The following is a 51,836-nucleotide window of genomic DNA, read 5'->3' as shown; positions in this document are numbered from 1 at the left end:
AGCTAATGCGACTGCCAAGGTTAATCTTTGTTTTATTCGGTTGATGGTTAAGAGGCTTGCTGCACCTTCTTAGATGTCAAATGGGTTCTATAAGCTATGGGGTATATATAAAAGTGAAAATCCTGAGTACTTTTTACTTCACTGAAACAGTCAAATAATGCGCCCTTACTTCAATCTTCCCATTTCGCTATGGGGTAATATCATGTCCAGTTAAAGACTTATCATTCAGACCGCAGAGGGGCAGAGGGGAGGGGTTTTTGGCTTTCTGCATAGATTTGGGAAATTATAACTAATTAGCCGGACATGATATAAGACAGTACTCAGCACCGCAGAATTAACACTCCGTTGGTAAAGAGAAGAGGGGTAAATATTAAAAGGCAAAGCCTTCCTCCTTTTCCCCTATCAAATTACAGTTTCAGTCAGTATGCCAATCAAATACACATCATCTCATATCGATAATTTGAAATTCAGGATTGCGGCAATTCATGCAATTACTCAAATTTAAGTTGGGGCATAAGTTGGAGAGTGCCAATACCTAAATCTTTAGGTGAAAGCGATCGCCCTTCAAACAAAGCCATCATATCTCGTAACTGTGGATTACCACGGGAGGCTCCCGTTAGTCCTTTAGCAATGATTAAGCCACAGTAGCCCTTAGTATTTTTACACCGTTGATTCCATTTTTTTCGGGCTTCGACATGAATCGGATCTTCATCTAAAAATTCACCGAATAAGAACAATTCGCCATTTTGAGTTTGCAATAAACCCAGGTCGTAGCGATCGCCATCAAAGGGATCGGCACCTGGATTAAAGCAAATTGCTCTCAGTCCGCCTGCTGCTTCAATTCTTTCAATTACAGTCTTCGCCTTAGGTCGGGAGGTTTGAATTAAAATCACCGGCAAACCATCACCCACTGGTTTGATTTCACTAGCCTGGTGGTAGCTGACCCCCTTTCGTAGAGAATCCAACATTTCCCAGGACACTACACCTAAGCTGAGGAAGGAATCTTCTGGTATCAAGTCATCTCGCAATGATTGGAAATCAAGGTTGTCAATCTCGCGATCGTCAATACCAAAGCCTGCCATCTCCTCTAATTCTGCTGCTAACTGCGGCATAGTAGAGACTGTTACAGGCACTGATTTAGTTGATTCTTCCGACTGCGGTAGAGAAATGCGATAGCGACGGCTGAGGGTAGGGAAGATGTCCTCATGAAGTTGGCGACGGTGATCGCGAATAAAGCGGCTCAGGCTTTCGATCGCAACTAAGATTACCAATGCCTCTTCGTCATACAAAACAGACCGTAGTCCTTCTAAAGGATGAATATTACCAAAAGTAGGGTCAATTTCTGATAATGGCAGATCCGCCAAATCATCTTCTTCATCCTCATCTTCGTCGGTTTCGTCAACGCTTTCAAAAGTGAGAAACAAGCAATCTTGCTTGAGGAAGGCTTCTTCTAGATGCTCTGTTGATTCTTCATCTGTGAGAACTGCGGCGCGAAACTGTTTTAAAGAGTCTTCTGAGCGATAAAACAAAATCCCATACTCCATTCCCAGCATTCCCATAACTGAGGCGTAGAGTGTGCCAACATCCCACTTATTAATCTCGATTGACAAAACTTGCTGTTCTTCCAAAAATTCCCAAGGTGCTGCTTGCCAAATCGCAAATGCTTTCTCTCGCAAGATTTGTGCATACTGTGGAGGTAAGTCGGGGGTTTGACTATCGAGGATGTCGGCGAATCCACGAAATAGTTCGTCAATTAAAGGCAGTTCTGGTGCATAGTCAATGGCGATATCCAAATCTTGCAGCACTCCCCGCAGGTAAAATTGGATCTCGCGGTCTTTGACTACAATTCTTTGGGGTCTAGCAGGTCTTGCCGGACTCTGGGGATGCTCCATTGCTTGCATTAAGGTGCGAACTATTGCTTCTGGGCCGGTATCGGAAGCAACCACGTCCATTCCTCGAACAACACCTTGGGAGTAATCTACCCAAAGAATGCATTCTCCCTTTGCCTCTGAGTCTGACACCTGGTTTGGTGATGACAACGGACGGCGATCGCCCTCCCATACAGAAGGAATTTGAGTTAATTTCTTCAACCGACGACTGGTAGAGCGATTAAAACTTGTCATAGAGATCAAAAGAAGCAATTTGGAAGTAAACTTTGGGGGCTAGCTAGCCTCGGATTAAATTTTTATGGCTGCACCTGAAGGGTGGTTGCTTCTGTTGCTGCCGTAAGGCTTGAATTTTAAGAATACCGAATGTATAAACACATTGAGTCTCTAATTCTAGAATAAAAATCTTTGGCAACTTTTGACGGAGTGTTTACAATTTGGCATCTAGCAACATCTAAGCCGCTAGAATGAATACAAAAACACTTAACGAGCAACCCAGAAGCATTAACAAGCCGATATAGGGTAACGCTTATACTAATTAAGGAGTTGAAAAGCAGATGACACAAGCAATTCAGGCTCAACAACGCGGAATTCTGTTGAGCGAAGCCGCATTGCACCAGGTCAAATCCCTCCGAGACAAGCAAGGCACAGATTTCTGCTTACGGGTAGGAGTACGTCAGGGTGGCTGTTCTGGGATGTCTTATATGATGGATTTTGAAGATACCAGCAAAATCACCCCTGATGATGAAGTTTTTGACTATGATGGCTTCAAAATTGTCAGCGATCGCAAGAGTCTGTTATATCTCTACGGTTTGATGCTCGATTACAGCGATGCCATGATTGGCGGTGGTTTCCAGTTTACTAACCCCAATGCTAATCAAACTTGTGGTTGCGGCAAGTCATTTGGGGTGTAATATTGTCAGTTGTCATTTGTCCCTGGTTATTGGACGAAAGACAAATGACAATTGACCAATGACTCATGACTCATGATTAATTTACTATGACTCAAACAGTTGAATCCCTGTTTGACACAGGTTTAGAACGCTATAAAGCAGGAGAATCAGCAGAATCTTTAATCCCTGTATTTAAAGAAGTGTGCGATCGCGCTCCTAAAACTAGTGCAGCTTGGGTTTGTTTAGCGTGGTTGTATCTACTCGATAACAAACCCAATTTGGCTTACAAAGCTGGACAGAAGGCAGTCAAGTTAAATCCACAAGATCCCCAGGCTAGAATCAATCTCGCCTTAGCAATGCTGGAAACAAAGCAAAAAGGTTTGCGGGAACATATTGACATAGCACAGCAGTTGATTTTTGTCAATGAAGAATGGAGTGATGAAATAAAAAATAGTATTGAGGACGGTTTAAGTAGAAAACCAGATTGGCAAAGTTTGACAAAAGTCAAAAATTGGCTGTTTGAAAAGTAAAAGATGGGGACTGGGGAGAAATCAATTAAAAATTAAAAATTAAAAATTAAAAATTGAAGAACTCCTCCTTCCTGTTTCCCAATGGCCAATACAACTTTTGGAGAGGTTGTGCCAACGACTCCTTTCGACTTGGCTCAAGCCAAGTCGCTCAGTACAAGTGCCCAATGTCCAATGCTCCATTTCCCAATCCAATCATGAAAGATAAATTGTTAAATTGGCTAAACATGGTTTTAGTCGCCGATGTTTTTTTGGTTTTGTTTGGCTTTGGCTGGTTAGCGATCGCTGCGATCGGTGATGCCGCAGGAGTAAACCTGGGTTTGGATTTATGGCATCAACTGTGGCAACCCTTGTTTAACCCAGCAATTGGCATCCTTATGGGCGGTGCCATTCTCAGCGGTATTATCAGTTGGGTTTCCAAAAAATTTCTTTCTAGTCAATAATCAAAGAATAAGGCACAGGGTATGGAGCAGAAGAGGCAGAGGTGAGGAGGGGCAAAGGAGCAGAGGGGAAAAACTCACTGAACTTCTCCTCGGTTACTGAGCGTAGCCTCTCGTAGAAAAGTGCTGCTCCCTGCTCCCCTGCTCCTTTTTAATTAAGAATTTGTGTTAATGCCGATTGCAAATTAGGATATTTGTACTCAAAGCCTGTTTGCACAGTGCGTTTTGGGATAACCTGCTGACCTTCTAAAACTACTATTGCCCCGTCTCCTAAAAGAGCTTCAATCGCAAAAGCAGGAACAGGCAACCAAGAAGGTCGATTCATCACTTGTCCCAAAGTTTGGCTTAAATCTGCCATTCGGACTGGGTTAGGAGCAGTAGCATTATATACACCTTCTATTTCCGGTTTAGTTAAAGCTTGCAAAATCAGGTTAACTAAATCGTCTACGTGAATCCATGAGAACCACTGCCGACCACTGCCAATAGGCCCGCCAGCAAAGAGTTTGAAAGGCGGAATCATTTTACCTAAAGCACCACCATTGCCCAAAACAATCCCAAAACGCAGAATTACCAGTCGCACACCAACATCTTTTACTTTTCTCGCTTCAGCTTCCCAGGCTTGGCAGACTTGGGCAAGAAAATCGTTACCAGATAGACTGGTTTCATCAAAGGTTGCCGTTTCACTGGTGCCGTAGTAGCCAATAGCTGAAGCGTTAATTAACACTGATGGTTTAGGATTAGCGTTGGCTATTGCTTCAACTATTTTTTGTGTACCTAACTTTCGGCTATTGAGGATTTCTTGTTTCCGTTCTGGTGTCCAGCGTCCTTCACCAATAGGTTCTCCTGCCAAATTAACTACGCCATCACAACTAGCGATGACACTTTGCCAAGAACCAGATGCATTTGGTGTATAGGCAACAATTTCTACATTAGGGAAAGCCTCAGAGGGAAAAACCTTTTGAGCAAAAGTGGTATTTCGAGTTAATACTACTGTTTTATGACCTTCTCCGTGTAATCGTTGTACCAAACGACTACCGACAAATCCTGTTGCTCCAGTAATTGCGACTTTCATTTTCTACCTCAGCCAAACTTTCATTGTAAAGTTTTTGATCGAACTTTCAGCTTACCAAAGAAGGCAGGGGGAAGTGTTTCGACTACGCTCAACAACCAGGCAGGAGGACGAAAATATATTTTTTGCCCTCTGCCACTTTCTTTTAGATCGAGTAAATTTATTTATATTCGCGGAGCGTGTCGTAGACAAGAAAGAATTAAATATGTATTTCGAGCGGAAAGTGCCACAAAAAATACTGCGTCCTTATTGAAACCCCGTTCGGCTGATGCTTAGGGAATGCCTAAATTTATTTATGAGGTTTACCTCCTGCCTGGTTGTTGAGCGTAATCGAAACACTGCCTCCTGCCCCCTGCCTCTTTTTTGACTGTATATCTGTACCTGCTCTCAAAAACTTTGATTTTTTAATGACTTTATCTTTATATTTAGATACTTCGGTATTATAGGATGGACGGAGTGTTGCAAGGCTTGGGGCTATTATGGCTCGCTATACCTGTTCATTTATTGTTTCTGTTCCTAGTGACCATCTGTTGCCGTTACTTGTAGAACTTCTACAGGACTGTCAGTTGGATATTCAATATCACACAGCCGAATATATTATCGGTCGTGAGGTTCCTGGAAATGTTCCTTTTCCTAAATTAATAACAGTAGAAGTACTGATTGATAAATCAAAATCTACTGAAACGGAAACTCGCATGAGTATTGTGATTAAAAATGAAGAACTACCAATTCACCTAGATAATTACTGCCGACAAATGTTTGAGTTAATCAAGCAATCTATTGAAAGTAGCCGTCATTGGCATTTGATTGAAAGTATTGCAGGATAAGCTTTGGTGATTGAATTGATACTCCCACGGCTTGAAGCTGTGGAAGTGTCAGACTGTAATTGGTAGTTATAATTCACTCTTTTACTCCTCTAAATCCTCGGCCATACCGGGGTTTATTAGTGTAATGTCGTACTCGCTCGAATCCGTTTGCCCTAAACGCTGAGTATTTCTTAAAAGGTAATAAATGGCACGTACTTGAGGCCCAAAAACGATCTCGTCTTCATTTCTGAGATCGTGGGCTGGTATTTTACGTCCATTAATCATCAAACCGTTAGAACTAGGCTTACCTTTGGCATCGCCATCTACAATCCGGTAATAGTAGCTATGACTATTATGCTCTCGTGGCAATCTCACTAATGTGGCATGGCGGCGGGAGACAAACTGCGACATTAAACGGATATTACATTCGCGGTCTCTACCGATAGAGTAGACGGGGTGCTCCAGAGAAAATTCTTTGCGACCTTGATCGTCTTCAATAATCAGTAGATGGTTTTCATTGGTTTCTGCTGCCATTGACAAATCGGTGGAACTGTAATTGATTAAGATTTGTTTAGTATCGTATCTTGCCATTTTCGCGCACCATAAGTCTGTGGTGCTAATCTAAATAAGCTTTAAAATTGCATAATACCTTGAAAGAGTAGAACATGGCCGTTCTACTCCAGTAGCTATGATAGCTTTGGTAAGTGTCTTAAATCTGACTACTGACTCCTGAATTGTGTTTTGATAACCAATATTTGTGGTGGCAAATTGGACGTGTAAAGGAGTATTCTACACGCGATGAGCGAATCGCCGTAATAATATTGAGTTGGTGACGACGCTAACAGAGCTAAAAGCCATTAATGCAGCAGCACCAGATGGGTTAAGCACAAAACCCAGACTAGGGAATAAAACACCTGCTGCTAAAGGAATGCCAAGCGTATTATATGCAAAAGCCCAGAATAAATTTTGGCGGATTTTGTTGAATGTGGCGCGACTAAGCTGAATAGATTCGACGACATCGTTTAGGCGATCGCGCATTAAAATAATTTCAGCAGTTTCCATCGCCACATCTGTCCCGGAGTGTAAAGCAATTCCTACATCAGCTTGAGATAAAGCTGGAGCATCGTTGATTCCATCTCCTACCATTGCCACAACTGAGTGGGGAGTTTTCTTTGTCTCTTTGTCTCCTTGTCCCCTTGTCCCTTCTAACTGGAGAGACCGTATTGCCGCCGCTTTTTTCGCTGGGGGAACACCTGCTATGACATCAGCACTATCTAATCCTAATTGTTTGGCTATGGCGCTAGCGGCTTCTTTGCGATCGCCACTGAGCAACATTACCCGTAAGCCCATCTGACGTAACTTGTCTACAGTCGATTGAGCATCCGATCTAAGGGTATCAGAAACACCGATTAGTCCTGCTAAGGTTCCCCCAATTGCGACGCAAACGACTGTTTTACCATCTGTTGCCAAATCCTGTGCTATCTGTTGTGCAGTTTCGTTAATGGCAATGCCGTGCCAACTCAACCATTCCCAGTTACCCAACAATACAACTGTGCCTTCTACCACAGCAGATACCCCTAGCCCTGGTTCCGTGTGAAAGTCTACAGCCTCTGGAATCGATAACTCTTGCCGCTGTGCTTCTTGCTGAATCGCTTTTGCTAGGGGATGGTGAGTACCGCTCTCTACGGCGGCTGCTAGCTGTATTAGGGAGTAAGGTTGACTACTCCCTATTCCCCACTCGCCATTCCCCATTTCCTCAATTAACAGACAATCTGTGACTATGGGATTACCTGTAGTCAGAGTGCCAGTTTTATCAAATACTACGGTATTTAACTGGTGTACTCTTTCTAAAACATCGCCACCTTTGATTAACAAACCTCTTTCTGCGCCCATAGCAGTCCCAACCAGAATGGCTGTTGGCGTTGCAAGTCCCAAAGCACAGGGACAGGCGACTACCATAACTGCGATCGCTAGTTTTAAACTAATTAACAGGGAAGAGTGGGGAGTTGGGAGTGAGGAGTGGTGAGCGTGGCTCATCATTTCCATACCACCAGACATGGTGATATTAGTCCAAATGTGAGTGCCGAAAAAGTACCAAAAGGTAAATGTTAAGACAGATGCTGTTAGCACTCCGTAGGTAAAGTAACCAGCTACTGTATCTGCTAATTTCTGTACTGGTGCTTTGCGAGTTTGGGCAGCTTCTACTAGGGCGACAATTTGAGCTAGAGTTGTATCACTTCCAATCCGGGTTGCCTGAATAGCGATCGCTCCTGACTGGTTTAGTGTCCCTCCTGTCACCATATCTCCTGGTTTTTTGATTACTGGCACTGATTCCCCAGTTAGCATTGATTCATCAACCGTTGTTTGACCAACTACCACTTCACCATCAACGGGGATTTTATCGCCTGGTAGCACTTGTAAGCATTCACCAACACGCACCTGTTCAGCAGGAATCTCAACACTAGAAGAACCCATTCCAGCTTTCTCTGGGTTGGCAATCAATCGCGCTAAGAGTGGCTGGAGTGCTAGCAATTTCCTAAATGCAGCAGCCGCGCGACCTCTAGCTTGTTGCTCTAATGTCCTTCCTAAGAGAATAAAGCCCAGCATCATTACTGGTTCGTCAAAAAAACATTCCCAACCCAATTGGGGAAAAAGCAGCGCTACTAAACTAGCAATGTAGGCTGTCAGCGTTCCCAGCCCCACCAGGGTGTTCATGTTAGGCGCATTTCGCCGCCAGCCCAGCCAGCCATCTACTAAAATCGGGCGACCGGGAATTAACAGCGCTACTGTCGCCAGTCCACAGTGAAACCAGATGTTATTTAGGACTGGCAGCACTGAGCTACCAAGATTACCAAAATGTCCACTTCCTGACAATATCAGCAACACCGCCGCGATCGCCAACTGCCATAGAGAAGAAAGCATTTCTCGGCGTTGTCGTTCTGCTGGATCTGGTAAGCTCGATATTTCGCCCGCTACTCTGCCATTAACTTTTCGGGGTTGAGTCGGGAATCCAACGGCTGTTAATCGCTGTGCCAGTGCATCTGCATCTATTACACCAACTTCTGACTCTACAACTGCTACTTCTGTGGCCAGGTTCACACAGGCACTCTTGACTCCTGGATGTTGGGTTAGCTGTCGCTCTACTGCGTTCACACACCCAGCACACTTCATACCCCCAACATCTAAAATAATCTTCTCTAGGATTGGGTCAGGTTCTAGGGCTGGCTTAGTTTTCGGGACAAGTTGCATGGCTTGTGTTTGGATTCGCTACAGAAATTCAACGCCTGACTAAAAGCGTCTCTAATTCGAGCGTAGGCTAAATATGGAACTATGACTCAATGTCAACCATATTAAAATTATTAATTTATCGTACTTTGTTGAGTATGAACGACTATCGCTGTACTTAATTCAACGTTCCAAGTTCCTAGATTTATCTGTAGAGTTTTTAATTTTTAATTTTTAATTTTTAATTCCCCTACAGGGGGTTGACATTTCCAACGTCGATAAGTGACATAAATAATCGCTGCCACTTGTATTGGCGCGATCGCAATCAGGTTTTTGAAGAAATAGTTGATTTCTAAATGAGACATAACGCTGAAATATCCTAAGCCTAACAAGAAGAACATTGCCCAGTTAAGCTGTTTAGGTTTGAAAATGAGCATATTAATAAAAATAAATATAGAAGGTAAAAGTGCTGTATAAGTTTTGCTAAAGGTAAAAGGTGAAGCGGAAGGGAAAAAGGATGTTTCTTTGGTTGCTGCCCTTTATCCCTGCGCTTTTGCTGCAATCCTAAGCTTTGCAGTGGGTATCATTCCCTGCTTCCAGTCAGAATAAGAAAGTTATTCTTGCACTAGAACCAGCCTTGCTTATTCACAAAATAGGTATTTACAAATCCTTCAGGGGATTTATTTAAGTAGATCATGCCTTCAATTAGACCTACGAGTTGCATAACTAACAAAGCAACGCCGTAGGTAAAAGAACCCCCAACTACAGAAATCACTAACATGATAAAGCCTTCCGAAGCGTATCCTAGAATAAACTTATGAACCCCGAATGCTCCCAGGATAATGCCACAGTAACCAGATAGAAGTTGTTTGGTAGGGTGACTGGGGTTAAGATTTGCCATATAAGTGCTGCTCCTTGATAAGTGAGTATAAAAATAAAGTCTTTATTGTAATGGAAGCAAATACATTTACTTGCTTAATAAATAGATTTTTAATTTTTTCAGTCGAGTAAGTCTCAAGATGAATAATTAAAATCAGCGTGCTTCTATTCCAGAGGAGACGCCAAGATGTCTTGCGATATAGTCCAAACTGGCGCTCCTTGATGACTGTTGCTGGATTTGACGATCGCAAACCCTGGTGCAGCAGTTTTGCAGATTTTCAGCTCAGACATTTATCTTGAGCAGAATCAATCTTAAATAATCAGCAAAAGCTGCTACATACACCACTTTTTACAAGTCCATCAGTATTATTTCCGGATGTTTTTGCGTAGGCGTAGCCCGCACTTCGGCTGCGCTCAGTGACCGTCGTAGACATCGCATCAATGGCAAGACAAATGCCTGGCTAGTGAGAATCTAGAAGCGCAAAAAGCATCTTCCATATCTCTCTAACCGCTTTTTAGTTACCGATCCCCACTTCCATGAGCGCAAACCGGAATTGCATTCCAATTTATGACAGCTAAAAATGGTTCAAGAAGACAATTAACATCTCGAAAAATGGCTAAAATCTACCCAAATGAGAATAAATGCTTAACTAGATAGTTTGTTGTCTATGTTAATAGCATTCTTTAATTTGCTTTTGCCATTATCGTAATTGGGTTTTCAGCTAGTATTTATGCTTTTAACCAATTATCACTAGTAAATTGTCTCTACCTATGGTGATAAAATCAGATATTTTTGTTTTTGGCAACCGTACTGTACTAGTATTAATTACTACCTAAAACGAATAAACTTAATAGTGTACCACTATTCCAAAGGCTGTGGAGGAGCATAGGAGCGAGGAGATTGCGCGATCGCGTGTAGACTACTCCCAACACAATGCCCAATGCAGTCAGGGGGAGAATTTCCGATAAGCTAAGGTGAGCGATCGCAAACAACAAACTACTGATCAGAATCGATCCCCACACGGGTAAGTAACGAGTTAGAGAGGGTAACAAAAAACCGCGAAATAGGATTTCTTCAAAAAATGGAGCTGCGATCGCCGCTGTGGAGAAAAATATACCCAGTGCGATACCATCTTGGCTTTCCAGGGCTAGTTGCAACAGAGGATTACTCCCACCTTGTCCTTGCCATAGCTGCTGATTAATTAAAGATACCACCACAACTACAGGTAAAGCCGTGCAATAGCCTCCCAGTCCCCACAAAAACCAGTTATCTTGAAAACGGAAGCGAAACCAGAATTCTGGTAGTGGAAAGAAGCGCTTAAGAGAGAAATACAGCACTAACAGCGCACCTAATGCCACCAAGAAGTAACTAACCAACACAGAAAATGCCTGAAGTCGTACATCTACAATGGGGCGCGGGATGGGTAGCAGTGATATCACCAAAGGTACAAAAATTTGCCCCATGAAGAAAAAGCCGATGATAAAAACCTGCAAAACCGTTTCACCACCCCAAGGCGTTGACCAAGGGATATCAGCATTTTGAGCTAATAAAGAGGCTTTTCCTTTCACCAAGCGTTGAGCAAATAATAAAATCAGCAGTATGAGACCAATTAAAGCTGCTAAGGTGGGAATAGTGCCAATAACTGCCAATTTAATCACTGCTTGAGCAGAAGATTCTTGTTGTGCGGCTTTTACTGCTGATAACGCATCTTGTCGTTGCTGGAGTTGGTATAACTTAACCAAAGCAGTAGAGCGAAACCAACCTTCTAAATTCTTTTGAATTGGTTCTTGAGCATTTGGGAGGATACGGGGAGGATTGCTCCACAGTCCTGTCAATACAGCGGCGGTTTCCCAAAACCCTGAATTAATATCTGAGCGTTGTTGTAATTCGCTCCAAGTCTTGAAGGCTGTATCCGTCTGTCCTTGCTGTGCTTGTAAGATTCCCAAACGCAGGTCTAATTCAGCTAGTAATTTTTGTAATTGTTTAAAAGACTGCTGTAACTGTTGCTGTCCCTGTTTAGGAGTTTTAAGAGTGGGAGGAGCGTCTGGTAGAGGTTTCGGAGGTGTGGGAGTTATTTCAGCCTGAGAGCGTAATTGTGCAAGTTTATTGTTAACTTTGTCTAAATTAGCTTGAACTGACTGACGCGCCTCCTGATACTGCTTTGTAGCGCTTTCTAGAGGTTGCTCACCAAGTATTGCTTCCCGAACCGCCTGGAGTTTGTCATCACCGCTATCTTCTGATTGCCAAGCTTGAGCTTGTAAAGCAATATTTGTTTGGTATAGTTCCAAACGACTTTGAAATTGAGGTTCTTGCCAACTACCGAATAAAGCCGAAACTGCTAACAGAACTGCTATCGGCGTCATCACAAAAAATAAAACCAACCGCTTGAGTGTCATCTATCCCCCTTTGACTTACCAGTGGAGAGCGCGTCCCCCTTGGGAATTATCGCAATAAAAAGTCAGAGGTGGATAGATATCATCAATATTGTAAGTTTGCGATGTCTGTGGTTTTTGCTAGCCAATGTACCCACGATGTTAAATTACAGTAGTGTTCTCCCACCTTGAGGAAGCCGATAATCTTTGTTTTGAGCGATGAATCACTCACTACGAACTAGAATTTTATTTTATGTTTAATTATGCCTACTTACTGAGTCTCAGTAGTCTAACTTAGAGGAATTCAGGATCGAGAAGTTGTTCCATAGTAAAAGGACACTCAAGGGGAAAAGTTTCTATTGGTTTTTGAGTCTCATTTGCGGCATCTCGACGAGCACGGCGATAATATTTCTGTATCCACTCCCTGTTTTCTAGAAAGCGCTGCAAACTGGGAGTATCTTCCAAGCAATCTTGAATTTGGTTTCGGCAGTTTGAGATTGTGTTAACCCAACTTTTGGTTTTTCGCTCTGGTTGATATTGGCATTTGAGTAAGTGCATTAAAAACACTTGTAAATAACTTCCAAGTTCTTTTTGTTCGCTCCGGCCCAAAGCCTCTAGTTCCTCTACCAAATGTTCAACATCTAACTCAGCCCAGCGTCCTTTCTTTAGGCACTCAGCTTGTTGCTGCGTCCACACCAGAAAGTCCTGATTGTAGAGTGTCGTTTTACTCATCAACAGTTACCCCTTTGTTTTCAGCAACATTTTGCCTATTTTTGCTGAATGCAGTGCTTTACTAGATATTTTACAAACAAAGTTAGGGCGAAAGCGCTGACTACAAACCTTTAATTATTGATGCTATCCTATTTAATCTTTCAAAAGGAATCTAGTAATTACTCCTTTGATTAATTTCAAGTTGTGTATTTTTTAGTACTCAAAATTTATAAATAATGAAGAGTGAAGAACCAAAATTTTAATCCTTCACTCTTCATACCTCATTCCATATTTCTAAGATTCTCTTCCCGATGCCCAAGTATCACGCCATTTGACAGTACCTTCTTTCGCAATCACCCAGCGACGATTTACGAGATTTTCGCGTAGAGGCGATCGCCCTTCTCGCCACATGGCATATTTATAAGCAATTAGCTTACCAGCACTTTCATCAAAGGGAATCTCGGCAAACCAAGTATTGGTGTTGATGTACTCTAGGGGATAGGCTTTGCTGATATCCCAGTTACCTAACTCTGGGCAATCTCCTGTCACCACAATGATTTCACCAGGTTGGGTCTCTACGCCATTGAGTTGGACGCGGACAATTGTTTGTGCTTTTACCCGTTCGCCAACGTGGCTGAAAACAATCACTCCCCTTTCTTCTAGTACTAGGTCATAAATCTTGCCATCTTTCACCTCATACTTGTTGCGAGTCACTACGCAGGTATGCTCTCCATCGGGTAATTCTGTTTCTACTTCTGGTAAAGTAACTTCTCCTCCCCGGTTTAAAGCGACAAAACACACAGAGTCACGATAACGGCGTACATAGCAGTAAACATCTGGTGTTAAGTATTTTTGCCAGTGGCTACCCATTGATACGGCTGGATTCAGTCGTCGTAAGCCAGACAGCAGCCTGATGCAACGATAAATCTCACTCTCAGTATCCCAATTTTCCATCATTGGGCGGTTGTACGGGTCGTTGCCGCCATCAGTGTCGTTATGCAGATACTGTTCTGTGCCGTAATATATGCAGGGAATGCCGCGACAGGTCATAATTAAGGCGATCGCAACTTTCAGCATCGCTGGATCGGGATTCAGCGATTGGAAACGGCACATATCATGGTTATCAATGAAGGTAACTAGCTCTGTTGCCCCGTTGTAGCAATGATCTTGGTCAAAAATATATTGAATTGTTTGGAATCCCATTTCTGAACCTTGCCCTAGTGCAGCTCGAATTGCCACGCACAGCCCAAAGTCTAGAAGTGTCATGCCTGAGTGATTGGCAAATTCCACTGAGCGCTCGTCACTCGGATTACTATAAATCCATTCACCAAAAATGAATACATCTGGTTTGTGATTGGTCATCTCGCCAGTGAATTCTTGCCAAAACCAGATCGGCATGTGCTTGACAGTATCCACCCGCAGTGCATCCACACCCCGGTCTAGCCATTGTTTAATTGCTGACTTAATATACTCCCGATATTCCGTATTGTTTTCATTGAAGGTTGCGAGACCAGCTAGTTCACAGTTTTGTACTTGCCAATCATCTTCCCAATTTTGCACTTCGCCATAGTGGTGATACCAATGATTGACATCATCATTGAAATCAGCAATTTTGACACCATCATCATACAATTCACCTTTACTACCGCTAGTATCAGGTGTACTATGGTTGCAGACAATATCCAGCACTAGCTTCATATTGCGCTTGTGCATTTCTGTAATTAACCGATCAAAAGTTGTATTTTTTTCTTCTTGAGTAGCGTTTAAAGAAGGGTTCTCTCCCTCTGCAATGTATCGAGGATTAAGCCGTTTAAAGTCTTTTGTCCAATAGCCATGTATTGCTGCATTGCCAACAAATAACTCTTCAACCTGCTCGAACAGTGGAGTTAGCCAAAGAGCGGTAACTCCCATATTTTTGAGATAATCTAATTTATCGATGACACCTTGCAAGTCGCCACCCCAGTACTTACCCCAATCTTGTCTGGTTGGATCGTACAGTTCTGAGTTTGCACCTTCGCTGTTATCTGGATCGCCATCATAAAAGCGATCGACTACGAGAAAATAAATTGTTTCCTGACGAAATTCAATATCTCTGGTGTAAAGGAACTCTAGAGCAATCTCAATATCTAACTGCGGTTCTTGTATAAGAGCTTCTACATTTTCCTTTGCAGGATCTACTTTATATTGATCTGGTGAAAACTGGGATGGTGGGGTTTGTACCATAAAAAACTCAAAATTTCATCTAATTCACACTTGCAGAACCAACAGTACAACGTTTCGGGTATTGTGTGTCACTACAAACTTCGGTATTGTGGCATCCTGCTTACGGTGTAGGTATCTATCGCTAGCTAGTTTATAATTCTATCGGTAGATATAATTCATCTGCTAGAGAATAAAAATAAAGCACTATAGCAGTTATTAATGGTAATTGCTAGATTACAAAAATTTACAATATTTAATTAAGTTAACCTGCGGTAGATACTGAGCCTAGCTCGTATTTAAATGTATATTAGACAACAGATTTTATAACACCTCAACTTTTTGGAGATTAGTTGTCAATAAGGTTTTGTTACACCTGAGCAATACTGAGTTAACCACGTATAAGGCAACTTTTTCTCTAGAAGATTCGCTCCATTGGTAAACTGACCATTGTCACTTTCAATCTGTTATTACTATCAAGGAATTAATTTAGGTAGCAATTATGACCAAATATGACAAGGTTTTTAACTCACCAAAGACATCAGAGGAATCACTCAGTCCAGAGGAAGCGGTGGCGGCGATCGCAACTGTGACTGCGATCGCAGATTCATTTATTGAAGAGGTAGATGCAGAAAGTTTAGCGGGTATCCTCTGGGAATTCGAGGTTTTCGAGGAATACTCTGAAGATGAAATTGCAGAAATAGTTGATAGACTCATCTCCATTGCTGAAGAAGAGGGAATTGGGCCTCTGTTCAATGCAGCCAAAGTATCTCTCTCAGATGAATTAGTGCTAGATGGTTTTGCCGCTGGGGTAATAGTGCTTTTAGACGATAACCTCGCCATCCCCAAACCAAAACAAGCCTACCTCAAAAAGCTACAGGCAGCTTTAGAACTTGAGGATGAAGAAGCAGAGGAAATCATCAAGGAGGTAATCGCAGCCTTTAAAGAAGCAGAAGATGAAGAATATACAGACGATGAAGATGAGACAGTAGTCATCGAAGATTTTAGCGAACAGACATATCAATCTCCTTTAGGTAATTTTACCGTGCCGATTCCGGTCGATCCGCAGCAGGGCGGTAGAATTCAAAGCCAGGAAGGAGTAGTTGGCTTTTCTGATGACATCGGTACTTTGCTGAGAATCGATTATTATCCTTTCCCCCTAGAACAGTTAGAGGAATTGGAGTCTGTTGGACAAGAAGAATATTTACAAACAATTTTAGTAGACAAGTATGTACCTCAAGCGATTTTTGCCAATGTACCAGATGCTTCTGTGGAATATACTGAATATCTGGAAAATACTTTGCGAGGCGCTTACTACGTGTTAATTGATATGCCCAAAGGTTCCACAATTTCTAAGCAAGAAAATAATGGAACTGCGATCAGATTAGATGCGTACCGAGGATTGCTCGCTTTTATCAGTGGTGAATTTTTGTACATAGTTAGTAGTCAGCACAGCTTTATTAACGGCGAAACTCCTGATTCTGTTGAGGAAGAGGCTGAAGATATCAAAGAAAGTATTGTAGAGTTTGTTGAGACTATAGAGTTCGCTTAGTACAGTATTTCATTCATTCGTAGCGAAGTAAATTTGGCAGGATTCTGCAATGCTAATACGTTGGCTTGTATTAGATATATGCTGAAAAAGAATGGAGAGACGTAGCAGTGCTACGTCTCTACAAGGGTTCTGGATAACGCATATTTAATTTCACCAGAGTATATTCGTCCTGGCTTCGCTTATGTGATGTACATTTGGAAAGGGCGAAGTCTGACGATAAGTTTGGAGAAGACAAGAAATCTCCGGCTCCGCACTGGGTGTCTACGCTTATAATTTTTCATGACGATAACTCTGCTGAACAATCGCTATCAAATTATCCAGGTCATCGGTGCTGGTGGGTTTGGCGAAACCTTTCTAGCAGAAGATGTCCACATGCCTTCTCACCGCCGCTGTGTAATCAAGCAACTAAAACCGATAACCAATAATGACCCGCAAACCTACCAACTTATCCAACAACGGTTTGAACGGGAAGCCGCAACCTTAGAGTATTTGGGTGAAAGTAGTCACCAAATTCCCAAACTCTACGCCTACTTTTCTGAGAATGGACAATTTTATCTCGTTCAAGAATGGATTCACGGCCAAACCCTGACAAAAATTGTCGAAGCCAAAGGATTTGAGAGTGAAACTGCTGTTCGGCAAATTCTCTTGAGTCTGCTTTCAGTTTTAGATTATGTTCACAGTAAAGGCATCATTCACCGGGATATCAAGCCAGATAACATTATTCTGCGTTCTGTTGATAACGTGCCAGTTTTGATTGATTTTGGTGCAGTCAAAGAAACAATCCGTTCAGTGGTGAATTCTCCAGGATACCCTACGCGATCGCTCGTTATTGGTACGCCGGGATATATGCCTAGCGAACAAGCCGTTGGCCGCCCAGTTTACGCTACTGATATCTACAGCTTAGGTTTAACGGCAATTTATCTGCTGACTGGCAAACACCCGCAAGAACTAGTAACCGATCTAAAAACTGGGGAAATACTTTGGCAGCAGCACGCCCCTAACGTCTCTTCGCAATTGGCGGCAGTACTCAATCAGGCAATTAAGCCTCATGCTGGCGATCGCTACAGTACTGCCAGTAAAATGCTGTATGCCTTGCAGTCTGCTACTAATATACCTACTGAGTTAACTACAAATACTCCCACAGTTAATTTTTCTCCCAATGCATCGACTCGACAAACTCAGCCATTATATTCTCCGCAAAACAATTCTGCGATTCCAGGGTCTTCGACTCCTAGAAACTGGCAAAAATCTGCTGTGATTATTGGTAGTTTGCTCATAGGCGGGTTGATTGGTGCAGTAGCAATTCCTAGCATCATTCGTCAGCAACAACCAGAAACAAACATTGCCACAAGTCCCACGCCATCGCCAGAATCTTTTCCCACTCCTGCATCTACCGAACCGCCCGTTTCCTCCCAAACTTCTCCAGTTCCAGTTATTCCTAGCTCATCACCACGACAGCGGCCAACCTCTAATCGCCCAGTTGTACCCATACCACAGCCAGAAAAAGAGCCTATAACTTCAGAGACTCCAGCACCGATAGTAGTATCTACACCACAGCCAGAACCAGAGAATGAGGCAAGTGCAGTTCCCACACCAGAAGCGCGTTCTACACCACAAAACAAGCCGCGCAGTAAATTAGCTGTCACTGCTAGCAGACAAAGCGTTCCCGCCTTTCCGACAGGTACAACAAGAAACATTGTAGAAGCTACCCTCGGCAAACCAAATCAAGATTTAAGAGGCGCATGGGGCAACACTCGTGCTGTCGTTTACAAACTTGTGCCAAACAAAATTGACCTTGGCTATTTATTCGATCGTAATTCTAAAACGCTGCGTCAAACTGAGGTATCTTTTGCCCAGTCGGTAGACCTAGAAGTAATGGAAACTACCTTAAATGGAATGTTAGCAGGGCAAGCCACTGAAGAAATTAAGCAGGGACTCAAACAGGTACAACAGCGCCAATCGGATAATTTTAGTTTTAAAAATGGCTCAGTCAAGGGTCAAATTATCCGCCAAGAATGTAATTTTATTTACATCAGCATTTGGGATGCAGATTTACATGATTTTGTAAATCCATCTACAGCCAAACAGTGTTAATTTTCTGGCAAAGACCATTCTCAAAAGTTAGATTTTTGTATCCTACAAGACAGACTCAGTATTCAACATAGTGATTGAAAAACTGACTTTATTCGGCTACAATCAAGATAATTTCAGTCTTCCCAAACACAAAAACCCAATTTTTAGAATTAGTGTATTTGTTTTCTAGATTTTACAACTAAACCCATAAAAACCTGCCTTTCTCATGTCTAATTCCCCATACGCATTTTCAAACTGAGTTTCAAATTCTTAATCTTCATAAAGTTATAAATACCATTATTAAGTTTTTAATAATACTTGTCTCAGCTTGTACATTCATGTCGTAAAGTTCGATTGGAATTGTGTAATCTGAAGACAGCAAAGCTAAATTATTCAATTGAGGTCTGATGACTCCTACAATCATGCGTCAGCTTTGGTCAGTGGTTGAAACCGCTCAAGCCAAGCTCCTTTTACAACTGGATGATGCTAGCTTGGTGCAGTGGTTAGTGAAACAAACCGAAACGCAAGTGTTGTTAGATTCTAACGAAACTGATTTTCTTAGCCACTACATTCAATCTCGACTAGCCCTTATACGCGATCTTGCCCATGAACGCCAATGTTCGTGATGCCTACGGCGGGCTACGCCAACGCAAAATCAAGATAAATAGATTGATCGTCAAGTGTTATTACTGTTGACTATTAGCTTTTTGGGACAAATAACCTTCTACTAAGCAGTCAGAGCCTACTACACGCCAACGAACACGTTCTAAAGACAACGCCTCAGTCATGGTAGTAAAACCTAAATCGCCCACTGGTGTGGGAGCGATACTACCACCAATGATTTTTGGGGCAATAAATGCCAAAACTTTTTGCACTGCTCCTTGAGCGATCGCACTAGCAGCTAAAGTACCACCACACTCCCACAGCACGCTACAAAAACCTCGTTCATATAAGTACGCCATTGCCTTATCCGGCGTAAGTGATGCTAATTCCACTACCTCCACACCCTGTTTGAGCAACAGTTCTTGAAAATCGGGGTTAGCACCCTTCTGTGTCAACACTAAAGTTGGCGCATCCGCAGTTTGCCACAGATGGGCACTTGTCGGTAAGTTAAGATGGCGACTCATCACCACTCGTAGGGGATTATGTGCCCCCACCTGATGGCTGGTTAAGTAAGGATTATCTTGTCGGACTGTATTACCGCCGACAATTATGGCATCACAAGCCGCCCGCACTAGATGTACTTCGCTGCGGGCTTCTTGACTTGTCACCCAAGCGCTATGACCAGAGGTAGTAGCAATTTTGCCATCTAAAGTCATGGCATATTTTAAAATTCCCAAAGGTCGCTTATAGAGAATGCGATGCACAAAAGCTTCATTTAGCTGACGGCAGGCTTCCTCTTCTACTCCAACCAATACTTCGATTCCCGCTGCCCGTAAACGGGCAATACCACCTCCAGCTACCAGTGGATTGGGGTCAACCATACCCACCACTACTTTTGCCACTCCTGCTTGGATCAATCCTTCCGAACAAGGGGGAGTACGTCCGTAGTGATTGCAAGGTTCGAGGCTAACATAGATTGTTGCACCACGAGAGCGATCGCCTGCTTCCCTCAAAGCAAATACTTCTGCATGAGGCTCACCTGCGCGAGGATGAAATCCAACGCCTACAATCTCGCCATCCTTAACAATCACTGCTCCCACTAACGGATTGGGTGAAGTCCGCCCTAAAGCGCGACGGGCAAGTTCCAAACACCGCAGCATCATACGAGAGTCAAAGTCAGTTCCTACCTTTGGCTTTGGTGGTGAATTCGAGCCAGCTGCTGACTCCACTATTGGTGTATTTTCCTGAGTGTAATTTGGTAAGGATGCATCTGCTTGAGCGACCACTGGGAAATTATCCATAATTTTAGGCAACACTGTAAATATTCTGCACGCGATCGCGCAGCCTCTCCACAAGAGAATCGCGCTTTGCTCCTGATAATTAAACAGTAATATCTAGGCGCTATTATTGGCTGTCTCAACTTACATGAGTCTGTAATATTCAGACTTACAGTTCACTGTAGCCTGAATCCATATTGCCAGAGGTTGCCCAAATTCCATAAAGATTTAGGTTACAGGGTACAAAAGATAATTTTCTTTACTGTCACCTGTAACCTATTCCCGCCTCTACTCCTAAATTCTTATACAGACGCGATTAATCGCGTCTCTAACTCCCTTTAACTATTGCTGCAATAATTTCATCCGCTGCCACCAAAGATTCAACGGATAATAGACCACAGGTGCCCACAGACTACTCAGAATGGCAGAGGCAAGAGCAACGCGCTGATAATATGTCCAAATATCTGTCACCTTGCGCTCATTGCCTAGCAAAGTTAATTGCAGCCCAAAGATAGTTTCTGCCAAAACTGCCAAAACAAAGACAATTACGGCAATCGAAATAAAATCTTCTTCGATAAAACGCTGTTTCTGGAGCAGACCAGTTAAAGCCCCCACTATACCTAAACTGATGGCATGAGTGGGGCTAGGTGATGTCATCGAATCTTGAAGTAGCCCCAGAACTATACCTGCTAATGCTCCGGCAAACATCGTGCGCTTCACACTCCAAGCTACCACCCAAATTAATAACCAGTTAGGGCCAATTCCCAACAATTCCATACCTGGGAATCGGGTTGGTAATAATAGTAAACATAACAATACAGAACTAGCCGTCACTATCCAGCCCAACAACTGACGTATACCGGGATGCCAACGAGCAAGCGGCTGAATTCGGAATTTCGATTTTCGCTCTGACGATTTTGGCTTTTTCTGCCTGCTACCACCAAATGCAGGAATCTTCATTTTTCTATGGATTTTTTCAAAGAATTTACTTAGACTTTTGCGGTACTTGATTTGCCGACTCTTGGTTTTCTGGCTTGGGATAAACAGCTACCCAATCGAGAGAGCGGATTGGCGGAAAAAGCTCAATTTTTGCCACTGATGCTGGGAGTTTCTTTAAATCCAGCGACTTAATTCGTCCTACTGCCAAACCAGAGGGAAATTTCTGACTGTAAGTAGATGTGGAAACTAAATCTCCTACTTTGACATTTGGAACTTTTTCATAAAACTCCAATACAGCTTCAGCAGAAGAATCTCCTCGCAAAACGCCTTTAGCTGCTGTGCGGCTAATCGATACACCCACTTGACTTTTGAGATCGCTGATTAACAACACGCGGCTAGTATTAGGAGTTACACTCTCCACCAAACCCACTAATCCGCCTTCTGCCTTGACTACGAAACCTTCCTGAATCCCCGCATTCGCACCGCGATTCAGCGTAACTTGTTGCCACCATTGGTCAGCACTACGTCCTACCACCCGTGCTGGAATTGGTCGTGATGCCAGCGGCTCTTTTTCCACATAGCCTAATAAATCTTGTAACTTTGTCTTTTGACTTTCCAAATCTACTATACGGGTTTGCAATTCCATCATCCGGGCATCTCTGAGACGTTCTTCTGGAGTTGGCCCTGACTGCAACATCTCTAATGGACGAGTAATTGCCTGGTATGTCTCAAGCACTAGTTCACCTTGAGTCTGTCGCAATATCCAAGCACTACCAAGTGCTAAAGCTAACAACCCAATTTGCAACCCTTTACGATCCCACCAACGCCGTATTGTCACCATATATACCTGTATATACTTATATAAATTAAGTTCTACTTGGATTCTATTTATATAGAACCCAAATAGAACTCAAATAGAACTCAATTCTGATATTTTTTTTGTTACATATTGCGAGAGCTTTCGGTAACAACTCGTTCCAACTGTTTAAAGTTTTCTAACACACGACCTGTTCCCAGCACAACACAGCTCAAAGGATCGGCAGCAATATGGGTAATAATCCCTGTCTCATGGCTAATGAGGGTATCTATGCCTTTGAGCAAAGCACCGCCACCGGCTAACATAATACCTCTGTCAATAATGTCTGCTGCCAGTTCTGGCGGTGTGCGTTCTAGTGTCCGCTTCACAGCTTCGATAATTACTGATAGCGGTTCCAACATACTTTCACGGATTTCTGGGGCTTTGATGGTTACAGTTCGCGGTAAACCAGAAAGCAGGTGTAAGCCTCGGACTTCCATCATCGCGTCATTATCATCATTAGTCGGATAGGCAGAACCAAGCCGAATCTTGATTTCCTCGGCAGTACGTTCACCAATGACTAAGTTATGAACTTTCTTAATATACTGAACGATCGCATCAGTCAGTTCATCTCCAGCAATGCGTACTGATTCGCTGATTACCGTACCTTGAAGACTCAGCACTGCAACTTCTGTTGTCCCACCACCAATATCGATGATCATGTTGCCTGTAGCTTCGGCAACAGGTAGTCCTGCACCAATGGCCGCAGCTACAGGCTCATCGATTAAATAGACTTTTCTTGCTCCTGCTTGGTGAGCTGCATCCATCACTGCTCGTCTTTCTACTCCTGTAACGCCACTGGGAATACCAATGACAATTCGGGGTAGGATTAGAGACTTACCTTCATTTACACGCTGAATAAAGCTTTTCAGCATCAGTTCGGCTATATCAAAGTCAGCGATTACACCATCCCGCAAAGGACGCAGAGCAATCACATTTCCCGGTGTGCGACCGAGCATTTTTTTGGCTTCTTCTCCTACTGCTAGTGCAACCTTTTCGTTGACATCGATAGCAACTACAGAAGGTTCTTGTAGTACAATACCCTTACCAGATACATAAACCAGGGTGTTCGCGGTACCGAGGTCGATACCCATATCCCATGAAGTGCGAAAGTTCCTAAAAATACCCACGCGTCTGTAAGCCCCCTATGTGCGATACTTTTTGACTACAACGTTAATAGTTAATTGTGCCGGATTTGATAAAGTTCTAATCCTGAGTTGAGTCAACTAGACTATATTTTTATATGATTCCCAGGAATATTTAGTATGTCTCAAGCCCCGTACTTTTTGATATTCTCTGGTTAGATTAGTATATCCGTATATTTTTATGTGTTTCTCCAAATAGTGTGTATAAATTTTCAAGTCAATTATATTGTTAACTGTTTAACACAATATTTTCAAGTCTTTCACAATTCGCTATGATGAAAGTCGAAATTGCTAAGTACGTTTGTACTGAAAGGTAACGCACATGAGTATTAATATTGTCACTCTTGTTGGTCGTGTCGGTGGCGACCCTGATATAAAATATTTTGAATCCGGTAGTGTGAAGTGTAGATTGACACTCGCGGTAAAAAGGCGCTCGCGCAACAGCGATGAACCTGACTGGTTCACGCTGGAGTTATGGGATAAGACGGCTGAGGTAGCAGGTAATTATGTCCGTAAAGGAAGCTTAATCGGCATCAAAGGTTCCTTAAAGTTTGACACATGGAGCGATCGCCAAACAGGAGCAAACCGCTCTACACCAATTATTAGAGTAGATCAACTAGATTTATTAGGCTCTAAGCGAGATGGAGAAGGCGGTACAGGAGATATGTCTTCAGAACATTTTTAATTAGGCATCCCTTCTCTGCCAGACGCTACGCGTAGCTTGCTTCCCCGGAGGGGTACGGCTCCGCTCATGCCAAGTGGGCATTGATTATTAGTCCTTTGCCCTCACAAATGACAAAGGACTAATGACTCATGACTCATGACAAATGACTAATAACTAATTTGCAGCGTCACCGATGCTTCTACTTGCTGTTCACCACCCACAATAGGGGTGGAAGCATCAGCTGATTTCGCAGCCTCAGCCCGTAAAAACATTGGTGGTGGTGGAGGTGCACTGGCATTATTAACTTGAATGCTGACTATTTCTTTGGATTTAAAACCCAAGGCACTAAAAACGGCATCAGCTTGCTGCCGCGCGTCTTGAGTAGCTTCTTTTAATGCTTGCTTTTGAGCAGCTGCGATCGCTTCATCATTCGCAACAAAACTAATGCCGTTAATTTGTGTTGCACCGGCTTTGACTGCATCATCCAATAATGTCCCAGCTTGTTCAACAGGAATACTAAAACTCACAGTGTTAGTGGCAGCATAGCCTGTAATCCGCTGTACATTATTGGTGTAGCTGTAAACCGGATTGAGACGAATACCGGTAGTTTGTAATTTTTCAACATTTTTGCTCTTGAGAAACGCAACCACCGCCGATGACCTCTGAGCGGCTTCTTGCTGTACCTCTTGGGCTGTTTTCCCTTGAATCTCCACTCCTAAATTGACTTGTGCCAGAGTTGTCGGAATTGTTTCCACTCCGCGACCACTGACACTAAGGGTTCGCCACAATTTATCTTTTTCTTGTGCGAATGCAGGTAGTACAAAAGTTGCACATACAAGCATTGCTAAAGGCAGTATTTTCCACAAGTTTCCCGATGGAAATTGAGAACCGGGTAAAGCGGCTCTAGTCATAATATTTGCACTCCTCAAAGTATCCACAGATGTTTTAAATAAAGGTATGTAGCAATCTTCTGGTGGTCGTTGAGAGCCAACAGCCACCATCAGTTTTTCACAACTCAAGTGCGATCGCTAGATACGATTTGTATGTTCTTACTTTGACACTGCGATCGTCAAAAGCTGAAATGGTTACATTTTTTGAAACTAAAAAAATTACACTAGTACTGCACAGCGTAAATGAAACCTTTACGCCGTATTCATTTTGAATTCGGACTGCTTCACCATAGGATGTTTTTCAGAAACGCGTCAGAATCAAAGAGAAGGATTTTCAGAGAACCTAATGCATTTGTTAGATCCAATCAACTTCTCTTTTCCTCTGCTGGCCAGCGCAACACAAGCCGCAGACAGTTCAATGGTAGTCGAAGCAGTGCTACTAAGCTTAGTAGTCGTTTATCTCGCCAGTAAAGTTGGTGGAGAGTTATCAAACCAAGTGGGTTTGCCGCCTGTCTTAGGTGAACTCGTTGGCGGTGTAGTAGTTGGCATTTCTGTTTTCCACCTTTTGGTATTTCCAGAAGGCGGCACAGACAGTTCTAACTCTTTGATTATGTCCTTCCTTCAAACTACTGCTGGTTTAACGCCTGAAGCCACTCCAGCGGTGTTTGCAGCCCAGTCCGAGGTCATTTCCGTTCTGGCAGAATTGGGTGTGATTATTCTGCTGTTTGAAATCGGCTTGGAGTCGAATTTAAAAGATTTAATGGCAGTTGGTATCCAAGCCACTGTTGTCGCAGTAGTTGGGGTAGTAGTACCCTTTGCGGCTGGTACTGTGGGGCTGATGACTTTGTTTGGGATTGGGGCTGTACCCGCAATTTTTGCAGGGGCGGCTTTGACTGCTACTAGTATTGGTATTACTTCCAAAGTTCTTTCAGAACTGGGGCGACTCAATTCTAAAGAAGGGCAGATTATTTTGGGTGCTGCTGTAATTGATGACGTACTAGGGATCATCGTTTTAGCGGTAGTTGCCAGTTTAGCTAAAGACGGCGTGGTGGATGTCAGCAAAGTCATTTATTTGATTATCAGTGCCACTGGTTTTATTTTGGGAGCAATCCTACTAGGCAATGTTTTCAATAAGTCCTTTGTAGCGATCGCCGATCAACTAAAAACACGCGGTGGACTGGTAATCCCAGCATTCATTTTCGCTTTTGCGATGGCATACCTTGCCGCCGTCATCCACTTAGAAGCAATTCTGGGAGCTTTTGCAGCTGGTTTAGTTCTAGAAGAAACAGATAAGCGTAAAGAACTGCAAAGGCAAGTCTGTCCCATTGCTGATATGTTAGTCCCAATTTTCTTTGTGACTGTTGGGGCAAAAACCGATTTGGGAGTGTTAAACCCAGCAATTCCCGACAATCGAGAAGGTCTAATTATGGCAACTTTCCTGATTACAGTAGCCATTCTCGGTAAAGTAATCACAGGTTTAAGCGTGTTTGGTCAACCGGAAATCAACCGTTTAGCGATCGGTGTGGGGATGATTCCTAGAGGCGAAGTTGGGTTAGTGTTTGCTGGTGTCGGCGCTGCCAGTGGCGCTCTCTCGAAACCATTAGGGGCAGCAATTATCATGATGGTTATCTTGACAACCTTTTTAGCTCCTCCATTGTTACGATTTGTGTTTCCAGACCCAAAAACCGTGGACGGAAGCTCAGAGCAACTAATTTTAGACGGTTCCTCTGGGACTTCGTTGGTAATTGAAACACCTCAGTCGAGGGTGCCAGCATCAAATGACAGCAGCAATTTGGGAGTAACTCCAGATTCTGGCGATCGTTAATTATTGCAAATGGGGAATGGGGAATTGGGCATTGAGCATTGGGAAGAGATAAGGAAGAAACGTTGTTCAATATAATCTCCCCTGCCCCTGTGCCCCTCTGCTCCTCTTCTCCCCTGCCCCAATTGTGCAGTGGAAACTTCTATCCTCAAATCTCCGTCCCGTGTGATTGTAGAATAATCATTTGTTTATAATTTCTACCAGCCTTCAGAATGTTACTTAATTTCTAGTTTCCCTCGGCTTGTGAGCCTTTATCTGAATATTTTCCAGATAATCAGGGAATAACACTCATAAATCTTGCTAGATCGTTTGACAGTAATGGGAATTATTTACTCAGTGCATCGATGGCAACAAAGAACAAACACTTATCAGTAAACAGCTATCAATTATCAGTTTTCTAGCTTTATTGGGAGTCAAAGTTCTCCACCTGTAAAGGTGGAAGGTTTCGCATGGGGATTTAAACTTAATTTGAAACCCGATCGATGATTTAAGTGTGTCTAAATACTGGCTTAAAAATCAAACAAGGGATTCAGAAGTCAAGTTTAGGTGGTGATGGTGTGATGATGATTTACCAATGAGTTGAGATATTGACGGCTCCCATGAATGTGAATTAGGAGAAAGGACTGTGAAATTACATTGGTTACTAGCCAGCACTATTGGAACTATCTTCATGCTATCGTCGCCAGCAATGGCCGCGAGACTTGAATCTTGGCGCTTTGATGCCAATCAAAATAGGCTGGAAATTAATACTGTGGGAGCAGTTCAACCCCAAGCACAACTAATTTTCAACCCAACTCGGCTGGTAATTGATTTGCCGGGAACTACATTTGGTCGTCCGCAGTTAACCCAACAGGTGGGTGGTGGAATTCGCTCAATCCGTGTTGGACAGTTTGATGTAGATACAACACGCATAGTTGTCGAACTTACTCCTGGTTACAGTTTAGACCCCAAACGGGTGAAATTTGTTGGTACAAGTGGCGATCGCTGGACGGTGCAATTACCTACGCCAGAAGTCGAAAAAGTAGCTTCATCTCCTAGAAGTGCTTACAGTGTAGTTACCCCAGACTCAGAACGTCAATCTAATATTTCAAGGGTTGCTACTACTACACGAGGGGCAACTCAAATTGAAAACTTACAAGTGACAGGTGATGGGTTGTTCATTCGCACCAGTGGTGGTAATACGCCGATTCAGGTAATTCGCAGCCGCGATCGCGCTACCATCTTCCTAGATATCTCTGGTGCATCTTTATCACCACGTCTGACGCAGCAGAGTAATATACCCGTTAACAAACATGGTATTCGCCGCGTCGAATTTACCTCATTGCAAACCCAACCTCCTGGTGTCCGCCTAACTTTGCGGGTAGATAAAAATAGCCCAGATTGGCGAGCAAGTAATAGTAACGATGGTGGTTTGATAGTTCTACCTAGTCGGGTTGTCAGATTGCCTGGAAGTAATAATTCGGATAATCAGTCAGAAGCTGTTTCCTTTCCCAATAGACCATCTGCCAATAACTCGCCAGCAACAATTGAATCTGTGCAACTTGCCGATAATGGCAAACAACTGCTAATTAGAGGCAACCAACCTTTATCTGCTACGGGAACCTGGGATAGATCCTTAGGTATTTTCCGCGTCACAATTACCAATGCCAAGTTAGCTCCCAGAGTTACAGGGCCTACTTTTGCTCCCAATAGCCCCATTCTTCGGGTACGTCTGCAACCTCAAGCATCCAATACAGTGGTTGTTTTAGTTCAACCCGCAGGAGGAGTGCAAATTGGGCAACCCCAGCAAATCGGCGACCAGCTTTTGGCTCTACCAATCCAAGGTTCTCGGCGAGTTGTCACCCTCCCCGGAAGACCACCCTTTGCTTTACCTGGGCTACCACCGCCGAACCGCGGGCCATTCCCTGACCCAAACAATCCAAATCCTCAACCCTTAAGACAACCACAGCGCCGAGTTACCAATGGGCGAGTGGTAGTTATTATTGACCCCGGACATGGTGGTAAAGACTCAGGAGCGCTTGGCATTGGGGGGGCACGCGAAAAAGATGTTATCTTGCCTATTGGTAAGAGACTTGCTGAGATTTTGCAGCAAAATGGCGTACAGGTTATTATGACGCGGGATTCTGACTATTTTGTTACCCTTCCAGGACGGGTGCAATTAGCAGAACGAGCTAATGCTGATGTATTTGTTAGCATTCACGCTAATTCAGCAGGTGCTAGTCGTCCCGATGTTAATGGCTTGGAAACGTATTATTACGACAGTGGTTTGAGTCTAGCTCGCATTGTCCATAACAGCATTCTCCAAAGCCTGAATGTCAAAGATAGGGGAGTGCGGCGAGCCAGATTTTATGTCCTCAGAAAAAGTTCTATGCCCTCCATTCTTGTGGAAACGGGTTATATGACTGGTCGACAGGATATGGCTAGGCTCAGAACTTCAGCTTACCAAAATCAAATGGCAGAAGCGATCGCTCGTGGCGTTCTTCAGTATCTAAAGAGAAGATAAGTAATTTAGCCTAAATTTCTAAATTGTTGAGTAAGTACATCTAATCTTTATCATTTTTATCCAATTTAGTAGTAAAACAATTTAAGTATTCTTGCGGCGGAATAAGAGTAGCTTCTTTGTTATTGTCATTTGATACTTTGCAATTCAACAAATTTTGGATTTTAGACTGTCCTGCGGAACGCTATGCGTAGCTTGCTTCTTTGGAGGGTACGGCTACACTCAGTCGAACAATTTTGGATTTTGGATTTGTATCACCTACAACAGGTGTTAGTGTAGCAAGACCCTAGTCTGGCAGAAAACTAAAATCGGGAATCTAAAATCTAAAATTGGCAGTCAAATTTATATAGGCTAATGGCATGGCAAAATCAGAGGAGCGTGCTATATTTTACGCCATTAGCTGTGTCTTAATAACAGCGCAAAACTCAAGTGTGCGCGGTGACGGTGTGAGGATTAGCCAATATGTTGAGATGTTGACGGCTCCCATAAATGTGAATCAGGAGAAAAGACTGTGAAATTACGCTGGTTACTATCCAGTACTATTGGAACCATCTTCATGCTATCGTCGCCGGCAATGGCCGCGAGACTTGAATCTTGGCGTTTTGATGCTAATCAAAACAAGCTGGAAATTAATACTCAAGGAGATGTTCAACCTCAAGCACAATTAATTTTTAACCCGACTCGTCTGGTAATTGATTTACCAGGAACCACATTTGGCCGCCCGCAGCTAACCCAACAAGTGGGCGGTGCAATTCGTTCGATTCGTGTTGGGCAGTTTGACGAACAAACAACGCGTATAGTTGTTGAACTAACTCCTGGTTATAATTTAGACCCAAAACGAGTGCAATTTCTAGGTACAACTGGCGATCGCTGGACAGTGCAATTACCTACGCCAGAAGCCGACAATGTACCGACAAGAAACACTGAAGGGCAACCAGAACAAGCTATAGCCACTGATACTTTACCTAGAACATCTACACAAACATTTCCCCCAAGGAATATTTACAATGTGGTGACAAGCGGCTCTGTAAATCCACGGAACAACAGAATGCTTGTCGCCAAAGTTACTCAAATTGAGAACTTACAAGTCACTGGTGATGGTTTTTTTGTCCGTACCAATGGTGGTAATCCTCAGATTCAGGTAAATCGTAGCAACGATCAAAAGGCAATTAACATCGACATTGCTGGCGCAACTCTATCACCAAGTTTAGAGCAGCGAGATTTGTCAATTAATCGCTATGGTGTTAGCCGTATCCAGTTCACCCAGCTGCAAACCAGCCCATCTGTTGTTCGCCTGACTTTACAAGTGGATGAAAATAGTCCAAATTGGCGAGCAACCACTAGCAGTGTTGGTGGTTTTGTGGTTCTACCCAGTCGTGGAGTCGCCCAGCTGCCTGGAGGTAATAGTCCGCGTCCCATAGCACCAAGTAACACGCCTGCTAACATTCAGTCTGTGCAACTGGCTAATAATGGTACACAACTGCTAATTCGAGCCGACCAAACTTTATCTGCTACAGGCGGCTGGGATAGAACCTCTGGTCTGTTCCGCATCACTATTAACAATGCTAAGTTAGCTCCCAAAGTCACAGGTCCGACTTTTAATCCTAATAGCCCGATTTTGCGGGTACGCCTGCAACCACAAGAATCCAACACTGTCACCGTCTTGGTTCAACCAGCCGCTGGAGTACAAATTGGGGAACTCAACCAGGTTGGCGACCAGCTTTTAGCTTTAGAATTACGACGCTCTAGTAGCAGCATCACACCGCCCATTGCTTTACCTCCCCTGCCATTACCAGACCAAGGTCAATTACCAAATCCCATAGATAATCCCCGTCCAATCTCCCAGTCACAGCCACGCCCCTCAGCTCCCAGAGGGAAATTGCTAGTAGTTATTGACCCAGGACATGGTGGAAAAGACTCAGGTGCCCCTGGTCTAGGGGGACTTTTAGAAAAGGATGTAATTCTGCCTATTGGGAAAAGGGTAGGAGCAATTTTAGAGCAAAACGGTGTACAAGCTGTACTCACGCGGGATGCCGACTTTTTTGTAGAACTTCAGGGACGAGTAGATATTGCCAAGCGAGTTAACGCGACTTTGTTTGTAAGCATTCACGCTAATTCCGTTGATAATCGCCCTGATGTCAATGGCTTAGAAGTCTATTATTACGAGAGCGGTTATGGTCTGGCTGAAGTAGTTCGTAAAACCATTCTCCAGGACATCGGCACTATTAAAGACCGGGGAACTCGCAAAGCCAGATTCTATGTTCTGAGAAAAAGCTCCATGCCTTCAATTTTGGTAGAAACAGGCTATATGACTGGTTACGAGGATAATCCCAGATTGGGAACACGAGAATATCAAAATCGGATGGCAGAAGCGATTGCTCGTGGCATTCTAAAATACTTACAGCAGAGGTAATATAGTACAAATTACTAATTAAAGAGGTGGTATTTAAACTTCTTTTACGCGCAGAATTTAGTGGTCAAATTGGAGATTGTCTGCTAAATTCTGTATTTTAAATCCCAAAACCTAAATATATATCTGCCTGTGTATTCATCTTCCATTTTTGAAGGGAATCTTGACGATTTTTCCGATCGAGAACCCCAACGTGCCCCAATTGGCATCTTTGATAGTGGTGTGGGTGGGCTAACAGTACTGCGACAAATATATCGACAACTCCCCAATGAATCAATTGTTTACTTTGGGGATACAGCTAGACTTCCTTACGGAATTCGTTCACAAGCAGAAATTTTACGATTTACACGTGAAATTATTACCTGGCTACAACAGCAGCAGGTAAAAATGGTAATTATGGCTTGCAACACCAGTTCTGCTTTAGCCTTAGAAATCGTGCGTCAAGAATTCACCATACCCATTTTGGGAGTAATCCTACCGGGTGCAAAAGCTGCGGTGCAGCAAGGAAAGCGGATTGGTGTAATTGCCACTCCAGCTACGGCTAAAAGTAATGCTTATAAGCACGCCATACTCGAAATTGCTCCTGATGTCCAAGTCTGGCAAGTTGGATGTCCAGAGTTTGTGCCACTCATTGAGCAAAACCGCATTCACGATCCTTACACTGCGGAAGTGGCAAGAGCCTACCTAGAGCCTTTATTAGAGCAAGAAATTGACACCTTAGTTCACGGCTGTACCCATTATCCACACCTTACACCAGTACTGCGATCGCTCCTCCCCTCTCAAGTCCAGTTGGTCGATCCAGCTGTTCATGTTGTGGCGGCTTGTGCCCAAGAACTAGACTTACTAGGCTTAAGAAATACTCATCTACCATTACCAACTCGCTTCGCCGTCAGCGGTTGTCCGCAACAGTTTTCCCAGTCAGGAGTGCAGTGGCTAGGCTATACCCCAATGGTTGAAGAGGTTTCCTTCACTGATATAGCTATTTCCCAACTCCAATAAAACTAATTAGTCCGTAGTCCATCGTCCTTAGTCATTTATCGAAACAAATGACGAAGGACGATGGACAAATGACTATTGACTATTAACTGATATCTCCTGCTTGCGTTTTCCTTCGGTAGATGAAGGGAAACTTGTAGGAACAGTCTTTGTACCCGTTCGCTTGGCCAGTGCTAATAACAGGTAGACTGTGAACAAATATCCAGAGGCTAAAATAAAAATCATCATAGGTATACTTCCGTAAATCATTGTTCTACTAGCACCCTTCTAAACGAATATAAAATTCCATAAAATTAGTAGAACCTCAGCCAAACAAGTGCATTCTTGATGACTGTAGTTTCCTATGGTAAAATTACCTATAGAGATAAAATCCTCTACGGACAAAGAATTTATGAGCTAATGCGACTTCTTGCAGACCATAGATCCCACAGCAGTTAGCTTGCCGTTTAGCAATCTAAAACTACGATTCTCAGCGGTCTACTCGATCTGCTTTATTTTTGCTCAAACTGCTGTGAAAAGAGCAATGCTTGCGCTCTACGTGCGCGGAGTACGTGTAGCGGCTTCCCATAGGGATATCACACAGCTCCAAACCAGGAGTTTTGCCTATCGTAGGAAAAATTAAAGAATTTATTCCTTTAATCTAACCGACGAATATTTATTTTAGACTCACAACACCAACTCAGTAAAATCAACTAGTAGCTGACTTAACCTTTGGGTGTGAATATCTTACAAAATTTAAAATTCCTATATTTTAGCGTAACACAACGACCCTGAATTTTGAGCTTATTCGGCTGCTAAATTTCAAATTTTTTGAAGAGCTACACCTTAATCTGGAGAAATTTAGCCTTACCTCTTGGTTACTAATTTAAATCGCTTCGTTTTTGTCAATAAGTAATATTGCTTAAACTATCTTGAGAACTGTGGCAAGAAAGGTAAGATGAGAAACTACTTAACACAATTTAATCTTATATTTATCCCTTATACTGAGAATTCATGTTTTAAGTTAGTTTAAAGTTTCAGTAGCCACAAGTTAAGTATAATTGCTTATTGACAGAAGCCTTAGTAACCCTAATTATCACCCATAGACTCATAAAAATGGGATTACCTTATGAAAACTTTGCGCTGGCACAGGGTTATCTTAAAATGAGTATAGGATATGTAAACTTTCGTAACCTAAGTCAGAGTCCGCCCATCCATGACCCCAGCCACCTCCCTGTTTACCCCTGTGGAAGCAGACCTGCGACTACTAGCAGATAACCTAAAACAGCTAGTTGGAAATCGCCACCCCATTCTGTTTGCAGCAGCCGAACATTTATTCGGAGCTGGGGGAAAGCGTATCAGACCAGCAATTGTCCTGCTAATATCGCGGGCAACAATGTTAGAACAAGATATCACACCGCGTCATCGCCGCCTTGCTGAGATTACAGAAATGATTCACACAGCAAGCTTGGTACATGACGATGTGGTAGATGAATCAGACGTGCGGCGAGGCGTTCCTACCGTTCACAGTTTGTTCGGGAACCGCATTGCCATCTTAGCAGGAGATTTTCTCTTTGCCCAATCGTCCTGGTATTTAGCAAACTTGGACAATTTAGAGGTAGTGAAACTCCTCTCAGAAGTCATTATGGATCTGGCTACTGGGGAGATTCAGCAGGGACTAAATCGTTTTGATGCTGGTATCTCTATTGAAACTTACATTGAGAAGAGTTACTACAAAACAGCTTCATTAATTGCCAATAGTTCTAAAGCTGCTGGATTACTTAGTGAAGTCTCGCGAGAAACTGTTGAGCATCTGTATAGCTACGGTCGTCATTTTGGTATAGCATTTCAAATTGTTGATGACATTTTAGATTTCACCAGTACAACAAATACCTTGGGTAAACCAGTGGGGTCGGATCTCAAAAGTGGTAATCTGACTGCACCCGTTTTATTTGCTCTAGCCCAAAAACCATCTTTGGAAGTGTTGATTGAACGAGAGTTTGCTCAAGAAGGAGATTTAGAGCAAGCACTAGCACTGATTCAAGATAGTCAAGGTATACAGCAGGCGCGAGAGTTAGCTGCTCACCATGCTAAGTTGGCAATTGAACATCTTGCAGTTCTCCCATTCTCAGAATCCCACCAGGCACTGATTAACATAGCTGAATACACACTGAGTCGCCTCTATTAAATCAGTTATCATTCTCAGGTAGAAAATGGGGATTTAGATGTAGGTGTGTTGTGGCTAACGTAACGCACCGAAAACCTGAAATTTTGTGTTGTGTTAACGCTTTAATGCACTAAAGCAATTTTATGTTTAATTCAATCCACTTATTTAACAGGTAGAAGTGGAGCTTTTTAGAGGTTCTTAGGGATTTCCAAAAAATAAATTACTACTACTCGTGGAGTGAATAGTGTTTGACTGAGCGCTCACTCTAAAGACTTGCTCGCTTTTGGTTACTGGGCACCTCATAATCAAGAATGGGATATTTTTTATGTGAAACTTCTTAAGTATAAAACTCTGCTTCACTAGGAAACTAAAATTTGAAAACGGAAAAATGTTCACTGATAACTATTTTTTAATCAATTTTAGGTTTCACCGAAAGTTGAGTCAGTCGCATGGTGTAACGAAAAGAAAAAATTTCTTTTTTTACTGATTTAGAAAACTTTTTTAAAGAAATTTGAGATTTAAAATTTTGGATGTGGGATTGTATCTAAAAAATCCCACATCCAAATTTTTTCTATGCAATATCAGGGGGTATCTGTTTTGGCGATCGCTGTTGTCGTAACTGTTTCTGCATAAGTTTTTCCAGTTCAGTTCGCCGAACTTCGACGGTATGAGTGGTCTTACCCGGCGTCTCCAAAAAAACGATACTATCTACGGGTTCTAATGCCACCATTTGGAACAAAATATGGGTGACAGGAGTAATTTTAGCTAGCATTTGAGGGTCAAGCCCAGCAGGGGAAATTAGAGAGACATCCTGTATGGTAGGGAAAGCGTAAATCACACGCTTTTCCAATCCTGGATTAGCACGATTGCTCAACGTAGTTAAAACCCAGCTTGATTCCGAATTTTGGAGAATATAGTACTGGGAGTAACGTAATTTTTGAGCGATCGCTCTAAGGGCAGGAGCAATTGCTGCAACAAGATGTGGTGTCATACCATCGCGGGGTGCATTGTCAATCAGCAATTGAATTTGTGCTTCTAAATCCATAATGACTTGTATACGACTCCTGGGTAATGGCAATAACATCTATCAAGTGTGAACAATCCCATCAGAATTGGGAATAATAAAATCAGCCATATCCTCAATATAGGATTGGCCTGCGTTTAGCTTATACGTAAAACCAAACTAGCCAAAACCCACAGTCGTACAGGTTGTATTTAAGTAAGTTAGGTCTTTTGAAAACCGAGACTATGAATTCAGCCGCAACCGTAACTATTCCATCTGCAACTATTCTGGGAGAAAATTCTACAGGCGTGGAGGCGATCTTTCAACTCCTGTCCAAGGAGTTTCAGCAGTCAACTAAAGCTTCGGAACAGAATTGCCACGATGTAGCAAGACGTATCACCACCGAAGTCTACCGGATTTGTCATGAGAGTAAACGTATCCAAGCTTCTGGATCTGTAGAAAGCTCGGCGATGACCTTGGCTCGGCATCGGCTGCAACAGTGTCTCAGGTACTATCAGTTAGGTTCAAATCGGGGCAGGGTCGAATTACACAGTACTCTGAGTGCAATTATTTATCGATATATTAATCCGCCTCAGAAGCAATTGAGTTATCAAGGGCGACTGACTATAATTGAAGATTTCTTACAGAGTTTTTATCTGGAGGCGTTGAACGCTTTCCGGCGAGAAAATCAACTCGGTGCTACTTATCGCCCTCAGACACTCTTGGAATTGTCCGAGTATATGGCATTTACCGAGCGCTACGGCAAGCGACGCATTCCCTTACCAGGCCGTCAGCAACAGCTAATTATCCTGCGGGCGCAAACTTTTTCCCAACAGCAGCCTCCAGAAACCAGCGTAGATATAGAACAAGCCGCAGAAGGTAGCAATAATGAAGGTGACGGTTCTTGGGAAGAACCAGCAATTCACCAATTGCGCTCCACAATGGCAACGCAAGCCGAACCCGAACCCGAAGAAGACACCTTACGTTCCGTTGTGGTTACGGAATTAATGAATTATCTCGAACAACGACAACAATCTGATTGCGCTGATTACTTTTCTCTTCGCCTCCAGGATTTATCAGCACAGGAAATTGAATCGGTTTTAGGTTTAACCCCTCGTCAGAGAGATTATTTGCAGCAGCGCTTTAAGTATCATTTGATTCGATTCGCACTGTTGCACCGTTGGGAATTAGTTCACGAGTGGCTAGAAGCTTCTCTGCACACAAATTTGGGTTTAACTCCTCAGCAATGGCAAGTATACACAGCACAGCTGGACAATAAGCAACGATCTTTATTAGAGTTGAAGCAACAAGGACAAGCTGATGAAAAAATAGCAAAAACTTTAGGGCTGTCAATGGCACAACTTCAAAAACGATGGTTTAAAATTCTTGAGCAAGCTTGGGAAATTCGTAACTCATTAGTTTCCGGATCGGGTGCATCTACTCATGAATAGTGACTCAGAATCCTTACAACACCGGTGTCTCGATTGGTTATTGACAGATGATGTCAAAAATAACGAGCAATCGGTAGAATGTGAGGAAAATGACGGGGTAAAAAACCTCCTCAAGGAAGCCACTGCTTCAAAAAGCAGCGAGCCAAAATTGAGAGGAACGCCCCAGACCTTTCAACTGGGAGAAATTCCTACTGTGCAAGATCGTTTTCAAGCTGTCCTTAAGAATCGGTTACAAATACAAGCCCAAGAGCACCCACCGTTGTTTCCCTGGGAAACACAATTAATCGAATATCCTGATTTTGTTGATGAGCCGTCAATGACACTCGTTCCTAGCTGGGGATGGATGGTACAACAGTCGAAGTTGACCTTGCCGACTCGCTTACCGGAAAGAGTTTTCCAGCAATTGCTAGAACAATGTCAGGCTTTAGTGACATCTTCAGTGCCGTTGGGGGCAAAATTAGTTCAAGTAGTGGAGAACTTTTTTCCCAATGAGTCTCAAGCACTAAATGATATAGCTGGATTGGTGCTAAGAAGCACCTACCGGTCTGCAAGTACTTTGGAGACAATGCCCGCTATTCAGAGCGATTACTCAGATTTACAACCGCGTCAACAGATGGCCTTGTCGTTGCTAGCAGCTAAACAACTGCTAGAAAATCTGACTCTACCAGTTTCAGCAACCAGCCCGGTAGTAGAAAGACAATGGCTAACCAGTGTTGGTGCTTTGAACATCAGAGTAGAATACCAGTCTCTAGGTAAACTTACGAAGTTGCTTGTTCAAGCTGAGTTACCTGTTAAAGGAACTTTGACGCTACGAGGAAGTGGCACTTTAGCAATGACAACATCTTCGACTTCGGGATACTTAAATGTAGAGTTAGGCTGCGAGCAACTTAACCCAACTTATACCCTGGAAGTTGAATTTCCAGAAATAGACGAACAGTCGTTGCTGTTTGTGATTAATCCCACGATTTAGGTTAAATTTCCACCGCTAGCACACTATCTCAATCAACGCCGATATATATTAAGAGGATTTTCCTGGTTTTGAAGCTTATCCTATTTTTCAATAAACGGTCATTAGGGTGTCTACGAGAAGCAGTTATTACAAAGACACAGGGACACGGGAATATGGGGACATGGAGATATTGAGAATTTGATTATTTCTCGATTCGCTGCGTTACCCATTTCTCGTGTATTTCCATCTCTACCCCTTAGATATCAATCATTTTTTTAACACAGTGCTAGGGTAGCAAATTACGTCCCCTGCATTGTGTTTGTTGCATCTACATCATTGCTTCTACTAGACTCAAATGTTTAACTTATCCAGGATGAATCGGTTTTGGCGTATCCCTGTAGGTAATTTCTGGCGGCAAAATCCGCAGGGGTCGCCTTTGATTGAAGTGGAAGATTCGATTTTATTGCGGGTGCTGGTGCTAGCGTTGGTTATTTTGGGAATTGTGGCGACGGATATTGCCGCTGAGACTTCATTCAGTTTTTGGGCGTTACCCATGAGTGTTGTGGGTGCAATTTGGAGTTATTATCGTCGCCGCGATCGCAATATCGCAATTAAATTCTGTATCGCCATCGGCATGTTAGTAGCACTGGGTGCTTTCTTTGGGCGATTAGTCGGAGAGTTGAATGATACGCGGTTGGGTTTGGCAGAGTTATTAATTCAACTCCAGGTGCTGCATAGTTTTGATACACCACGCCGGAAAAATTTGGGCTATTCGATTGTGATCGGACTGATTTTATTAGGTGTAGCAGCAACCCTAAGTCAGACTTTAGCATTTGCACCTGTGTTGCTGTTATTTTTAGCGATCGCTCTGCCAACTTTAGTACTAGATTACCGCTCGCGCTTGGGTTTGCAGCCATTAAAAACTCAAAAGGAAAAATTCAATCAGAAGAATTCCTCAAGTCTTAATTTTAAATTTTTAATTTTAACTTTTTTAATAATTGTCGGTCTGGGGCTGGCAATTTTTGCTGTTTTACCCAGATTTCCGGGTTATCAATTACGAAATTTTCCTGTAAGTTCTGCTATTCAAGTAAAAAATAATTTCACAGGTCGTAGTATCATTAATCCCGGTTATGTCCGCCAAGGTAAAGGTGAGAATCAAGGCAGTGGTAGCGGTGGTACGGGACAAAATAAAACTGGTCAACCAGGTAAAGTAGATAATAATTTTTATTACGGTTTTAATAGCCAAATGAATCAAAACCTGCGGGGCGAGATGAAACCCAAGGTTGTCATGCGGGTGCGATCGCAAGCTGAGGGTTTTTGGCGAGTATTAGCATTCGATCGCTATACAGGTAAGGGATGGGAAGTTTCTCGCAATGAAAATGTTACGACTGTTAGGCGAGCGCCTTGGTCTTACCAAATTTTTCTTTCCCCATCTGTTCTTACTGGTAAAACCCAAGAGGTAGTACAAACTTATACAGTGGTGTCGGATTTGCCTAACCTGATTCCGGCGATGACTTATCCCAAGGAAGTTTACTTTCCAGCACCAGTGATTGCTGTTGATAAAGAAGACGGATTGCGATCGCCTGTAGAATTATCAGAAGGCTTTACTTACACAGTAATTTCCGAAGTACCATACCGCGATCGCACTAAATTAGGTGAAGCTTCTACTAAATATCCAGAACAAATTAAAAAGCATTATCTCCAAATTCCTCCCGAAATTGCCGAAAAAGTCCGGCAACGTACCGAAGAAATCCTCGCTAACTATAATCAAGAAAAAGTCGCAAAGTCTGCTAAAAGCCTGGATTCACCCTACGAAAAGGCTCTCTATTTAGCTCAATATTTAAAGCAACGCTACTCTGTTCCTAAAAATCCCTTAGAACTACCTTATTTGAGTGAAAAAGAAGACTTGGTAGAAACTTTTTTGTTTAAGCAAAAAGGAGGCTATCCAGACCACTTTTCAACAGTTCTCACGGTGATGTTGCGTTCCATTGGCATCCCAGCGCGGTTGGTAGCAGGGTTTAGTGCGGGAGAGTTTAATCCATTTACAGGGCTATATGTTGTCCGTAATACTGACGCTTATGCGATGACGGAAGTGTATTTTCCGAAATATGGTTGGTTTGCTTTTGACCCTATTCCCAATCATCCTCTGATACCACCTTCAATTGAAGACACTCAGACTTTTAGTGTGTTGCGCCAATTGTGGCATTGGGTTGCTGGCTGGCTACCTTCTCCGCTGACAGGTTTGTTGAATAATGTATTTGAGACAATATTTAAGTGGGTGATTAGAGCGATCGCTTGGTTTTTAGCTTTATTTTCCCAAGGTTGGTTCGGTGTGTTGACTGGCTTAATCTTGTCAACTACAGCAGCTTTCTTCGCTTGGCTGAGTTGGGGTCAGTGGCGAGAGTGGCGCAACCGCCGATGGTTAAAGAAATTGCCAGCAATGGAAAGCCTTTATCAACAAATGCTGCAATGGACAACCCAAAAAGGTTTAGGCAAACATCCAGCACAAACACCTTTAGAGTATGCCAGAGTCTCATACCAGCATCATGCTCTAGCAACTGCTGAGGTAATAGATGAAATTTGTCAAGCCTATGTTGGTTGGCGTTATGGCGGTCATACGCCTAACTTGCAGCAACTACGACAAAGATGGCAAGGTTTGAAAAAAGCTGCTAAGTAACTCATCAATAAGTCCTGTACAAAGGTTATCCATTTGGCAAGCTTTTTGATAAATTGCGACGAATAGCACTTTTCACAATTCCTGAAATATAAATTGCTCCTTCAGAGCGTCTGATTGGCTCGTGGTTCTCATTCTCCGATACTAAAACTACTTCTCCTTTTTCCCTGCTATAACGTTTAACTAAAGTCTCATCATCCACAGAAACTATAACAATCTCTTGCTCCTTAGGCTTTTGATATAGAGGATTAATCAATTCAACAATTAACCAATCACCAGGATATATACCAATACCTATCATTGAGTCTCCCATTACAGGTAAGATGACCGTTTTATTTGATTCATTGATCAGTTCCTCACAGAGATCAATTTCTTCATAATCGATGTTCATTGAATCCCCTCCAACACTGGATGTGCTGTGTGTGCCTGCTGATACTGCATAGTCATACTTCCTGACTTTGCGAAACTCTGCCGAACGTAGAGCATCTATCAATTCTTTTCCTCTTATTCCCTTTTCCCAGAGGTACTCTATTACCACAATCAAGTCATTACTGATTGATGAAGGAACACCAATCTCTGCAAGTGGCTCCCCAAATTTATATTTACGACCTGAACCTTTTCTGGAACCGCCTCTAGACATAAGCAATCATCCTTTGTGCAAGTTTTCGCAATTTCTCATATTTCCCTAGTAAAAACCTTACTAATTGTGTTTGTCTTGCAAAACTTTTGCAGGGTGTTCTTGATTAGCTGAACTGCTAAATTGTAGATGAGCAATACCTAAGGCAAGTATGATATGCAACAATGCAATGAGAGCTTTTTCAGAGAAAATAACACTCAGCCCAGTGTTATAATTTGTTTCCTTACTCTGATTAGGATCGCTTTTCATAATATGCCTGTAATAAAATCTACAAATACAAAAATAGTACAAACGAACTAACTTTGCATAGTAGGTTTTGAAAAAAGTCTGTAAATCAAACTTCTATATTTCCATTTTTCTTGATATTTATAACTCTCAAAAAACTCCTACCCTAAGAAATTAAATTCATTAGATGAATTCTCTCAAGAGTTTTTTGTACAAGAGACTCTGGCCTTTCTGCGCTTTCTCAAGTACAAGCAAGAATCAGAAAAAAAGATGCACTTCCCCTACAGTTGCACTCTCGGATGAGGTCGCGTAATTTCTGACGAGCAATTACATCCAGTCCAATTGTGGGTTCGTCGAGGAATAGTACTTTAGGTGTATGGAGTAAACGGGCTGTGCAAGATGTCGTCTTTAGTATGCCTGCATGATAAAACCTATTTTGCTAAGTGTATACCTTCAAAAATCTAGCTATTGCTAGATGCTGAAATTCTCTCAAAAGCTATAATCTACATCTGTTGCACCGAGAGATTAACTTGTGGATGTCATATTAGAACGATCGCACGAATTAAAACAAGCCTTAGTTGATTTTATCCTTGATGCTGAAGGCGAACTAGCACAAGCACTGGAAACTTATGCCGCAGAACAGTTACGCCGTGGAAGTGGTGATAATACACAGCAGGACTTAACCATCGATAGCTTTTTGACAGCCGGGAAAGTCGGTGATAAGTCTCCATTAGAGTTGTTTATCGAAAGCCATCCAGATTTAGCAGAAAGCGATCGCAGCCTGATTAACAGTTGGCATCAAACTTTTATTGGCTTATTTGCCATTACTAATATTTTACCTGATGGCTTTGAACTGACGAACTGGTTGACAGATAAACGCTACATCGTCAAGCCAAATAATACTCAAATATTACAGGCAATATCTCGGTTAAAAGTCGGAGAAATCTTGCTAACTCGCATTTCTCCCGTTACCGATAGCTACTGGATGTTTTCTGGCCCCTACACAATAATGGGTAAATTAGGTAAGCCAAAACTTGCCGTAGCAATTGGTAATTTCAAAGAAAACTATAAAAGTAATCTTTACAGCGATGCTCCAGACTTGCTAGAAGAAGCTTGGCAGTCAGTAGAAAAATATCATCAGCAGTTTGTGGACTTTTTTGGTACTGATGAAATCACTCTATCTGGATACGAGCTTAATAAAAAAATAGCGGAATTTCAAGAAGTAATTACTGAGAAAACCTTTGCAGCCGCAGGAATTGATACTTCTAAATCTTTGGCTGAAGTGGCAGAAGCAGCTGGCATTGGCGACGAGGAAATAAAAGCCGCAGCACAAGAATTTGGTGCTGATTCCAACGTAGTCTCTGAAATGTTTAACAGCAAAAGCAGCAAGAGCAAAATGGTGATGCCAAAGGTTGATTTACCTGCTGAACTCAAGAAAGCAGAACAGGTAACGGCTCTTTCTCATCCCCGTTGGGGACAAATGTTTTTACCAACTTATAGTAAGGTACAAGCAATCTTATCGGCAGAGGACTGGCAAAGTGTTCAAGGAGCAGAAAAACTAGTTCGCTATTACCTCGAAGATAAAAGTATTAATGCTTTTGTCTGGCATCGATTAGCGCAACAGTATCCAACTCAATTAGAAAATGTGTTGCAAACATTTTTGCAACGTCCAGAGTTTAGGCTTGAAAGTGACTTGGATACACTTTTGCAAGAATTCCACAAACCTATTGAGCCAGAGTTGCCAGACATTGCCAGTGTACCTATACATTTGCATAACTTATTTCAGGAAGCTTTAGGAGAAGTTAACAAATCTAAGCCCAAGGGTAAGGGACAACAAAAGCCAGCCAAGGGTTTTCAACGAGGTTAGTAAATATATCCAATATATAATCCTACTTACTTAGGGTTATATGTTTTCCTTTTTTAAAGTAGTTTTTAGGAGTGTATAGCTAGCTGTGCGCTCCCACAGGATATTGTGTGAAATCACCATCGAAAACGAGACCGAAGCTAGCTAGTTATATTTAAAGATCGGTAGATAACAGGTGAACAATCTCATCTACAATTTCTTCTGGACTCTCAAGCTTGACTAGAAATCGATTAAAACCAGCATTCAAAGCCTTATAGCTTGAGACTTCCCGTGTATAAGAAGTGATAGCGATCGCCGGCAACTGTCTTAAAAATTGGCGAGAATGCACTCGAATTTGCTCAATTAACCAATTTCCATCATGTTCGGGCAACTTCATGTTGCACACCAAAATATCGGGATGAAGCGATTCAACTAAGGCAAGAGCTTCTTCTGCATCGGTTAAAGCCATTACCTCTGCACCAGCTGCTTCCAAAATGAAGATGAGCAAATCTGCAATATCTGGCTCATCCTCTACCAGTAAAATCAAGGTTCCCACAAGCGGCTGGAGCAAATTTAATTCAGTTTCTTGATTCATTTTTTGATCGGTTGCCATGCCGTCCCTTTATTGCCTGCTATAGTCTGCTATTTCTATTGCAATGTATGGAGCGAAATAAGTATTCACCCTAAATATAGAAACTTGGGGTGAAAAGCTCTAGAACAGGCTTCTAATTCTTTTTTGGTAACAGGTAATTAGAAAAAAGCCCTTACCCATGAATCATTACCGAGGTTCAGTCTGAGTTGAAACTGTTAATACTTGCGGTGGTGTCGCATCCGGTGGATAGAGAAAGTCTACTTCTACCAAAGAGCGATCGCCTGGTTTCATCTTTAATAAAGCTAACGGTTCTCCTGGTTGACCTCTCTTTTGCACTAAATGCACAAACTGAGTTTGTGGCTGATTTTGGTCATTTTTGTAACGTACTCGCACTGTGCCTCGGAAAAATACTTGAGGAGCGGGTGTACTCAGAAAGCGTAACCCTGGTTTGACTAACCGATCTTCTTTGAGTGGTGTTTGTATGGATACACTAACAGTTTGAGGACTTTGAGTATTGTTGTATAACGGCAACTTGAGATTATATTGAATTCCATAGTTGCCATGAGCGCGATATGCGGTGTCAGGATAGCGCACTAGCATAGGCGCACTTTGAATTTGACCAGTTCCTAATGTACCGCCATGCAGGGTACTCAAAGCGTATGAAAACACTTGACCAGGCTGAGGAATAGTTAGATATCTAGCTTTAGGTTTATCTACTAATAAAGCTCTCCATCGCGAACCACCAACCACTCCCGCAACACGCCCATAAATTCTTGGCTTGCCAGTTTCTTCTAAGGGAGTGGGAGTTTTATCTCGTGGCCCAGCTAGATCGCCATTATCTAGTAAATTCCGCCACTCTTCTAAAGTCGGCGTTCCCGCTTCGGGTTGCCGTAGGCTTCGCTCACTGCCATCAGGATTCAACCGTGCAAACATCGCTAGGCTAGCTGCATAGACAGTGCCATCACTTTGCAGTCGCATGAATGTAGACCGACCATTTAAGGGTGGTGTCAATCCTTGCACAGGAATTGGCAAATTGAGTAACATCCGACTTTGCTTTGATGGAATCTCAATTTGGACAGGAAAAATCTCTTGTCGCACTCCCCGAAGCACATCAGACATGACGCGATCGCCTGGCCCGGCAAAAATTTTACCTAAAAGGTTTTGGCTAAAGGATGGTAACTGAATAAATGGAGCATCCGGTTGACTCAAATAACTCGCCGCCTGCCAAATATTTACCTTCACTGTTTCCGAACTAGGGTTATGCAAAATTATCCCTAAATAGAGTGTTCGCAAATTCTCTGGTGGTTCAGCTTTCGCAACGTGATGGGCAAAAATATCAAATCGTCCCCGAAAAGGAAAATTCAGATGCGCTGTTGGCACTTTTTTTCCATCTGGTGGAAAGGTGGAAAGTAAAATCCCTTCTTTCAAAACCAATTCTGGACTATTGCTATTAAAGGTTGGCACTGTATCCAATTGACCTGGTAAAGGACGTACTTCTTGTGGTTGTACAACTTCTTCAGGTGGTAGCGTAGCAGGAGTTGATTGGGCTATCGGGAAAATTAGTAACAATGGCAACATATACTTAGATATTTCTTTCAACATACAGACATTAACAGTTCGATGAAAGTGCCAGTTTGTTAATAATTAATACGAAATCGGCAATAATCTCCATCAAATTTTCTTGATTGAGAACCGGAACATGGACAAAAATACAACGTGCTGTGAGTTTATTTTGGCTTAAGTAGTCCAACACTGAATAGTAAAGACCTTCACAGACAAATTTCCCGCAGTCGTGGCTAATCTGAATTTTTGCTGCTCCCACCACTAATTTTTCTAAATCAACTTCTGTCTGCAAAATACTTTCTCCACAGCTAGCAACTGCTTCCACACTTAATTGTGTACGGCTTGCAGCCATGCCACAACAGATGATGTAATCAGGTTGGATTGCCTTGATTTTTTCCATTACCTGAGTACTGGCAAGTTGCACATCTACGGGTAACTGGCGTAAAAAAGTTAAGTCATATGGTATCAACTCAAGTTTGGTAACTTCAAGTAATAAATCATCAGAAGAATTTGACTGTTGATCTTTTAGCCAAGTGTCAAAAGAAGTTAATAGAATTCTTTTCTTCATAACAAATATTATTTAGAATAGAAAAACCCTCCATAATAAATTTACAAGGAGCAGGTAAATGCCAGTAATTGCGGTCGTAGATTATGAGATGGGAAATTTGCACTCAGTTTGTAAAGGCTTGGAAAAAGCTGGGGCAACTCCTAATGTTACTTATTCTCCAAAGGAATTAGAGCAGGCAGATGCTATAGTCCTACCGGGAGTGGGAGCATTTGATCCAGCAGTGCAACACCTGCGATCGCGTGGTTTAGAACAACCTATTAAAGAAGCGATCGCATCTGGTAAACCTTTTTTGGGAATTTGTTTAGGATTGCAAATTCTCTTTGAATCAAGTGCAGAAGGTACTCAACCAGGACTAGGAATTATTAAAGGAAAAGTGCGGCGGTTTCGTCCCGAACCTGACATCACTATTCCTCACATGGGGTGGAATCAACTAGAAATCACTCAACCAAAAAGTATTTTGTGGGAGCATTTACCGTCCGATCCTTGGGTATATTTTGTCCATTCCTACTATGTTGACCCAATAGATCCGCTAATCCGTGCAGCAACTATTACTCACGGTACTCAAACCGTTACAGCTGCGATCGCCCATGAAAACCTGATGGCAGTACAATTTCATCCTGAAAAATCCTCTAATATCGGATTGCAAATCCTGTCTAATTTCGTTGCTCAAGTCCGCGAAAAAATTCCTGCCTAATATTCTTTTTGTCATTTGTTCTTTGTCTTTTGTCTAAAACTAATGACCAATGACCAATGACTAATGACCAATGACTAATAACCAATGAGCTTGAGAATTTACGGTAATCGCCAGCTAAAAACTTTACCAGGAAAAGAAACTAGACCCACTAGTGCGCGAGTAAGAGAGGCAGTCTTTAATATTTGGCAGGGAGAAATTGCAGGTTGTCGCTGGCTAGATTTGTGCGCCGGTACTGGTTCAATGGGCGCAGAGGCTTTGTGTAGAGGAGCCAGCCTAGTAGTGGGAATTGAACAATCGAGCCGAGCCTGTACCACCATCCAACAAAATTGGCAGCAGTTAACTAATGCCGACCAGGAATTTCGGGTATTGCGGGGAGATATTACCCAGCAGTTAAAGACTTTATCAGGTAAGCAGTTTGATAGAATCTACTTCGATCCACCTTATGCCAGTGGATTGTACCAGCCAGTATTAGAAGCGATCGCTCACCATCAACTTTTAGATCCTAGCGGCGAAATCGCAGTTGAACACGCCTCACAAGGTTGGACACCGCCAGAGATTCCCGCTTGGGAAATTTGCCGCCAGAAAGTTTACGGCAACACATCACTTACTTTCTACAAAAATGTGGAATGAGAGGAGAGGGAGAATATCAGAGAGCAAGGGGAGATGAGGCAGCAGAGGAAGCAAGTAAACAATTATTATTCCCCCTCATCTTCCTCATCCTCATCATCTCCCCCACTCAAAACTCAGCACTCAAAACTCAGCACTCCCTCATCCCCCCAGCTGATTGGGGCGCTTGTATTGCTTATATGCAGCGTAAAAAAGTCCGGCGAGAGTGACGAAAACTAGACCAAGGACAATACCTGATAGCAGGGGTTCAACCACTGTAAATCTCCTCTTTGTAATTATTAAATATTCGTTGCCTGTTTTTGATTTTACCAAATTTCGTATGAATCCTGCGCCCTACAGCCTTTTGGAGGGCGACTGTCCACAAAAAAATAGTCTTCTGTGCTTGCAGACACAATCAAGAACTTTTAAGCTATGTGTAGGAAATGAAAACTTTTTAGCACACCTAGACTTTCACAGCAAACCTTTTGGATAACCAGATTACCAAACCTGAAATTTTGATTCAGCGGATCGTTTTATTGACGCTGGCTATACTGCTAGCAGTCCCTTTGGGCTTTTTTGGTGTTCAGTTGGTTCAAGCCTCCGATCCATACGTCAAGAGCGTTCTATCCCTAACAGGAAACCCAGTTCAAGGACACGCGATCTTCCAAATTAACTGTGCTGGTTGTCATGGCTTGGAAGCAGACGGGCGAGTGGGGCCCAGTTTGCAAGCTGTTTCAAAGCACAAGTCTCGGTATGGGCTGATTCACCAAGTGATCAGTGGCGAAACACCACCAATGCCAAAATTCCAACCTAGTGCTCAAGAAATGGCGGATCTTTTGAACTATTTAGAGTCGTTGTAGACCTAAGAATTTTTGGTTGTACGATACATAAATACCCTGATGTGAAAAGGCAGCATAGTAAGTGTGCCTTTTTTTTTAACCTCCGAGATTTAAAGAGACCCCTAGATGCTCGATAGCGTTCGCGCAGTGTCTCATAGAGACGCTTTAGCAATGTAGGAGCCACATCATGTTTGAAGAAAATTCCAAACGCTTAGGTGCGAGATGCTGCACGTAGTTTGCTTCCTCGTAAGGGTATGCGGACTTACTAACTTCCTTGGCGTCTCCCCTTATATACCAAACGCTCTTTTGAGGTTGCGAGAAAAACCGCGACACTAATACCACTGTGCCTCTATGCATAATACATAATAATAGAAACCTCAAAACAGCCAAACTCCGTCTGATAAACTTCATCTTCTAAAGTCGTAGTGGCGAGAACTACTTTTGTCTTTATCTTCACATCTGCTAGTATTTGCGTAGAATCTTTGATAAAAACTCATATAAACTGTATATTTTTAAGTAGGTTAGCAAATAACTATTTAATTATTGTGAAAGTGAGGTTAGCATACCTAACTCGGCAGGTTAAGGCAAAAGCTCTTAGTAAATGGGCTACGGTATAGCTTCTTTAACAGACTAAATATTCTTGAGATGCCCGAAAGCTAATGACTGAAACGATCCAAATCGGTAATCGTACAATCACAGCTAGTGAACTGATTTCCTTACTGGCAAGTTACCAAATGCTGCCACAGTTGCAGCGAGAATTGATCATTGATGAGGCAATAGAGCAAAACTCGCGCTCCGCCAAGATTGCAATAGAGTGTACGCCAGAGGAAGTAGCCCAAGCTAAACAGCAGTTTTACGCCGAAAAACAGTTCAAAAATGAAGAAGATATCCAGGCTTGGATGGCACATCAAGGGCTGAATCCAGATCAACTAGAAGTTATCACCACTCGTAAGCTGAAAATTGAAAAATTCAAGCAAGCCACTTGGGGCAATAAACTGGAATCTTACTTTTTTCAGTCCAAGGCAAAACTGGACAAAGTAATTTATTCACTACTACGAACCCAAGATGTGGGAATTGCCCAAGAACTATACTTCAGAATTCAGGCAAAAGAAAACTCTTTTGCTGATTTGGCGCGGGAATACTCACTCGGGCCGGAAGCCCAAACAGGTGGCTTAGTAGGCCCGATTGAACTGAATGCACTACATCCGATAATGGTACAAATGCTCTCTAGCAGTCAACCAGCTCAGATATTGCCCCCTACCCGTATCGCTGAATGGTTTGTGATTTTGCGTTTAGAAAAATTTATTCCAGCACAACTGGATGAATTTATGAAAATGCGCCTGTTGAATGAACTCTTTGAAAACTGGCTACAAGAACAGCAAAAGCAAATCATGTCTGCACCACAAACGGAGGGGGATACACGATCTGACTTTTCCCGTTAAGTCTCTTTTGCGAGCTGCCAACCCTCACAGAGGTCGTGCAATTTTAACCAGCCTCGCCACAGTACCTGGATACTAATAGGAGTTTTATGCCGATGTTCTAAGTAGCCTCCTAAACGAGCGATCGCTTGCACAGCACAACTAACTGTTAATGTCTAAGGTAGTTTGGGTGATTTAGCTTTTAAAATGCGAAGCTGAAGAGGATTGAGGATAACAATTGCATCGGTGGTTGGCTGAGTGCGGTGTAAATAAGTCAACTGCAACAATTCAACAGCAATTACACTTAAAAAACCAAGTAAAGTCTTGATCCCATCAGCAGCAAGTCTGTATTGTTCTACTTGAACCTGATTTTAAAACTTTGTGATATTTTTCTACTCGCCAATGGTAACAATACCAACGTAAAATCGTAGAGGCCATTTGGATATCTGCGACAACTTCCGTAGTGAGCAACATCCATTCCGCACCCGGAACTGTCACAAAAGAAATGGCAAGGAATTTTGGAGCTAGTTTTTGATTCAAGACTAAAACTGGAGGGATGGAGGCGTTGCAGAATAGAAATATGAATTAGAGCGATCGCTATGCAATGTCCTAAGTGTGCATCAATTCATACCCATAAGAACGGTAGGCAACGTAGTAAGCTTGCATTACATTTGTGTTCAATGTAAGGTAAGCGTCAATTTCTCGAATCTTATGAACCAAAAGGATATTCTGAAGATATTAAGCGTGAATGCCTAGAAATGTACGTTAATGGTTCTGGTTTTCGCGCAATTGAAAGGGTCAAAAAAGTACAGACGCTCGCGGACTCGCTAACGCTTCGCTATCATACTACGGTTATAAATTGGGTGAAAGAGGTAGCTAACATCCTACCAGAACAACCGAAAATAGAAGAGATACCAGAAGTAAGAGAAATAGATGAACTCGAAACTTCTGTGGGATCGAAAAAAACAAAGTTTGGTTGTGGACAGTCGTCAATCACAGTGTTCCAGGAGTTATAGCTTGGGTATTAGGAGACAGAAGTTCAGAAACATTTTAACTTTTGTGGCAGAGAATCAAGTGTTGGGAGTCTTATTTTTACGTCACAGATGGTTATAAAGTTTATCCATGTTTTGTTGATTCAGGCGATCGCCTTGTTAGTAATATATATATGACACGGGTAGAAGGAGAAAACAGTCGTTTTCGACATTATATTGCTAGGTTACATCAAAAAACATTTTGTTATTCTAAAACCGTAGAAATGCTGAAACTATCAATTAGATTAGTAATATATTATCTCAAGAATGGTTCTGTGCGGTTGCGGGCGCATAGCGCCCGCAACCTTGAGGCAATCGCATGATTCATATTTGGATTCAGCAACGCCGGGATGAAAAGTAAAAAATTAAGCCAGAGTGTGTTAAAAAATGAACCAGTAGAAAAATACTGCATAAAAAAGTAGAGCTACTGGAATTAGAGTAAGTAACTCAAAAAAGTTGATAAAAGGAAAGCTTGAGTAAAATGACAATCAAACTAATAAATAGTAGCGACGACAAGCACTAGGAAAGAATTGTAATATGCATAATCTTTCATCAGAGAGGTTTGATATTTGTGAAATACCATGTTCAATTTCGTCACATATGCCTGCGACTATGCCGCAGTGGTCAATATCTTGTACTCTTATATCTAATGGTGATGCTGTCATGCTTCTAAAATGCAGCATTTAGGTCATTTTTAAAAATACAGCATTTTACGAGCACACCTGCAGAATCTGGGTTGTGTAGCATTAGTAGCGCAATTCAAGATAAACAAAAAGCCCCAAGCTTTGAAAGGATGGGGCTTTTTGTATGAATTATGAGACCTGGCATCGAGCTATTTTTGCGTAGGGCAACCCCTAAACTA

The 51,836-nt window shown here is 42.5% G+C and carries 45 protein-coding genes and 2 pseudogenes; 23 read left to right on the top strand and 24 right to left on the bottom strand.

Going from position 1 to position 51,836, the window contains the following annotated elements; genetic code table 11:
* Positions 1-491 precede the first annotated feature (491 nt).
* A complete protein-coding gene (locus V7K53_RS17225) occupies positions 492-2,123 on the bottom strand; it encodes a DUF6930 domain-containing protein (protein ID WP_335198689.1) in 1,632 nt (543 codons plus the stop codon).
* Positions 2,124-2,443: 320 nt separating this feature from the next.
* Here V7K53_RS17225 and V7K53_RS17220 point away from each other — a divergent pair, with 320 nt between their 5' ends.
* The 3 genes from V7K53_RS17220 (at position 2,444) to V7K53_RS17210 (ending at position 3,749) form a co-directional block, all read left to right on the top strand.
* Positions 2,444-2,800 (top strand): iron-sulfur cluster assembly accessory protein, encoded by a 357-nt coding sequence (locus tag V7K53_RS17220; protein ID WP_094352468.1) that lies wholly within the window; start codon positions 2,444-2,446, stop codon positions 2,798-2,800.
* Positions 2,801-2,886: 86 nt separating this feature from the next.
* Positions 2,887-3,309: a tetratricopeptide repeat protein gene (locus V7K53_RS17215; RefSeq protein WP_322674253.1), complete on the top strand. Its 423-nt coding sequence runs from the start codon at positions 2,887-2,889 to the stop codon at positions 3,307-3,309.
* Positions 3,310-3,503: 194 nt separating this feature from the next.
* Complete coding sequence (locus tag V7K53_RS17210; RefSeq protein ID WP_094352470.1) at positions 3,504-3,749, top strand: hypothetical protein; 246 nt, start codon at positions 3,504-3,506, stop codon at positions 3,747-3,749.
* A 148-nt stretch (positions 3,750-3,897) separates the two neighbouring features.
* On the opposite strand, the gene thyD is transcribed toward V7K53_RS17210, so the two are convergent.
* The gene (gene thyD, locus V7K53_RS17205; protein WP_335198688.1) at positions 3,898-4,818 is read right to left on the bottom strand and encodes a thylakoid membrane protein ThyD; all 921 of its coding nucleotides are present in this window, start codon (positions 4,816-4,818) and stop codon (positions 3,898-3,900) included.
* A 476-nt stretch (positions 4,819-5,294) separates the two neighbouring features.
* Here thyD and V7K53_RS17200 point away from each other — a divergent pair, with 476 nt between their 5' ends.
* The gene (locus V7K53_RS17200) at positions 5,295-5,642 is read left to right on the top strand and encodes a hypothetical protein (RefSeq protein WP_289798874.1); all 348 of its coding nucleotides are present in this window, start codon (positions 5,295-5,297) and stop codon (positions 5,640-5,642) included.
* Positions 5,643-5,723: 81 nt separating this feature from the next.
* On the opposite strand, the gene V7K53_RS17195 is transcribed toward V7K53_RS17200, so the two are convergent.
* The 8 genes from V7K53_RS17195 to V7K53_RS17160 all read right to left on the bottom strand — a co-directional run bounded on the left by V7K53_RS17195 (position 5,724) and on the right by V7K53_RS17160 (position 15,032).
* Entirely contained in the window at positions 5,724-6,212 is a 489-nt protein-coding gene (locus V7K53_RS17195) for an FHA domain-containing protein (RefSeq protein ID WP_094352473.1), read from the bottom strand.
* 198 nt (positions 6,213-6,410) lie between these two features.
* Positions 6,411-8,870: a heavy metal translocating P-type ATPase gene (locus V7K53_RS17190; RefSeq protein WP_335198687.1), complete on the bottom strand. Its 2,460-nt coding sequence runs from the start codon at positions 8,868-8,870 to the stop codon at positions 6,411-6,413.
* Positions 8,871-9,073: 203 nt separating this feature from the next.
* Positions 9,074-9,283, bottom strand: a complete 210-nt coding sequence (locus V7K53_RS17185) for a hypothetical protein (protein ID WP_335198686.1) — start codon at positions 9,281-9,283, stop codon at positions 9,074-9,076.
* A 188-nt stretch (positions 9,284-9,471) separates the two neighbouring features.
* Positions 9,472-9,747 (bottom strand): TM2 domain-containing protein, encoded by a 276-nt coding sequence (locus V7K53_RS17180; protein WP_094352477.1) that lies wholly within the window; start codon positions 9,745-9,747, stop codon positions 9,472-9,474.
* 143 nt (positions 9,748-9,890) lie between these two features.
* Complete coding sequence (locus tag V7K53_RS17175) at positions 9,891-10,016, bottom strand: hypothetical protein (RefSeq protein ID WP_335198685.1); 126 nt, start codon at positions 10,014-10,016, stop codon at positions 9,891-9,893.
* Positions 10,017-10,547: 531 nt separating this feature from the next.
* Complete coding sequence (locus V7K53_RS17170) at positions 10,548-12,122, bottom strand: CPBP family intramembrane glutamic endopeptidase (RefSeq protein ID WP_335198684.1); 1,575 nt, start codon at positions 12,120-12,122, stop codon at positions 10,548-10,550.
* A 270-nt stretch (positions 12,123-12,392) separates the two neighbouring features.
* Positions 12,393-12,830 (bottom strand): DUF29 domain-containing protein, encoded by a 438-nt coding sequence (locus tag V7K53_RS17165; RefSeq protein ID WP_335198683.1) that lies wholly within the window; start codon positions 12,828-12,830, stop codon positions 12,393-12,395.
* A 273-nt stretch (positions 12,831-13,103) separates the two neighbouring features.
* Positions 13,104-15,032, bottom strand: coding sequence for an alpha-amylase family glycosyl hydrolase (locus V7K53_RS17160; protein WP_335198682.1), 1,929 nt, complete (start codon positions 15,030-15,032; stop codon positions 13,104-13,106).
* 478 nt (positions 15,033-15,510) lie between these two features.
* On the opposite strand from V7K53_RS17160, the gene V7K53_RS17155 reads away from it, so the two are divergent.
* The 3 genes from V7K53_RS17155 (at position 15,511) to V7K53_RS17145 (ending at position 19,259) form a co-directional block, all read left to right on the top strand.
* The gene (locus V7K53_RS17155) at positions 15,511-16,560 is read left to right on the top strand and encodes a hypothetical protein (RefSeq protein ID WP_335198681.1); all 1,050 of its coding nucleotides are present in this window, start codon (positions 15,511-15,513) and stop codon (positions 16,558-16,560) included.
* Between the two features lie 279 nt (positions 16,561-16,839).
* A complete protein-coding gene (locus tag V7K53_RS17150) occupies positions 16,840-18,654 on the top strand; it encodes a protein kinase domain-containing protein (protein ID WP_335198680.1) in 1,815 nt (604 codons plus the stop codon).
* A gap of 386 nt (positions 18,655-19,040) precedes the next feature.
* A complete protein-coding gene (locus tag V7K53_RS17145) occupies positions 19,041-19,259 on the top strand; it encodes a hypothetical protein (protein WP_292740664.1) in 219 nt (72 codons plus the stop codon).
* A gap of 60 nt (positions 19,260-19,319) precedes the next feature.
* On the opposite strand, the gene ribD is transcribed toward V7K53_RS17145, so the two are convergent.
* From ribD to V7K53_RS17125, 4 genes are all read right to left on the bottom strand, one after another.
* Positions 19,320-20,537, bottom strand: coding sequence for a bifunctional diaminohydroxyphosphoribosylaminopyrimidine deaminase/5-amino-6-(5-phosphoribosylamino)uracil reductase RibD (ribD, locus tag V7K53_RS17140; RefSeq protein WP_335198692.1), 1,218 nt, complete (start codon positions 20,535-20,537; stop codon positions 19,320-19,322).
* A gap of 318 nt (positions 20,538-20,855) precedes the next feature.
* Positions 20,856-21,473, bottom strand: coding sequence for a rod shape-determining protein MreD (mreD, locus tag V7K53_RS17135; RefSeq protein WP_335198679.1), 618 nt, complete (start codon positions 21,471-21,473; stop codon positions 20,856-20,858).
* 25 nt (positions 21,474-21,498) lie between these two features.
* Positions 21,499-22,293: a rod shape-determining protein MreC gene (mreC, locus tag V7K53_RS17130; RefSeq protein WP_335198678.1), complete on the bottom strand. Its 795-nt coding sequence runs from the start codon at positions 22,291-22,293 to the stop codon at positions 21,499-21,501.
* A 101-nt stretch (positions 22,294-22,394) separates the two neighbouring features.
* Positions 22,395-23,402: a rod shape-determining protein gene (locus V7K53_RS17125; protein WP_194040314.1), complete on the bottom strand. Its 1,008-nt coding sequence runs from the start codon at positions 23,400-23,402 to the stop codon at positions 22,395-22,397.
* A 373-nt stretch (positions 23,403-23,775) separates the two neighbouring features.
* On the opposite strand from V7K53_RS17125, the gene V7K53_RS17120 reads away from it, so the two are divergent.
* Entirely contained in the window at positions 23,776-24,138 is a 363-nt protein-coding gene (locus V7K53_RS17120) for a single-stranded DNA-binding protein (protein WP_069071395.1), read from the top strand.
* A 146-nt stretch (positions 24,139-24,284) separates the two neighbouring features.
* Here V7K53_RS17120 and V7K53_RS17115 read toward each other — a convergent pair whose 3' ends face one another.
* Positions 24,285-25,028: an SIMPL domain-containing protein gene (locus V7K53_RS17115; protein WP_335198691.1), complete on the bottom strand. Its 744-nt coding sequence runs from the start codon at positions 25,026-25,028 to the stop codon at positions 24,285-24,287.
* Positions 25,029-25,353: 325 nt separating this feature from the next.
* On the opposite strand from V7K53_RS17115, the gene V7K53_RS17110 reads away from it, so the two are divergent.
* The 5 genes from V7K53_RS17110 to murI all read left to right on the top strand — a co-directional run bounded on the left by V7K53_RS17110 (position 25,354) and on the right by murI (position 32,738).
* Complete coding sequence (locus V7K53_RS17110; protein ID WP_335198677.1) at positions 25,354-26,832, top strand: cation:proton antiporter; 1,479 nt, start codon at positions 25,354-25,356, stop codon at positions 26,830-26,832.
* 622 nt (positions 26,833-27,454) lie between these two features.
* On the top strand, positions 27,455-29,332 hold the full coding sequence (locus tag V7K53_RS17105) for an N-acetylmuramoyl-L-alanine amidase (RefSeq protein WP_335198676.1): 1,878 nt from the start codon (positions 27,455-27,457) through the stop codon (positions 29,330-29,332).
* Positions 29,333-29,688: 356 nt separating this feature from the next.
* The gene (locus V7K53_RS17100; protein WP_322690425.1) at positions 29,689-29,844 is read left to right on the top strand and encodes a hypothetical protein; all 156 of its coding nucleotides are present in this window, start codon (positions 29,689-29,691) and stop codon (positions 29,842-29,844) included.
* The gene (locus V7K53_RS17095) at positions 29,841-31,742 is read left to right on the top strand and encodes an N-acetylmuramoyl-L-alanine amidase (RefSeq protein ID WP_335198675.1); all 1,902 of its coding nucleotides are present in this window, start codon (positions 29,841-29,843) and stop codon (positions 31,740-31,742) included. Before V7K53_RS17100 ends, V7K53_RS17095 begins: the two co-directional genes overlap by 4 nt.
* A 129-nt stretch (positions 31,743-31,871) precedes the next feature.
* Positions 31,872-32,738, top strand: a complete 867-nt coding sequence (gene murI, locus V7K53_RS17090) for a glutamate racemase (protein ID WP_335198674.1) — start codon at positions 31,872-31,874, stop codon at positions 32,736-32,738.
* A 72-nt stretch (positions 32,739-32,810) separates the two neighbouring features.
* Here the strand turns inward: murI and V7K53_RS17085 are convergent, their stop codons facing one another.
* Complete coding sequence (locus V7K53_RS17085; protein ID WP_257236030.1) at positions 32,811-32,963, bottom strand: hypothetical protein; 153 nt, start codon at positions 32,961-32,963, stop codon at positions 32,811-32,813.
* Positions 32,964-33,930: 967 nt separating this feature from the next.
* On the opposite strand from V7K53_RS17085, the gene sds reads away from it, so the two are divergent.
* Positions 33,931-34,902, top strand: coding sequence for a solanesyl diphosphate synthase (sds, locus tag V7K53_RS17080; RefSeq protein ID WP_335198673.1), 972 nt, complete (start codon positions 33,931-33,933; stop codon positions 34,900-34,902).
* 550 nt (positions 34,903-35,452) lie between these two features.
* Here sds and V7K53_RS17075 read toward each other — a convergent pair.
* The gene (locus tag V7K53_RS17075; RefSeq protein WP_104910017.1) at positions 35,453-35,926 is read right to left on the bottom strand and encodes a hypothetical protein; all 474 of its coding nucleotides are present in this window, start codon (positions 35,924-35,926) and stop codon (positions 35,453-35,455) included.
* A 203-nt stretch (positions 35,927-36,129) separates the two neighbouring features.
* On the opposite strand from V7K53_RS17075, the gene hetZ reads away from it, so the two are divergent.
* The 3 genes from hetZ (at position 36,130) to V7K53_RS17060 (ending at position 40,961) form a co-directional block, all read left to right on the top strand.
* Positions 36,130-37,335, top strand: a complete 1,206-nt coding sequence (hetZ, locus tag V7K53_RS17070; RefSeq protein WP_335198672.1) for a heterocyst differentiation protein HetZ — start codon at positions 36,130-36,132, stop codon at positions 37,333-37,335.
* Entirely contained in the window at positions 37,328-38,305 is a 978-nt protein-coding gene (locus tag V7K53_RS17065; RefSeq protein WP_335198671.1) for a PatU, read from the top strand. Before hetZ ends, V7K53_RS17065 begins: the two co-directional genes overlap by 8 nt.
* 352 nt (positions 38,306-38,657) lie before the next feature.
* Entirely contained in the window at positions 38,658-40,961 is a 2,304-nt protein-coding gene (locus V7K53_RS17060) for a transglutaminase TgpA family protein (RefSeq protein WP_335198690.1), read from the top strand.
* Between the two features lie 25 nt (positions 40,962-40,986).
* Here the strand turns inward: V7K53_RS17060 and V7K53_RS17055 are convergent, their stop codons facing one another.
* Together V7K53_RS17055 and V7K53_RS17050 are read right to left on the bottom strand one after the other, a co-directional pair.
* Positions 40,987-41,598 (bottom strand): LexA family protein, encoded by a 612-nt coding sequence (locus V7K53_RS17055; protein WP_335198670.1) that lies wholly within the window; start codon positions 41,596-41,598, stop codon positions 40,987-40,989.
* A gap of 60 nt (positions 41,599-41,658) precedes the next feature.
* A complete protein-coding gene (locus V7K53_RS17050; protein ID WP_094352500.1) occupies positions 41,659-41,844 on the bottom strand; it encodes a hypothetical protein in 186 nt (61 codons plus the stop codon).
* Positions 41,845-42,352: 508 nt separating this feature from the next.
* On the opposite strand from V7K53_RS17050, the gene V7K53_RS17040 reads away from it, so the two are divergent.
* Entirely contained in the window at positions 42,353-43,687 is a 1,335-nt protein-coding gene (locus V7K53_RS17040) for a hypothetical protein (protein ID WP_335198669.1), read from the top strand.
* A 151-nt stretch (positions 43,688-43,838) separates the two neighbouring features.
* On the opposite strand, the gene V7K53_RS17035 is transcribed toward V7K53_RS17040, so the two are convergent.
* The 3 genes from V7K53_RS17035 to V7K53_RS17025 all read right to left on the bottom strand — a co-directional run bounded on the left by V7K53_RS17035 (position 43,839) and on the right by V7K53_RS17025 (position 46,386).
* Positions 43,839-44,276 (bottom strand): response regulator, encoded by a 438-nt coding sequence (locus tag V7K53_RS17035; protein WP_335198668.1) that lies wholly within the window; start codon positions 44,274-44,276, stop codon positions 43,839-43,841.
* Between the two features lie 165 nt (positions 44,277-44,441).
* On the bottom strand, positions 44,442-45,833 hold the full coding sequence (locus tag V7K53_RS17030; protein ID WP_335198667.1) for a DUF3370 domain-containing protein: 1,392 nt from the start codon (positions 45,831-45,833) through the stop codon (positions 44,442-44,444).
* Between the two features lie 31 nt (positions 45,834-45,864).
* Positions 45,865-46,386: a pyroglutamyl-peptidase I family protein gene (locus V7K53_RS17025; RefSeq protein ID WP_335198666.1), complete on the bottom strand. Its 522-nt coding sequence runs from the start codon at positions 46,384-46,386 to the stop codon at positions 45,865-45,867.
* 58 nt (positions 46,387-46,444) lie between these two features.
* Between V7K53_RS17025 and hisH the strand changes: the two genes are divergently transcribed.
* Together hisH and rsmD are read left to right on the top strand one after the other, a co-directional pair.
* The gene (hisH, locus tag V7K53_RS17020) at positions 46,445-47,080 is read left to right on the top strand and encodes an imidazole glycerol phosphate synthase subunit HisH (RefSeq protein ID WP_322693612.1); all 636 of its coding nucleotides are present in this window, start codon (positions 46,445-46,447) and stop codon (positions 47,078-47,080) included.
* Between the two features lie 84 nt (positions 47,081-47,164).
* On the top strand, positions 47,165-47,710 hold the full coding sequence (gene rsmD, locus V7K53_RS17015) for a 16S rRNA (guanine(966)-N(2))-methyltransferase RsmD (protein ID WP_335198664.1): 546 nt from the start codon (positions 47,165-47,167) through the stop codon (positions 47,708-47,710).
* Between the two features lie 138 nt (positions 47,711-47,848).
* Here rsmD and petG read toward each other — a convergent pair whose 3' ends face one another.
* Positions 47,849-47,962: a cytochrome b6-f complex subunit V gene (petG, locus tag V7K53_RS17010; protein WP_063721252.1), complete on the bottom strand. Its 114-nt coding sequence runs from the start codon at positions 47,960-47,962 to the stop codon at positions 47,849-47,851.
* Between the two features lie 209 nt (positions 47,963-48,171).
* On the opposite strand from petG, the gene V7K53_RS17005 reads away from it, so the two are divergent.
* Positions 48,172-48,546 (top strand): c-type cytochrome, encoded by a 375-nt coding sequence (locus V7K53_RS17005; protein WP_099100046.1) that lies wholly within the window; start codon positions 48,172-48,174, stop codon positions 48,544-48,546.
* A gap of 638 nt (positions 48,547-49,184) precedes the next feature.
* Complete coding sequence (locus V7K53_RS17000) at positions 49,185-49,967, top strand: peptidylprolyl isomerase (RefSeq protein WP_335198663.1); 783 nt, start codon at positions 49,185-49,187, stop codon at positions 49,965-49,967.
* On the opposite strand, the pseudogene V7K53_RS16995 reads toward V7K53_RS17000, so the two are convergent.
* Positions 49,964-50,420: pseudogene (locus V7K53_RS16995) on the bottom strand (hypothetical protein); the annotation flags it as partial. The gene V7K53_RS17000 and the pseudogene V7K53_RS16995 overlap by 4 nt on opposite strands.
* 122 nt (positions 50,421-50,542) lie before the next feature.
* On the opposite strand from V7K53_RS16995, the pseudogene V7K53_RS16990 reads away from it, so the two are divergent.
* A pseudogene (locus V7K53_RS16990) lies at positions 50,543-51,297 on the top strand (IS1 family transposase).
* Positions 51,298-51,836 lie beyond the last annotated feature (539 nt).

The organism is Nostoc sp., assembly GCF_036917355.1.
GTDB lineage: Bacteria > Cyanobacteriota > Cyanobacteriia > Cyanobacteriales > Nostocaceae > Nostoc.
Note: the sequence above shows the minus strand (reverse complement) of the source record. Positions and strands in the feature narration are given on the sequence as shown.

Coding starts and splice junctions, on each gene's coding strand:
- V7K53_RS17225 (WP_335198689.1), bottom strand. CDS start 2,123: ATGACAAGTTTTAATCGCTCTACCAGTCGTCGGTTGAAGAAATTAACT.
- V7K53_RS17220 (WP_094352468.1), top strand. CDS start 2,444: ATGACACAAGCAATTCAGGCTCAACAACGCGGAATTCTGTTGAGCGAA.
- V7K53_RS17215 (WP_322674253.1), top strand. CDS start 2,887: ATGACTCAAACAGTTGAATCCCTGTTTGACACAGGTTTAGAACGCTAT.
- V7K53_RS17210 (WP_094352470.1), top strand. CDS start 3,504: ATGAAAGATAAATTGTTAAATTGGCTAAACATGGTTTTAGTCGCCGAT.
- thyD (WP_335198688.1), bottom strand. CDS start 4,818: ATGAAAGTCGCAATTACTGGAGCAACAGGATTTGTCGGTAGTCGTTTG.
- V7K53_RS17200 (WP_289798874.1), top strand. CDS start 5,295: ATGGCTCGCTATACCTGTTCATTTATTGTTTCTGTTCCTAGTGACCAT.
- V7K53_RS17195 (WP_094352473.1), bottom strand. CDS start 6,212: ATGGCAAGATACGATACTAAACAAATCTTAATCAATTACAGTTCCACC.
- V7K53_RS17190 (WP_335198687.1), bottom strand. CDS start 8,870: ATGCAACTTGTCCCGAAAACTAAGCCAGCCCTAGAACCTGACCCAATC.
- V7K53_RS17185 (WP_335198686.1), bottom strand. CDS start 9,283: ATGCTCATTTTCAAACCTAAACAGCTTAACTGGGCAATGTTCTTCTTG.
- V7K53_RS17180 (WP_094352477.1), bottom strand. CDS start 9,747: ATGGCAAATCTTAACCCCAGTCACCCTACCAAACAACTTCTATCTGGT.
- V7K53_RS17175 (WP_335198685.1), bottom strand. CDS start 10,016: ATGTCTGAGCTGAAAATCTGCAAAACTGCTGCACCAGGGTTTGCGATC.
- V7K53_RS17170 (WP_335198684.1), bottom strand. CDS start 12,122: ATGACACTCAAGCGGTTGGTTTTATTTTTTGTGATGACGCCGATAGCA.
- V7K53_RS17165 (WP_335198683.1), bottom strand. CDS start 12,830: ATGAGTAAAACGACACTCTACAATCAGGACTTTCTGGTGTGGACGCAG.
- V7K53_RS17160 (WP_335198682.1), bottom strand. CDS start 15,032: ATGGTACAAACCCCACCATCCCAGTTTTCACCAGATCAATATAAAGTA.
- V7K53_RS17155 (WP_335198681.1), top strand. CDS start 15,511: ATGACCAAATATGACAAGGTTTTTAACTCACCAAAGACATCAGAGGAA.
- V7K53_RS17150 (WP_335198680.1), top strand. CDS start 16,840: ATGACGATAACTCTGCTGAACAATCGCTATCAAATTATCCAGGTCATC.
- V7K53_RS17145 (WP_292740664.1), top strand. CDS start 19,041: ATGACTCCTACAATCATGCGTCAGCTTTGGTCAGTGGTTGAAACCGCT.
- ribD (WP_335198692.1), bottom strand. CDS start 20,537: ATGGATAATTTCCCAGTGGTCGCTCAAGCAGATGCATCCTTACCAAAT.
- mreD (WP_335198679.1), bottom strand. CDS start 21,473: ATGAAGATTCCTGCATTTGGTGGTAGCAGGCAGAAAAAGCCAAAATCG.
- mreC (WP_335198678.1), bottom strand. CDS start 22,293: ATGGTGACAATACGGCGTTGGTGGGATCGTAAAGGGTTGCAAATTGGG.
- V7K53_RS17125 (WP_194040314.1), bottom strand. CDS start 23,402: ATGGGTATCGACCTCGGTACCGCGAACACCCTGGTTTATGTATCTGGT.
- V7K53_RS17120 (WP_069071395.1), top strand. CDS start 23,776: ATGAGTATTAATATTGTCACTCTTGTTGGTCGTGTCGGTGGCGACCCT.
- V7K53_RS17115 (WP_335198691.1), bottom strand. CDS start 25,028: ATGACTAGAGCCGCTTTACCCGGTTCTCAATTTCCATCGGGAAACTTG.
- V7K53_RS17110 (WP_335198677.1), top strand. CDS start 25,354: ATGCATTTGTTAGATCCAATCAACTTCTCTTTTCCTCTGCTGGCCAGC.
- V7K53_RS17100 (WP_322690425.1), top strand. CDS start 29,689: ATGGCAAAATCAGAGGAGCGTGCTATATTTTACGCCATTAGCTGTGTC.
- V7K53_RS17085 (WP_257236030.1), bottom strand. CDS start 32,963: ATGATGATTTTTATTTTAGCCTCTGGATATTTGTTCACAGTCTACCTG.
- sds (WP_335198673.1), top strand. CDS start 33,931: ATGACCCCAGCCACCTCCCTGTTTACCCCTGTGGAAGCAGACCTGCGA.
- V7K53_RS17075 (WP_104910017.1), bottom strand. CDS start 35,926: ATGGATTTAGAAGCACAAATTCAATTGCTGATTGACAATGCACCCCGC.
- hetZ (WP_335198672.1), top strand. CDS start 36,130: ATGAATTCAGCCGCAACCGTAACTATTCCATCTGCAACTATTCTGGGA.
- V7K53_RS17065 (WP_335198671.1), top strand. CDS start 37,328: ATGAATAGTGACTCAGAATCCTTACAACACCGGTGTCTCGATTGGTTA.
- V7K53_RS17060 (WP_335198690.1), top strand. CDS start 38,658: ATGAATCGGTTTTGGCGTATCCCTGTAGGTAATTTCTGGCGGCAAAAT.
- V7K53_RS17055 (WP_335198670.1), bottom strand. CDS start 41,598: ATGTCTAGAGGCGGTTCCAGAAAAGGTTCAGGTCGTAAATATAAATTT.
- V7K53_RS17050 (WP_094352500.1), bottom strand. CDS start 41,844: ATGAAAAGCGATCCTAATCAGAGTAAGGAAACAAATTATAACACTGGG.
- V7K53_RS17035 (WP_335198668.1), bottom strand. CDS start 44,276: ATGGCAACCGATCAAAAAATGAATCAAGAAACTGAATTAAATTTGCTC.
- V7K53_RS17030 (WP_335198667.1), bottom strand. CDS start 45,833: ATGTTGCCATTGTTACTAATTTTCCCGATAGCCCAATCAACTCCTGCT.
- V7K53_RS17025 (WP_335198666.1), bottom strand. CDS start 46,386: ATGAAGAAAAGAATTCTATTAACTTCTTTTGACACTTGGCTAAAAGAT.
- hisH (WP_322693612.1), top strand. CDS start 46,445: ATGCCAGTAATTGCGGTCGTAGATTATGAGATGGGAAATTTGCACTCA.
- rsmD (WP_335198664.1), top strand. CDS start 47,165: ATGAGCTTGAGAATTTACGGTAATCGCCAGCTAAAAACTTTACCAGGA.
- V7K53_RS17000 (WP_335198663.1), top strand. CDS start 49,185: ATGACTGAAACGATCCAAATCGGTAATCGTACAATCACAGCTAGTGAA.